The organism is Occultella kanbiaonis, from assembly GCF_009708215.1.
Classification (GTDB): Bacteria; Actinomycetota; Actinomycetes; order Actinomycetales; family Beutenbergiaceae; genus Occultella; species Occultella kanbiaonis.
On record NZ_CP046175.1, the window covers coordinates 2,741,014 to 2,797,463 of the forward strand.

Consider the following 56,450-nt stretch of genomic DNA (forward strand, 5'->3'; position numbering starts at 1 on the left):
AGGGGAGTCGCGGTCCGTAGACACGCCGCGATCCGCTCGGCGCACTCCTGCGGAGTGAGCTGGGAGGTGTCCAGCTCGAGGTCGTAGCGTCCGGGGGAGTGGACGGCGCGCTCCCAGCGCAGCACCGGGTCGTCGGTGCGGGCGCCGGCCGTGCTACCGGGCAAGCTCCCCGTGCCGCGCACGCCAGCCTGACCGCCGACGTCGGCCACCCCGGCGACACCGGTCCCGCCCCAGGTATCACGGCGGCGTTGGCGCACGACGTCCACCGGGCAGCGCACGCCCACGAAGAGCACGGGTAGGCCCTGCAGGATCTCTGCCGCTTCGCGCCGGATCGCGAGGGGCGCGGAGTAGTCATCGTGCAGGCCGACGTCGGTGACGACATTCAGACCCCGCTGGACATGCGCCGCGATCGACGCGAACATCGCGCGGTAGGCAGTCGCGACGTAGTCCTCCAGGTCGGGCCGCTCACCTCCGGGCCGCAACCCGATGCCGGGCTGGCGATTCGCGGGAGTCGCAGTCTGAAACACGTCGACGCCGAGATTGAGCCATACGCCATCGAGGCCGTCCTGGATCGCACGCGCGATCGATGACTTTCCGGATCTGGGAACGCCATTGAGGATGACGACCGTGCTCATCGGAACCTATCCGCGCTGAGGGCCATAGCCCCAACCTACGACATCTGCGCCGGCCTGCTATCGGCGCTGTGGATGGAGGGTCATCGGGGTGCTTCGGAGCCCGTTCTGGGGTCGGTTGGATGGGCTGATGTCCGTGTATCCACAACGGAAATCGGGGTCCTTGCGCTGTCGGTGGGACGTCCTAGAGTGGAGGTCAAGCAGTCAAACAGACGTACGAATGCCAGTCAGTGTTTCGGACCACTCGACGTCGATGGGGAGGTGAGCACACATGGACGACACCACCACCACGACCGGTGCTGGCGTATCGGGGGCGAGTGTGGCGCTCGCGTCCCGGATGCACCTGTCTCTGGCGGACCTGATGGCGGGGTCGCTGGAGGATCAGCTGATCGCGATCGAGGCCCTCACCCAGGGCATCGCGACCGCGGATCCGGTCACCGAGTCCGACCGGTACGGGTCCCGGTTCCTGGGCCACGCGGCGTTGCGGACGCACCTGATCACGCAGGCGTTGACCGGTGCCCAGCTGGACTGGATGGGCCTGGAGTCCGAGGCCGGGACCTGGGACACCAGCAAGGGGTTCCGGACCTACCCGCACTTCGTGGCCAAGACCTACGGCATCAGCGGTGCCAGCGCCCGCCGGATGTCGACCCTGGCCACCGGGCTACGCAACAGTCTGCCCGCGACCCGGACCTGGTTGCGGACCGGGAAGATCGGCATCGACCAGGCCCAGATCCTGCTCAAGGCCACCACCACCCAAGCCGCCGTCGACGGCCTGCAGTACCCCGCCACCCCCACCAACCCCAACACAGCCGAGGCGAGCACCGACGGCAGCACCAGCACCGACGGCAGCGATGGCACCGACGGCAGCGATGGCACCGACGGCAGCACCAGCACCGACGGCAGCGATGGCACCGACGGCAGCACCAGCACCGACGGCAGCGATGGCACGGACGTGACCGCGGCCAGCGACCCCACCGAGGGCGCCGAGGGCGCGACCGGCAGTGCCGATGCCAGCGACGAGGCCGACCCCACCGCGGCCCCCGACGCCGCGGGCGCTGCCGCCGCTGCTGGTGCTGGTCGGGTGCAGACGGTCGAGGAGTTCCTCCTCGCCAACGCCGCCACCCGCTCCCCGGAGGACCTGCGCAGGTTGGTCGATCACTTCGTCGCGATCGCCGACCCCGACGCCACCGACAAGGCCCACCACGCCGCCTCCGACCGCGAATACCTCAACATCGACCGCACCATGGACGGCTACCACCTCGCCGGATTCCTCACCCTCGAACACGGCCAATACGTACGCACCGCACTCGAAGCGATCATGGGCAAGCCCGCCGCCGGAGAGACCCGCACCTCCTCCCAACGCCGCGCCCAAGCCCTCAGCGACCTCGCCCACACCGCCCTGGACCACGGCAAAGTCGGCACCTCCGGATCCGTCCGCCCCCACCTCGGCGTCCTCATCAACTACCCCGAATTCCTCGACATCATCACCACCACCGAAACCACCCAGACCACCAGTGGATCCGGAACCGAGGAAGCCCCCGGGACCGAGGAAGCAGCCGGAGCCGAAGACTCGGCGACCGGCGAGGCGCCCGACGCAGCCGAGGCAGCCAGCCCGACGCCGCCCCCGCGACCGATCACCGAACCCCTACCCGGCCTGGACACCACCACCGACCCAACCGATGACCCGGCCGACCACAGCCCGCGCAGCAACGCCGGCCCGACCACAACGGACACGGCAGCCCGTCCGGCGAACGAGCCCGGCACTCCCGCGCAAGCACCCACCCCGGCGAGCACGACCACCCCGTGCGACCCTGCGCGCGAGCCCGGCGCTTCCGCGGAGGCGCCCACCCCGGCGAACCCGGCCACCCCGGCAGGCGGGCCCGGCGCTTCCGCGCAAGCGCCCACCCCGACGAACCCCGTCACCTCCCAGGACCCGGCGCACGAGCCCGACGCTCCGACACCAACGCCCACACCATCGAGCCCAGCCGCGCCAGGGCCCGGGACCAACGAACCCGTCGCCCCGGCGAAGACGCCCACCCCGACGGACCCGGCCACCCCGGCAGGCGAGCCCGGCACTCCCGCGCAAGCACCCGCCCCCTCGCCCACGTCGGAGGCCACCGGTCTGCCCGACTGCCAATCGCGGGCCGTCGGAGCACTCGGCCAACCCACCACCGACCCCAACGGCACCGCTACGCCCAGCACCAACAGCACCGCCCTGCCCGGCACCAACAGCACCGCCGTGCCCGGCACCAACGTCACGGCCCTGCCCAGCATCGCCGTGCCCGGCATCGCCGTGCCCGGCATCGCCGTGCCCAGCATCGCCGTACCCGCCGGGCGGGACTGGGCCGCGCTACTCGCCGCGGGACCTGCCACCTTCACCGACAACACCGGCCCCGTCCCCCGCGACCTGCTCGACCGCATCATCGGCTGCTCCGGCGAGACCTACCGCATCATCTTCGGACCCGACAACGAAATCCTCAACCACGGCCGAGCCCACCGCCTCTACACCGCCGCCCAACGCCGCGCCCTCATCGCCCGCGACCGCCACTGCGTCTACCACAACTGCACCGCCCCACCCGAACGCTGCGAAACCCACCACGGCACCAAACACTGGGCCGACGGCGGCAACACCGACCTCCACGACGCCGGCCTCGCCTGCTACTACCACCACCACTGGATCCACACCCACAACATCACCATGACCCGACACAACGGAAAATGGCACTTCTACCGACCCGACGGCACCGAAATCCACCCCACCAACCCGCCCTGGAACTGAGCGAGAGCGAGCGTCAGCAGCAGGCCGGTCTCGCTCGCCACGCCGGCGATGTTCGCGATGCGCGGCAGTTGCGTCGGATCCTTGACCCCCTGGCTCGGCGGCGCCGGATCACCGGGCATGATCATGCTATGGAGTTCTCAGAGGTGGTTCGCCGCCGCAGGATGGTGCGGTCCTTCACGGAAGAGGCGATCCCGGACGAGGCGATCGAGAGGATGCTGTCGAATGCGGTCCGGGCTCCGAGCGCCGGATTCAGCCAGGGGTGGGCCTTCCTCGTGCTCGACATGCCGGATGACGTCGCGACCTTCTGGCGTGTGACCACCCCGCCGGAACGTGCCGTTGACTCAAGTGCCTGGTTGAAGGGTATGCGGACCGCGCCCGCGATCATTGTGCCGATGGCCTCCGAGTCCATCTATCGCGACCGATACGAGGAGCGGGACAAGGGCGCTACGCCCCGAGACCAGCAGCATTGGGCGGCACCGTTCTGGCACATCGATACCGGCATGGCGTCGCTGCTGATCCTGCAGACCGCGGTCGACCTGGGTCTCGGAGCGTGCTTCTTCGGAATCCCGAAGACCGAGCACGAGGCGTTCCGGAGCACTTTCGGCGCACCGGCGACGTTCGAGCCGATCGGAGCGATCGCCGTCGGGCATCCCGCCCCTGACGACCGACCTGGGCTCTCGGCCCGGACGCGAAAGCGCAGACCGGACGCCGAAGTCGTACACCGCGGGCGCTGGTAGCCCGCACAAGGGTCAGCGCGGACTCCTGGAGTCGCGACAGGGAACATCGCGGCTGAGGTGTCGGCTATGAGGCGTGGCGTGTCGACGTCGTGGCGAGATCGCCGTGACGTCTGGTGGAGAATTGAACACCTCGACCGCGCCAGTTCGGTGAGGTCCCGCCTGCGAATGGAGCGTCATGTCCCTGTCGGATGGCGAGGGCCTCGCCCTTGCGCTCGAGGAAGCACGCGCAGGACGCGCCGAGGGTGGCATCCCGATCGGCGCGGCGCTCATCGCCGACGGCGAGATCCTCGCCGTCGGCCGCAACCGGCGTGTCCAACTCGGCAGCGCCATTCGCCATGGCGAGACCGACTGTCTCGAGAACGCTGGCCGGTTACCCGCGGCCGTGTATCGGCGGGCGACCATCGTGACCACGCTGTCGCCGTGCGACATGTGCACCGGAGCGATCCTGCTCTATGGCATCCCTCGGGTGGTCATCGGGGAGAACCGCACGTTCCTGGGAGGCGAGGACCTCCTGCGCGCCCGTGGGGTGGAGGTGGTGGTTCTCGACGACCCGGCTTGCACCGCGATGATGACGGACTTCATCGCCGCCGAACCGGCCCTGTGGAACGAGGACATCGGCGAATAGTGGCTTCGTGTCCGCGCCGGACGCTGAGCGTGGCGGTGACTCAGCGCAGGCCGGTCCTGGGAACCTGGACAGACCCGCCACTCGCAGTCGAGATGGCCTCCACGATGGTGTGCAGAGGGGTGTCCAGGGTGGTGACGTCGACGACTACGCCGCGCCCTCGCCGGTGGTGCCACTGTGCCCATCCGTGGAAGTACCGTGCCGGGCCAGGAAGCTCGGAGCTGACGCCGACGCGCAACCGCAGCACCATCGCAGGAGTCCGCAGCCAACCTCTCGCGGGCTGGACCTCGACCGCTTGAATCGTGTGCCACGCAAGGCGAAGCCGCGGCTTGCACAGCTCGATGTCGAGTCCGTTGATCACCAGGACGGGGCGCGTTCCGGTCCGGGACAGCCACGCCGCCAGCGTGGTCACGAACACCGCCAGGAGCACCAGGCTCGCCGCGAGCACGCCGGCCCCGATCGATCGGTTCCCGGAAACGATCAGGCCGACTCCGACACCGACCCAGGCAACGAGGACGATGCTCAGGAGGCTCACGCGTGGACGGTAGGTCGCGGTGACGGCCGCTGGCATGTTGCGCACCACGAGGTCGGTCCACGGCCCGGGCCGGGACGGTGGGTCCGGTGGCACCACCGGGGGCTGGGTCATGACCTGTCCTCCAAGGGTCGAGCTGTGCTGGCCCCCAGTGTTCGGGTTGGTCGCGGATAGTCGGGGCAGCCGCAACCGTAGCCGGACCGAACGGATGCCACGTTGACGATCGTTCCATCGGGGAGCAGACGACGATTGACGGCATTCACGAGACGTCCTATGGTAGTCAACCAAGTGATTGATCAACGAGGGATTTGATGATGGATGCTCGCGACGATCGACTGAACCGGGGCTTCATGGCCCTGGCCGATCCGGTCCGTCGTCAGATCATCGCTCGACTGAGTACCGGCCCGGCCACGGTGAATGATCTGGCCGCACCGTTCGAGATCAGCAAGCAGGCGATCTCCAAGCACATCCAGGTGCTGGAGCAGGCGGGTCTCGTGACCCGGACCAGGGACGCCCAGCGCCGTCCCGTGCACCTGGACGCCGCGGCACTGGAGTCCCTCACCGCATGGATCGACCGCTACCGCCTGCTCCACGAGCAGCAGTTCCGGTCACTCGACGCGGTACTGGCCGCGAGCGATGCGACCACCGGCGTCGCGGCCGTGGGGGACACGACAGAGTCCACATCCGAACTGGAGGAATCATGAGCAACGCAACCACCATCAGCGCACCCGCCGGTGTTCCCTTCATCGAGATCACCCGCGAGTTCGACGCGCCCGTCGACGCCGTCTATCGCGCCCACGTCGAACCGGACCTCATCAAGCAGTGGCTCGGGCCGCGTGGGTATGAGATGACGATCGACCGCTACGACGTGACCTCGGGCGGCGGGTACGCCTACACCCACGTCAACGGAGACGAGGCGTACCGCTTCCGCGGCGTCTTCCACACTGCCCGGGAGAACGAACTCATCATCCAGACGTTCGAGTACGAGGGGTTCCCGGACGCGGTCAGCATCGAATCGATGACTTTCGAGGCGCTCGAGGGTGGTCGCACCCGGCTGACCGGCCGCAGTGTCTACCCGACCCAGGAGGCCCGCGACGGCATGGTCGAGTCGGGGATGGAGTCCGGGGTCAACGACGGCTATGAACGACTCGACGAGCTTCTGGCCGGTTGACCGGCGGGCCATCCACTCGGCGCTGGTGGCGCGTCGCTCGGCGGCTCGAGATGGGCTCCGTCGCCCGCTGACGCGGTCGGCGCGATAGGCCACCGGCACCGCCTGTGGTGGCGCCCAGGTGGTTGGTGCCCGGGTACCCGAACCTCCCGGATCACCTACGCTGACAGGGCGCCCCAGCCACGAACGGCTGGGGCCCTTGCCCCCGCCCTCCCAACCCTGGAGATCAGATGTTCCTGCTCGGCCCCGGTCCCATTCCCGCCACCTCGGAGGAGCTCAGCCAGCGCCTGTCGGCGGGCCTGAGCGAACTGATGGGCCTGGGCGAGGACGCCCCGATCAAGGTTGCCGCAACGCTCGCGGACGATGGTTCCGTCCCCAGTGTGCAGATCGACCTCAGCGGGGCCCGGATTCGCACCAGGGGCTCTGACCGCAGCGAGCCGACGTTCACCGATCGCCAAGCCACCCTTCTCGGTGACCTGCAGATCCAGGGGTCGCCGATCACCGCCGAGGGGGTTCCGTTGAGCGCCTCGGCGCAGGTGCGCGACCTCCCGGTGGCGTGGCGGCACACCGCCGACGGCGTCCTGTGGCTCTGGCCTGATGAGGACACCGAGCGGGACGTCGCCCCCGAGGGTCACGCCGAGGCGAGCGCGATCATCGCGGACGTGACGGCGGCCCTGAAGGCGCGCGGCACCAGCGCCCTCGCCCGACGGGGCTTCACGCTCAAGGACCTGACCCTTGAGGTCAGGGCGACCACCTCGAAGTCCGCGACGCTGCGCGCCGAGGCCACCGTCGGAAAGTCGATCCTGTCAGCGAAGGCGATCCTGACCGGCGAGGCCTCGTTCGACGACACGTCCCGGATGACCGTGCGGAACCTGAAGCTGACCAGTGGGAACCCCTTGGTCGCCGCGCTGCTGTCGGTCGCGAAGCGTTACACCGACGAATGGGACGGACGCACGGTCGATCTGTCCCAGTACGCCTTCGCCGGGGCTCGGGTGCGCGACGTGTCGATCAGCACCGAGGGCGGCGTCGTCCGCCTGAGGGCGACCGCGGGCGCCTGACAGCAAGCCCCTGCCAGGCGGCAATGCGCCGACGGCGAGCGGTGGCGCGAAGCCACCACTCGCCGTCGGGCGCCAATTACCGTCAGTGGACGGCGATCGGTGCTTCGTGCTCCTCGTCCGCCGTCCGTTCGGGCTCGTCCGGTCGACGGACGAACAGCGCGGCGACGATGACCACCAGTGAGAGCACGGCGCCGCACGTGAACGCGGTCTGGGTCCCGACGGCGGTCGCATGCACCTCGCTGGCTCCGGCGTCGAGCGCGTTCACCTGAGCGACCGTCATCAGCACCACGAACAGGGCGGTGCCGGCCGCGCCGGCGAACTGCTGCAGCGTGCCGAGCACGGCGCTGCCGTGCGAGTACAGGCTCGGACGCAGCGAACCGAGCGCCGTGGTGAACAGCGGCGTGAACATGAGCCCAAGCCCGAGGCTGAGCACAACGTGTGCCGCGAGCACCATGCCCAGAGGGGAGTGCTCGGTGAGCAGGGTCATCGACCACAGCGCTCCGGAGACGACCACCGCGCCCGGTACCACCAGCGGCCGGGGGCCGTACCGGTCGTAGAGCCGGCCGACGACCGGCCCTAGCAGACCCATCGCGAGACCACCCGGCAGGAGCATCAGGCCGACGGTGACGGTCTCGAGGTTGAGCACGTTCTGCAGGTACAGCGGCAGCAGGATGATCGTGCCGAACAGGGACATCATGAGCAGCGCCATCATGGTCAACGAGACCGCATAGCTGCGGGACTTGAACACCCGCAGGTCGAGCAGCGCCCGGTCATCACGTTGCAGGTAGAGCTGACGCAGCACGAAGAACACCAGCGCGACGGCGCCGCCGCCGATGGGGATCGCGAGCGGGATCGGCGGCGCGTGCCGAGCGGCCTCACCAAGTCCGCTGAGGCCGAAGATCAGGCCACCGAAGGCGAACGCCGCCAGGACCACGGAAAGGATGTCGAGCGGCACAGGCTTCGGGGTGGAGACGTTCGGCACCCGAAGGGCACCCAGCACGAGCGCGGCGACGGCGATCGGCAGCACCAGCCAGAACAGCCACTTCCAGGGCAGGACGGACAGCACCAGGCCGGAGATCGCGGGGCCGACCGCGGGGGCGACGGCCATGACGATCGAGACATTTCCCATGGTCCGCCCGCGTAGCGCCGGCGGCACCACGGTCATCAGTGTGGTCATCAGGAGCGGCATCATCATCGCGGTGCCGCTGGCCTGGACGACCCGGCCCATGATCAGGAGCCCGAACGTCGGCGAGACCGCAGCGATCAGGGTGCCGGCGCTGAACAGGGTCATCGCGGCCAGGAAGATCGGGCGGGTGTTGAACCGCTGCATCAGATAGCCGGTGATCGGGATGACGACGGCCATGGTGAGCAGGAACGAGGTCGAGAGCCACTGGCCGGTCGAGGCCTCGATGTGCAGGTCCGCCATGATGTTCGGGATCGCCACCGACATGATCGTCTCGTTCAGGATGACGACGAACGAGGAGACGAGCAGGAGCGTGATCACCAGCCGGGTGGATGGTGCGAGCCGTTCCGGTGCCCCGGGCGGAGCGTTCAGTGGGGGAGTCTGGGCAGTTTCAGGCATGGCGAATCCAGTCGATCGACGTGTCCGGGGCGGGAGTTGAGTCTGCGTCATCAACACTGCCCGATCCAAGAACATTTCCGGACCGATGAACTTAATTTTCGGACCTCCGCCGCCGCCGCCGGACGTCGACCGGGCCGGCCCATGGACGGTGTCCTCGGGTCCGCACGGACGACGGACGCATCCGTGCAAGGGACCGAGGTCGACGAGAGCTCCCGGAGCCTCTTGCCTCGGGACCGTCCACGAGAGGCACCGGCCCCGCGGTCGCACAACCACGGCCCATTTGGTGCCGGCGGACTCGCGCGCGCCACGGACATTCTCGGCTCGATGGTGCAAGAATCCGGACACCGGAGGGAGGACCGGATGCCGGTGGCACGCGACAGGGCCGAGGAGCCGTTGCAGGCGGACGCCTACGAGCTGTACGGACTTCCGCCGGGCGAGTTCACGGCAGCCCGCAATACGCTCGCGGCCACGCTCAAGGCCGACGGCGACACAGCTCGGGCGGCTGCGGTCAAGGCGCTCCGCAAGCCAGGGATGGCGGCCTGGGTCGTGAACACCATGGTGCGGAGCATGGACGAACGACTCGGGCAGCTCTTCGACCTCGGCGCGCAGTTGCGCGAGGCGCAGGACGAGCTGGACGGCGCTCAACTGCGGGCATTGGCGACCAGCCGGCGCCGGCTGGTGGGGGCGGTGGTCCAGGAGGGCCGGTCCCTGTGCCGCTCGCTCGGTCAGCCGGTCAGCGAGGCGGTGGCCACCCAGGTCGAGAGCACGCTGCAGGCGGCCATGGCGGACGCGGACGCGGAGGCCGCCGTACTCGGCGGCCTGCTCGTGGAACCGCTGCTCGTGATCGGGATGGGCCCGGTGGACCTGTCCGGTGCCGTTGCCATCGAGGGCGCCGTGGGGATCAGGACCGGCACGAAGCATCGCGGCGCGCCGTTGTCGGCGGTCGTGGAGCCCACCGGGTCGGCCGAGCAGGTCTCTGCCCGCCTGCTCGCCGAGGCGCGGGAGGAGGCAGCCGAGGCCGAACGCAAGCTGCGCCGGGCCAACGAGGCACACACCAAGGCCAGCAAGCGTGCGGCCAAGTTGCAGGCACAGGCCCTGCGGGTGCGTTCCCAGGTGGAGGAGCTGCGCCGGCAGGCGTTCGAGCTTGAACACGACCTCGAACAGGTGGAACGGGCGCTGGTCACCGCCGAGTCGGAGCAGGACGGCGCCGAGGTCGAGCGGAATCGAGCGGATGAGGAGGCGGCGTCGGCGCGTGCCGAGGTGGAGCGGTTGCGGCGCCACCGTCGGAGCTGACGGCAGGACGATGTCGCCGTCTTCCGGGCGCAAGCATCGGCGAGGCGCGGGCAGATGTCCCCTGGGAGTGCGCCCGGCTCGCCCATTACCGTGGGGAGCGCCGTCAGCGGCCGCGGCGGCAGTGGAGCGGACGGAGTGCAGCATGGGGATCCTGGATCGGTTGTTCGGGCGCGACGAGGTCCAGCCCGACCAGCCGACGCAACCCGGCGGCCCCATGGCCGCCGGTGGTCGCCAGTGGACCGTGCCCGTGTTCCGCAGTTCGAAGGACCCGGACAGCCGCCCCACCGATCCGCAGTACCAGCAGCCGGGCACCGCCCAGCACAGTGCCACCGGCAGCGCCGAGGACAGGCGCGCCATCGAGAGGTACCAGTACCTGCTCCGCACCGCGCCGCCGGATCAGATCGAACTCGCGCACGCCGAAGCGTTCGCCTCACTGACGCACGCGCAGCGCCAGGAGATCCGGGCGCGCTTGTTCGACGTGGCACCGGCGGCGGACCGACCGGAGGACGATTCGGCGCAGACGCTAGCGCGCTCGGCGACCCGCACCGAACGACGCCAGCCGGGCGCGCTGAGGCGCGCGTTCGGTGACCGCGGCGAGGGCTTCGGATCATCGTTGCTGAGTTCGATCGCCGGTGCGTACGTCGGCACGGCCCTGGCGCAGGCCATGTTCGGTGTGGTGCTCGACGGCGGAGCACCGGTGGGCGGTGCGGGTCCGGGTGCGCAGGGGCACGCCGCTGCCGGCGGGTACGAGCCCGACGGAGCCGACGACGGGTTCGAGGCCGGTCTGGTGAACACGGGTCCGGAGGTCGGCCAGCGCGTGGTCGGCGCGGGGGCGAACGACGGCGAGCGCGTGGTCGGCATGGACGCGAACGACGAGCAGAACACGGTCGGTGGCGCCGCGGTCCGCCACGACGGCGCGGTCGACGACGGGAGCTACGAGGCCGAAGGCATCGAGCCCGGGCCGGATCTCGGTCTCGGTGGTGGCGGGATGGACTTCGGGAGCGGCGCCTGAGGCGGGGACGCCGATGCACCTACCCCGCCGACCCGACACCGATCCGGCCTCCCGGCGGCCGGTCGCCGGGGCCTATGATCGCTGACGTGCTGTCCGACGCGCCTGAACCGGCGCCCTCCGATCCCCTGAACGAGGCGCTGGACGTCTTCATGGCCGTCCGGCCCCGGCTGTTCGGTATCGCGTACCGCATGCTCGGCAGTGTGAGCGAGGCCGAGGACATCGTCCAGGAGGCCTGGGTGCGGTGGCAGCGCTACGACCGGGACTCGGTGGAGAACCCGGCAGCGTTCCTCGCCACCACGACGACACGTCTGGCGATCAACTCGGCCACCTCCGCCCACGCGCGCCGTGAGTCCTACATCGGACCGTGGATGCCGGAGCCCGTCGACACCAGTGCTGACCCGGCCCTCGGTGCCGAGCGAGGGGAGGCACTGGAGTTCGCGATCCTGATGCTGATGGAGCGACTGACTCCCATGGAGCGCGCCGCCTACGTGCTCCGGCAGGCGTTCGACTACCCGTACGAGACCATCGCCACGATCCTCGAGCAGACCCAGGCGAACGTCCGCCAGCACGTCAGCCGGGCCCGCAAGCATCTTGCCGGCGAGCGTCGCGAGCGGGTCGACGCCGACGAGCAGCGGCAGCTCCTGGCCGCCTTCCTCGCCGCTGCGCAGGCGGGGGAGATGGCCGCTCTGGAGGAGTTGTTCGCCGGAGAGGTGGTCAGCACCACCGACGGCGACGGCGTGAAGAACGCGGCGCGCAAGCTGATGGTCGGCCGCCAGCAGGTGGCGAGGTTCATCGCGGCGTTCGCACACCACTTCTGGGTCGACACCGAGCAGGAATGGGTGCAGGCCAACGGTGAGCCGGCGATCCTGGTGCGGCGCGACGGTGAGCCGTTGGTTCTCGTGTCCCTGAACACCGGACCGGATGGCATCGAGCAGATCCGTTGGATGATGGCGCCTGCGAAACTCGAGCGGATCGCCCGCGCCGGCTGAACCGTCTCCCCGGTTCGACTGTGCGCGACGTCACACCGCCCAGCGCCCGAGACCTGTCACGCCGGGCTCCGCTTCCCGGTCATAGGTAGTGACACCCCGGGAGCGGCGGGCGATCGGCGTCCACCGGCGAGGGTGTGGGAGGCGCGAGAGACAGATGCGCAGAATCGTGATCGTCGGCGGCGGATATGCGGGCTTCTACACCGCGTGGACACTTGAGCGCACGCTCCGGCCGGGTGAGGCCGAGCTGACCGTGATCGACCCCCGGCCCTACATGACCTACCAGCCCTTCCTGCCCGAGGTGGCGGCCGGCTCGATCGAGCCACGGCACGCCGTCATCTCGGTCCGCAAGCGGCTACACCGCACGCGGGTGGTCGCCGGCAGCGTGACGCGGGTCGATCACGCGACCAGGACGGTGCAGGTGCACCCTGCCGCCGGCCCCGACCTGGAGTTCGGCTACGACGTCATCGCCATCACGGCCGGCGCCGTGACCCGGACCTTCCCGATCCCGGGCCTGGCTGAGCACGCCATCGGGCTCAAGCACGTCGAGGAGGCCATCGCGATCCGCGACCGGCTGCTCGTCGCGTTCGACCAGGCATCCGTGCTGCCACCGGGACCGGAGCGCCGCGCCCTGCTCACCGTCGTCTTCGTGGGCGCCGGCCTCGCCGGGGTGGAGGGCTTCGGCGAGCTGCTCTCCCTGTCGACGGCGTTGCTCGCCGACTATCCCGAGCTCACCGTCGCCGACCTGGACTTCCGCCTCGTCGAGGCGCAGGGCCGGATCCTGCCCGAGTTCACGGCGGCGACCGCCGAGAAGGTGGCGCAGAGCCTGCGCGACCGCGGCGCGACGGTGCACCTGAACGCCCAGCTCACCTCCGCCGTCGACTCCCGGGTGGAACTGTCCGACGGCACGACCTTCGACGCGAACCTGATCGTGTGGACCGCCGGCAATGGGGCGAACCCGGTGGTCGCGAACCACACGGATCTGCCCGTGGACGCTCGCGGCCGCCTCGTCGTCGGTGCCGACCTGCGCGTGGCAACGCCGGACGGCCCGGTCCCGGACGCCTGGGCGGCCGGTGACGCCGCGGCCGTGCCGGACCTCGCCGTCGACCGTCCGGATGTCTACACCGTGCCGAACGCCCAGCACGCGGTCCGGCAGGGCCGGCGCCTCGGCCGCAACATCGCAGCGGTGCTTCGCGGACGCGCACCCAAGAACTACGAGCACCGCAGCCTCGGCGTGATCGCCACCCTCGGGATCGGACGTGGCGTGTTCCAGTCCGGGCCGATCACGCTCACCGGATGGCCGGCCTGGCTCATCCACCGCGGCTACCACGTGCTCGCCGTGCCCACCTGGCACCGCAAGTTCCAGGTGCTGGCGATCTGGACGAGCGCTCACCTGTTCGGCCGCGACATCGTGTCGCTGCAGTCCGCCATGGACCCGCGGGCGGCGTTCGTCGGCGCGAGCGCAGGCACCGGGCAACCTACCGGGCGCGCCACGGTCGCCCGGATCGAGCCCGAGGACAAACCACGGCAAGGAATGGCCGCCTGAGCCCACCGCGGCGAGACTGACGGGACGGATGGATCCATCCCGTCAGTCCTCTCTCCGGAAGGGCCAGCCGCCATGTCAGCTCCGCATCCCCAACCCGCCCTCGGCTCCCGTTCGGCGCGGATCCTCAACATCGACGGCCTCGAGTTCAAGGACCTGAACGGCAACGGCCGCCTCGACCCGTACGAGGACTGGCGCCTTCCCGTCGCGGACCGGATCGCGGACCTGACCGGTCGGATGTCCACCGCGGACAAGGTCGCTCTGATGCTGATCACGTCCCACTACATGGGTGCCTCGAGGATCATCGCGGACCGGGAGCAGGGCCTGCTGAACACCCACGAGAAGTGGTCCGACACCAACTTCTGGGCGGTGGAGAGCTCGTCCACCTATCGCTTCGACCCGCCGGTCCTGGACTATGCGGGCTCGGCCAAGGCGATCACTGAACTCGGGCTGCGGTACCTCATCATCCCGGACAACCCCACCTCCTACGACCTCGCCACCTGGGTGAATGCGCTTCAGGAACTCGCCGAGGGCACCCCACTCGGGATTCCCGTGGTCATGGTCTCCAACCCGCGGAACCACGTCTCGGACTCCAAGCTCTTCGGGATCGCCGAGGCGAGCGACAAGATGTCGCAGTGGCCCGGGGAGCTGGGGCTGGCGGCCACCGGGGACCCGGACCTCGTCGAGGAGTTCGGACGGCTCGCCGGCAGACAGTGGCGCTCCGCGGGCATCACCAAGGGCTACCAGTACATGGCGGACATCGTCACCGAGCCCCGCTGGTCCCGCGCGGGCGGCACGTTCGGGGAGAACCCGGAGCTGGCCGCGAAGCTGATCGCCGCCGTCACCCGCGGGTTCCAGGGTGCAGACCTCGGTGCCGGCTCGGTGTCGATGACCACGAAGCACTTCCCTGGCGGCGGCCCCCGCGACCAGGGCCACGACCCCCACTTCGAGCACGGGAGGTTCCAGCCGTACCCGACCGAGGGCAGCCTGTACCGCTATCACCTGCCGGTGTTCCGGGCCGCCATCGAGGCCGGGACCACATCGATCATGCCGTACTACGCCAAGAGCACGAACGCGATGTCCGCACCGCAGCTGCATGGCGGCCGTGCGTTCGAGGAGGTCGGGTTCGCCTACGACAAGTACCTCATCACCGACGTGCTGCGCGGTGAGCTGGGCTTCACCGGGTACGTGAACTCCGAGACCGGGATCTCCACCGGCATGCCCTGGGGCGTGGAGTCGCTGAGCCGCCCCGAGCGGTTCGCCAAGGCGATCGACGCGGGCGTGAACACGTTCGCCGGTGACGGGAACCCGCAGCCGCTGTTGGACGCCGTCGCGCAGGGCCTGGTGACCACCGAGCAGCTGGACCACAACGTGGCGTACCTGCTCGATGAGATGTTCCGCCTCGGCCTGTTCGAGAACCCGTACGTCGACCCGGACACGGCCCAGGCGATCGCCGAGGACCGGGAGATCCAGGCCCTCGCGGACTCCGCGCACCGACGCTCCCTGGTGTTGCTGCGCAACGACCAGGGCATCCTGCCGCTGCGACCCGACGGCGGAGCACCGGTCCGCCTGTACGTCGAGGTGTTCACGGGAACCGATCGCGAGGCCGAGCAGGCCCGCATCGCCGCCGAGGTGGCCGCCGCGGCGGGCGACGGCATCGAGGTGGTCGGTTCCCTCGAGGACGCGACCCACGCCCTCGCCTGGGTCCGCCCGGCGATGTCGCTGCTGAGCGACAAGCCGGAGACCGAGCTGTCGATCGCGCTGGACGCAGAGACCGGCGTCGACTCCGGCCGGGTGCTCGAGCTCGAGGCGAGGGTGCCGACCATCCTGGCCGTCTCCTTCGCCAACCCGTGGCTGCTCGACGCGCTCGCCCCGGGTGCGGCCGCCGTCGTCGGGACGTTCGGCGTGCTCACCGACGCCCTGACCGACCTGCTCACCGGGGCGGTGACGCCGTCCGGGACACTGCCCTACACGATCCCGGCGAGCCGGGAGAAGGTCCTCGGCAAGGCCTCCGACATCCCCGGGGCGGACGAGCCGAGCGGCTACGCGTATGTGGACGGCACCGGCGCGGAGTACGTGTTCGGGTACGGGCGCGCCGCCTTCTGACGGCGGTCCTCTGACGGCGATGTGTCCCGGAGTGTCACAGCCCGGGGCACCGCCCGGTCCTAGTTGTCGACCGGGCGGGACGGCCTGCCTGGCGGACCCAGGAAGGCCTTCATCATGAAGATCGTCGTCATCGGCGGGACCGGACTCATCGGCTCCCAGGTTGTCACGCGCCTCACCGAGCACGGGCACGAGGCCGTGCCGGCCGCCCCGAACACGGGCGTCAACAGCATCACTGGCGAGGGCGTCAAGGAGGCCCTCGCCGGCGCGGACGTGGTGGTGGACGTGTCGAACTCGCCCTCGTTCGCCGACCAGGACGTGCTCGACTTCTTCACCACCTCGACCAACACCCTCATCGCCGCAGCCAAGGACGCCGGGGTCGGCCACTACGTCGCCCTCTCGGTCGTGGGTGCCGACGAGCTGCCGGACAGCGGCTACCTGCGTGCGAAGGTCGCGCAGGAGGCGCTCATCGAGAACTCCGGGCTGCCCTACTCGATCGTGCGGGCGACCCAGTTCTTCGAGTTCCTCGCTCGGATCACCGACGAGGCGACCGAGGGCAACCAGGTCCGCCTGCCCACCGCCTACTTCCAGCCGATGGCGGCGGCGGACGTCGCCGCCGTGGTGGGCCGGACCGCCGCGGGAGCGCCCCTGAACGGGCGCCACGAGGTCGGTGGCCCGGAACGGGTCCGGATGGCGGACCTGGTGCGCGGTGCCCTGGCCGCGAAGAGCGACCCGCGCGAGGTGGTCTCGGACCCGGAGGCGAAGTACTTCGGCACCGTCCTCGGCGAGACCTCCCTCGCTGCGACGTCGGAGGGTGCCGAGCTCGCTCCGACCTACCTCAAGGACTGGTCGGCGGCGCGCGCCGCGAGCGCCGGCGCGCACTGACCGGCCCCGGCCGGCGGCGGTCTCAGGCCCCGGAGCGGGCGTGCTCCGGGGCCGAGTGCTGCCCCTTCTCGGGGACGTGCTCCTGCTCCGGGCGCGCGGAGGCTTCGACGATCCGGATGAACACCATGATCCAGCCGAAGATGATCACGAACGCGGTCAGCTCGAAGGCCGTGAACACGATCGTGCCGAGGAAGAACGCCACCGCCGTCCCGGCGAGCACGGCGACCATCACCGCCGTCACCAGGAAGAACTGGGTCGGCAGCCCGCGCAGCAGGATCGGGGACCCGAGCAGCAGCACCCCGAACGCGAGCACCAGCCCCCAGGCGAACACGTTGTGCAGGTCCTGACTCACCGGGATCGACACGATCCCGACGCAGGAGAGCATCAGTCCCATCACGACGAAGGCCGCCGCGATCACCCGCGGCGCGAACGCGTAGACGAGCACTCCCGCGCGGCATAGCGCCCGCAGGTTCCGGTACAGCGACAGCGCGAAGCTGGTCACCAGGAGCCCGGCGATCGCCAGGGTCATGTTGAACAGCCCGCTGGAACCGTCGCCGAAGCTGCCGAGTTGGCTGAAGTGGTACTCCCACCAGCGCGGATCCTGCGCGGTCGCCATCGACGTGAAGGTCCCGATCGTCAGGAACATCACGAGCAGGCTCGCGAGCCGCACGGTCGAGGTGGACAGCACCGACAGGTACACCCAGTACGCCACGAGCCCGGCCGCAAGGGCGAGCGCGCCGGCGGCCAGGACGGAGCCGAGCGCGAGGCCGCGGAAGCTCTGTTGCAGCAGAGCGAACGCACCGATGGTGAGCAGGCCCGCGATCGCCGTGTGCACCAGCACCACGCCGAGCACGTCGAGCACCTTCAACCACGGCCTCAGGGTGTGCCGCCACTGCCGCCCGGGCAGGTTCCAGGAACGCAGGTATCCCGTGATACCCGCGGCGGCGGCCATGACGGCGCACACTGCCAGCGCCACGATGCCGATCGAGACCTCGCCCCAGAGCGGGGTCGCCCTGCCGTGGAAGACGATCAGTCCGATGATCGCCGCGACGGCCGCAGCGACGACCGCCGCGATCAGGGCCTCGGTCTCGCCACGGACGTACCGGACGTGGTCGGGGTCGATCCGCGGCGTCGGCTCGCTCGCCGAGGCCGGCTCGATGCCCGACGGCGTCGGCTCGCCGGTCGACGGCCGTCCGGGCGCTGGGGTGCTCACCCGAGCATCATGTCAAACGCCTCCGACGCGACTCGGGCCCGATCAGTCCCGGCGGAGCTCGATCAGGACCTCGTAGTGGTCGGTCTGCGGGAACATGTCGAGCAGGCGGGCACGCCGCGGACGCAGCGACGGCATCGCGGCGAGGTCACGGGCGAGGGACTCGGCACGACAGCTCGAGTAGAGCACGCTCCGAACCCCTGACGACTCGAGCCAGCCGGCGAGCTCGGATCCGATCCCGCGGCGGGGTGGGTTCACGATGACCAGGTCCGGCACGTCCCGCGTGGAATCGGCGGACCCGAACGCGAACTCACCTGCGTCCCCGACCACGAACTCCACCTCGGTCAGACCCGCTTCGGCCGCGCTGCGCCGGGCGCTGGCGATGGCCTCGGCGGAGGTCTCCACCCCGGTCACCGACCGACCGGGACCGGCGGCGTGCAGGGCGAAGCCACCGACGCCGCAGTACAGGTCCCACACCGACTCCGGCGCGATCTCCGCCAGCCACTGCGTGGCCTGGCGATACAGCGCGGCCGCCACGGCGGTGTTCGTCTGGAAGAAGCTACGCGGGCGCAGGTGCAACCCGTACCCGTTGACGAGCATCGGCAGGGACTCCTGCGCGGTCAGGATGATCTCCTGCGCACCTTCGAGCACGGCCTTGTGCTCGGGATGGATGTTCGCCGACACCACCGCCAGCGTCGGCAGCTGCTCCCGCAACCAGGGCAGCTGGGCGCGGATGTGCCGCAGAACCTCGACGGTGCGGACCACGAAGCGGACCATGAGTTCGCCGTCGGGCGAGGCGGTGACGATCACGTACTTGAGCTGACCGTGCCGGCCCGGCACGTCGTACGGCTCCAGGCCGGCTCGGGTGATGAACGCGGCCAGCGGCGCGAAGGTCGCGGCAAGGTTCGCCGGGTAGAGGCCGCAGTCCGAGAGGTCCACCCCGTGCCCGGCGCGGTCCAGGATGCCAAGGGTCGGCGCCGCGACGGTGCCGCCGACCACCATCTTCGCCTTGTTCCGGAAGCCCGACTCCGAGCTGCGCACCGGGTCGGACCAGGCCATCGGGAAGTCCGCGAGCACGTCGCGGCAGTGGGCCTGCTTGTCCGCGAGCTGGCTGCCGTAGTCCTGGCCCATGAGGGTGCAGGAGCGGCACCGGCCGGCATCGAAGTAGGAGCACTGCATCAGGAGGCCAAGCCTACGTCCGGGCGGACCTGCGCCGGTTCCGGCCGCGCACCCGAGGAACTAGGCGAGTCCGCCGACGTACACCCCGGCTGCGCGGAGCTCGGCGATCCCGGGCAGGCCCGGTGGCGCACCCGTCAGGTCCACGCCGGTCAGCACCGGGAGCGTGGTCAGCGGCCCGACGTCCGTGAGCGGGTTCTCGCCGAGCCACAGCTCGGTCAGGGTGGGGAACGCAGGGACCGCGGTCAGGTCCGTGATCCGGTTCCCGGAGACGTCCAGCGTCCACAACTGGGGGAGCGGTCCCAACCCGCCGAGGTCCGTCACGGCGTTCCGGGACAGGTCGAGGCTGGTGAGATAGTCGTGGCCGGCGAGCGGGCCGACGTCGGTGATCGCGTTGTCGCCGAGGTCCACCTCGTTCAGGTTGCCCATCGACGCGAGCGGCCCGATGTCGCTGATGCCGGTGCCGCGCAGGCCGAGGTAGGCGAGCGTGCTCTGCCCCGCCAGCGGCTCGAGGTCGACCACCTGGGTCCCGGAGGCGCCGAGGTTCGTCAGGGACGCCAGGCCCGCGAGCGGCGAGAGGTCGCTGACCGGGTTGTCGGTGATCACGACACCCCACAGGTTCAGACCGGCCAGCGGGGTCAGGTCGGTGACGGCATTGCCGGTGACGTCGAGGCTGGACAGCTCAGTCAGTCGGTCGAGCCCGGACAGGTCGCTGATCGCGGCCGGGGCCGTCGTGGGATCGGGCGACGTCGCGTCGGGCCCGGCGACACCCGGCAGCCCGGGTCCGGGGCACTCCAGCGAGAGGACGTCGGCCAGGTCCGCGGCACTGACCTTGGCGCCGGGGTCGCGCAGTCCCATGGTGTGCGCCACGCACGCCGCCAACGCCGGGTCGGGGAACACCTCGGAGAGGACGAGCCGGTCCCCGCGGTCGGTCCAGAGCGCGACCGCGCCCCCGACCACGAGCACGACGGCCACTCCGGCCGCGACGATCCGGGCACGGGGGTGCGGGCGCGGCGCGACCCAGCCGGACGGCGTGTGGGGTTCGATCGCTCGGGTTTCGATCACTCGGGTTCGGTCTGCCCGGGGTTCCTCCGCGCTGAGTCCATATGCGCGAGGTTCACTGACGTGCGCGTCGGTGACCGGCGCCGGGACGGACCGTGCCCGGGTCGCTCCCGCCACCCAGGGCACCCCGAGCGCGAGCAACCCGGCGACGGCGATCAGGACCGCCGTGGTGAGGCCGGTGGCGTCGGTGAGCAGCGGCGTGCCGGCCCGGACCCGCCAGATCGAAGCCGCCGCGAACGAGGCGGCGAACCACAGCGCGGTGAGCGCCAGCACCCCGGCGGCCGCGCGCACCCAGAGGCGTTCCCGGCGGGCCACACCGACCGCCGTCAACGCCCACGCCGCAGCCACCCCGACCAGGCCGAGGGGCGCCGTCGCCGTCGTGGCTCGGGCCAGCAGGCGCCAGTCCCCGGACGCGAGCCGCAGACCGAGGAAGCCGTCCGCCGCCGCGAGCAACAGCCCGGTCCCGGCCAGCACGATGCCGGCCGCGAGAAGCAGCGACGTGGAAGCACCCGGTGCCCGCCCGCGTGAGACGGGCCGCGCCGCGGCCGCCAGGACGAGCGGGGACAGGCCGATCGCGGCGATCAGCAGCAGTTCCGGGAGGGCGGTGGCGATCGTCGCGCCGGCTGCGAGGCGAAGCACGGACAGGATCACGGCGAGGGCGGCCACCAGGCCGGCCGCCACCCACCAGAGGGTCTTCAGAGGCACGCCGACACGCTAGCCGTTCCATGTGGAGGTCCCGTGTGCGGGCGGGCACCGCAGCGGGCGTCTGCATGCACATTCGACAACTGTTCGGTCGTTGGTCCTATGGCGTTCCGGGCGCCGCCTGGGAAACTGGTCCGGGAACGGTTGCGGCCCGAACGAGGGGAACACCATGCAGGCGGAGAGTCCGAGCCACAGCGACACGGGGCGAGCGACCGTTCCCGGGCAGCGGGGTCCCGGCCCGGATCCCTCGGTCACCGATGCCGTCGCGGTCGCCGAGACGCTGGACGTGGACCCCGCGCTCGGGCTCACCAGCGCCGAAGCCGCACGCAGGCTCGCGGCGGACGGGCCGAACGAGCTTCGGTCGGCGCCGGCGGTCCCGTTGTGGCGGAAGATCCTGGCCCAGTTCCAGGACCCGCTGATCTACCTGCTGCTCGTCGCGGTCGTCATCTCCCTGGTGGCGTGGGTGGTGGAGGGCGCGCACGGCCTGCCGATCGACTCGATCGTGATCACGGCCGTCGTGGTGCTGAACGCGGTCCTGGGTTTCGTCCAGGAGAACAAGGCGGAGAACGCCGTCGCCGCCCTCGCACAGATGACCGCGGCCGCCTCGACGGTGCTCCGGGACGGCCGGCTCACATCCGTGCCGTCCGCCGAGCTCGTCCGCGGGGACGTGCTCGTGCTCGGTGAGGGCGACTCCGTCGGCGCCGATGCCAGACTGCTGCGGGCCAGCGCGCTGCGGGTCGCGGAGGCGTCCCTGACCGGGGAGAGCGAGGCGGTCCTGAAGGACCCGGCCGTGCTGGCGGAACCCGCGCCCCTCGGGGACCGGCTGAACATGGTGTTCAAGGGCACCGCCGTCGCGCAGGGGACCGGCCGGGCCGTCGTCACCGGCACCGCGATGGACACCGAGATGGGCTCGATCGCGCAGATGCTCGACGCGACGGTCGAGGAGGCCAGCCCGCTCGAGAAGGACCTGAACGGCGTGTCCCGGCTGCTCGGCCTCACCGTGATCGTCATCGCGATCGTGGTCATGGTGGTCACGGCCGTCGTGAACCAGGTCAGCACTCCCAGCGAGTTCGTGACGGTGCTGCTGCTCGGTGTCTCGCTGGCGGTGGCTGCCGTCCCCGAGGGGCTACCGGCGATCCTGTCCGTGGTGCTCGCGATCGGGGTGCAGCGGATGGCGCGACAGAACGCCGTCGTGAAGCGGCTGCACTCCGTGGAGACCCTCGGATCCGCCTCCGTGATCGCCTCGGACAAGACCGGCACGCTCACGAAGAACGAGATGACCGTCGAGCGGGTGGTCACCGCCTCGGGTCGGGTGGAGCTGACCGGCGTCGGCTACGCCCCGGTCGGCGAGGCCCTCACCGAAGGGCTCCCGGTGACCGACCCCGCACTGCTGCGCGAGGCCCGGATGGTGCTGGGCGGCGGGTCGCTGTCCAACGACGCGCAGCTGACCGAGACCGGAGGCACCTGGCAGATCCAGGGTGACCCGACGGAGGCCGCCTTCCTCGTGGCCGCCTACAAGCTCGACGGCACCAGGGACGCCGTCGCCGAGTTCCAGCGCGAGGCCGAGGTGCCGTTCACCTCCGAGCGCAAGCGGATGACCACCCAACAGTTCCGTGCCTCCGAGGATGCGCGCGGCATCGTCACCAAGGGTGCCCCCGACGTGCTCCTTGGCCTGTGCAACCGGGTCCAGGTGGGCGAGGACGTCGTCGAACTGACGGCGCAACGCCGGGCCCAGGCCCTGGCCGACGTCGAGGACCTCTCGGCCGCGGCCCTACGGACCCTTGGTGTCGCCTACCGACGCCTCGACGAGAACGATGACGACATCCTCGATGAGAGCGACGAGCGGGACCTGATCTACCTCGGCGTGGTCGGCATCATCGACCCACCACGACCGGAGGCCGCGGTGGCCGTGGCGCAGGCGCACCGGGCGGGGATCCGAACGATCATGATCACCGGGGACCACCCGAGCACGGCGGCCCGGATCGCCGCCGATCTCGGCATCGTCGCCAGCGGCGCGCGCGCCGTCACCGGGAGCGAGCTGGACGAGCTCGACGACGTAGGACTGCGGGATGTCGCCCGCGAGGTCAGCGTGTACGCGCGGGTCGCGCCGAAGAACAAGAACGACATCGTCGACGCGCTCCAGGCGGACGGCCAGGTGGTCGCCATGACCGGCGACGGGGTCAACGACGCGCCGGCCCTGAAGTCCGCGGACATCGGCATCGCGATGGGGATCACCGGGACGGAGGTCACCAAGGAAGCGAGCAAGATGATCCTCGGTGACGACAACTTCGCCACGATCGTCTCCGCGGTGCGCCAGGGCCGGGTCATCTTCGAGAACATCAAGAAGTTCCTGCGCTACCTGCTCTCGTCCAACATGGGCGAGGTGTTCACCGTCTTCCTCGGGGTGGTGTTCGCGGGCGCCATCGGTCTGGCGGACGCATCGACCGACGCAGTCGTGGTGCCGCTGCTCGCCACCCAGATCCTCTGGATCAACCTGGTCACCGACTCGGGCCCGGCGTTGGCGATGGGGGTGGATCCCGAGGTCGACGACGTGATGGCACGGCGGCCGCGGCCACTCACCGAGAAGATCATCGACCCGCGGATGTGGATCGGCATTCTCAGCATCGGGCTCGTGATGGGCCTGATCACACTGCTCACGATCGACATCTTCCTGCCCGGGGGCATGATCGCGGGCGGCGAGGATTCACTGGAGGTGGCCAGGACCGCCGGCTTCACGACCTTGGTGCTCGCCCAGTTGTTCAACGCGTTCAACTCCCGGTCCGAGACCACGAGCGCGTTCTCCCATGCCTTCACGAACAGGTGGCTGTGGGGGGCTGTGCTGCTGGCGATCGTGCTGCAGCTGGCGATCGTGGAGATCCCGTTCCTGCAGGTGGCCTTCGGCACGGCGTCGCTCGACCTCGCGCACTGGTTGGTCTGCCTCGCGATGGCCTCGTCGGTGCTCTGGTTCGACGAGATCCGCAAGGTGGTGCTGCGGGCGAAGGACGCCCGCAGGGCCTGACGGCGGTGGGTGCTGCTCACGGCGGTCGGCGGGGCGCGGGTTGCGCCGTCCCGGCTGGCAGACTGCGGGACGTGACCGCAGACCCGATCACCCGGCTCCTGGCCGCGCCGCCGGACTACCCGGTCGTGGCCGGGTTGCCCGACGTCGTCGCCGCCGCCCGCCGCCGGGGCATCGCCGTCGTGCAGGCGCCGCCCGGGACGGGCAAGACCACGCTCGTCCCGCCGGCACTGGCCGCCGCCGTTCCGGGCCGGATCGTGGTCACCCAGCCCCGTCGGATCGCGGCGCGGGCGGCGGCGCGCCGGTTGGCGGGCCTGCTCGGCGAGGGTCTCGGTCAGACCGTCGGGTACAGCGTGCGGGGCGACCGACGCGTCGGCCCGAGCACCCGGATCGAGTTCGTCACCACGGGCCTGCTGTTGCGCCGGCTGCAGGCCGACCCCGACCTACCGGGCGTCGGTGCCGTCATCCTCGACGAGGTCCATGAACGGCAGCTCGACGCGGACCTGACGTTGGCCCTGTGCGTGGACGTGCGCACGAACCTGCGCGAGGACCTGCCCGTGCTCGCCATGTCCGCCACCGTGGCGGCCGAACACACGGCGCAAGCCCTCGGCAGGTCCGACCCCGCCGGCCCGGCGCCGGTGATCACCGTGCCCGGCATCCTGCACCCGGTCACCGAGCACTGGAAGCCGCCACCCACCCGGGTCGCCCGCACCGACGAGCGGGGCATCACCCGGCCGTTCCTCGAGCACGTCGCCGCCACCGCCCGCACGGCCCTGGCGGACAGCGACGGCGACGTCCTGGTGTTCGTGCCGGGCGCCTACGAGGTGGACACGGTCTGTCGGTCGCTCACCGGTGCCGGCGGCCTCGGGGCCGACGTGCGCCCGCTGCACGGTCGACTCTCGAGCGAGCAACAGGACCTCGCCCTCAACCCGGGGCCGCGACGCCGGGTCGTGGTCTCGACGGCGGTGGCCGAGTCCTCGTTGACCGTCCCCGGGGTGCGGGTGGTCGTCGACGCGGGCTTCGCCCGCAGGCCGCGGACCGACCACCGGCGTGGACTGGCCGGGCTGGTCACCACGTGGGCCAGTCGCGCGGAGACCGAGCAGCGTGCCGGCCGCGCCGGGCGGGAGGGACCGGGCGCGGTGTACCGGTGCTGGTCACAAGGCGATCACGCCCGCCTGGATGCGCACCCGGTGCCGGAGATCCGGACCGCCGACCTGACCGCGTTCGCGCTGGAGCTCGCCTGCTGGGGCAGCCCCGACGGCGCGGGCCTCGCCCTCCTCGACGCCCCACCGCCGACTGCGCTGGCGGCCGCGCGCGAGACCCTCACGGGGCTCGGTGCGCTGGACGCCGACGGGCGGCTCACCGAGCGCGGGCGGGCCATCGCAGCGGTCGGCACCGACCCGCGCCTGGCGCGCGCGCTCCTGGATGCGACCCCTGCCGTCGGCGCCCGCCGGGCCGCGGAGGTGGTGGCCCTGCTGGCCGAGGACTCCCGCGCCCCGGGCGGTGACCTGGTCGCCGCGTTACGAACGCTTCGGCGCGGCGGCCCGGCCGCGCGCGCCTGGCGGGAGCAGGCGGACCGGTTCGCTCGGCAGCTCGGACGACGCAACGGCAAGCCGGCCACAGGGTCGGCCGTGGCGGGCGAGACGCGCGACCCCGCTACCGGCGGTGGCGCCACCGAACTGGCCGACCTCGCCCTCGGTGGTGGCCTCGCCCTTGGCGACGACCTCGCCGTCGGGCTCGTGGTCGCCCTGGCCCACCCGGACCGGATCGCTCGACGCCGCCCGAGCTCGACCGCCTACCTGATGGCGTCCGGCACCGGCGCGAGCCTCCAGGACGGTGCCCTGGCCGGCCTCGAGTGGCTGGCCGTGGCCGACGCGGACCGGTCGCCGGGGCGGCGGGACGCCATCATCCGATCCGCCGCCCCGCTGGAGGTGGACCTGGCTCGCCTGGCCGCGCCCGCACTGCTCCGCTCGCAGACGCGGGTGACCTGGGAGCGCGGCCGGGTCGTCGCCCGGCGCGGGGAGTGGCTCGGCGCCATCGAGCTCACGTCGGCGCCGGTGCCCGACCCGCCTCCCGAGCTCGTGCGCGCCGCCGTACGGGAGGGCATCGCGGCCGAAGGGCTCAGCGCGTTGCGCTGGACGGACGCGGGCAGTGCCCTGCGGGCCAGGCTCCGGTTCCTCCGTGCCGCCATGGGGGAGCCGTGGCCGGACGTCAGCGACGAGGCGTTGCTGCGCGACCTCGACACCTGGCTCGGCCCCGACCTGGACCGAGTCCGCGGTACCGGTGCCTTGGCCCGGATCGACACCCTCTCGGCGCTGCGGCGGCTGCTCCCGTGGCCGGAGGCGACGCACCTTCAGGAGTGGGCGCCCGAGCGGGTCAGGGTCCCGAGTGGCTCCTCGATCCGGGTGGACTACTCGGCCGAGCAACCGGTCGTCGCGGTGAAGCTGCAGGAGGCCTTCGGTTGGCAGCCGCCGCGGCTCGCCCGGGGACGGGTCGGACTCCTTGTGCACCTGCTCTCGCCGGCCGGACGGCCCGCTGCCATCACCGGGGACCTCGACTCGTTCTGGGACACGGGGTACCCGCAGGTGCGCGCGGAGCTGCGCGGCCGCTATCCGAGGCACGCCTGGCCCGAGGACCCCCGCACGGCGACGGCGCACCGGGGGACCGCGCGGCGCTCCTAGCCGCGCACCGGCATCCTGTCCACGATCCGGACAGAATCGGAGCCCTCGCTCGTGCGCAGAGGACCGTCCTACGCTCGACGGCGTGAGCCAGGACCTGCTGCTGCGTGCCGGCGCCATCGTGGTGCTCCTCGCGGTCACGAGCGTCGGCTGGTGGCTCGCCACCCGCAGGCGCGGCGAACTCCGGCTCACCCCCGCGGTCCGTTCCGCCACGCGCGGCAGCAGCGAGCGACGCAGCCGGGGCACGAGCGGGGGAGAGCAGACCCTGGCACGGGTCCGCGAGGTCGTCGACCTGACGCCTGGCACCGGTGCCACAGTGGTGCAGGTCTCCTCCGAGTACTGCAGCCCGTGCCGTCGCAGCGCCGGGCTGTGGTCGGAGTTGGCGGCCTCGGAGCCCGCCCTCGCCTTCGTCGAGGTCGACGGCGGCGAGCACCTCGACCTGACCCGCCGGTTCGCGGTCCTGAGCACGCCGACGTCGTTGCTGTTCGACTCGTCCGGCGCGTTCGTCGGCCGGATCGGCGGCGCGCCCACCCGCGCCCAGGCGGCCCGCGCCCTCCTGAGCCTCATCGGGGACATCCCCGGCGAGCGCGCCTCCATCGATGCCCGTCCGAGGTCAGGCGCAACCTCCCCCACCGCCACTGACCAGATCGGAGCACCTCGATGACGACTGCCCCCGACGCCACTGAACGAGCCGCGGGGATCGACCCGCGCGGCCCCAGGTTCGGCGCCGCCCTCACTGCCATCCTCCTGATCGCCACCATCCTCGCCGGCGACTCGCCGGCGGGACTGATCCTGCTGGCCGTCGTCGTCGCATCCTTCGCGCTCGGCGTCGCCCGCGGGGTCCAGGGCACCTGGCAGGGCCTGCTGTACGCCTCGCTGGTGCGCCCCCGCCTGGCCCCGCCGACGGACCGTGAGGATCCCGCGCCGCCGCGCTTCGCCCAGCTCGTCGGCCTCATCATCACCGGGGTCGGCCTCGTCCTCGGCCTGATCGGCGTCGGCTGGGCAGTCACCGTGTTCGCGGCCGTGGCGCTCGTCGCCGCGTTCCTGAACGCGGCCTTCGGGCTCTGCCTCGGATGCGAGATGTATCTGCTCGGGCGCAGACTGCGCCCCAGCCGGGCGGCCTGAGCCATGTACCGCAGGGCACGATGTCGCGCCGCGACACAGGCGCACCAGCACGCGCGACGGGCCCGCACCCAGCGGACCTGCTCGGGGCTCAGGACCCCTGCAACACCCCCTCGAGCGTGCGCCATGCGCGCACGTCGAGCTCCTCGAACGCACCGTTGACCATCTTGCGCATGTTGGACTGCAGCCGGTCCGCCCCGGGTGCGAGTGCGCGCACATGGTGCTCGTGGGTGTTCACCGCCGCAACGACGGCGTGCGCGGTGCCCCGCCACGGCGCGGCACGCTCGTCGGTCCGGTACAGGTCCTCCAGCTCGCTGCGGCGACGGTCGGCGACGGCCTTGCGTGACCCGGTCAGCTTGTCGCCGCTCTGCGGGTCTGTGGCCGGTACCCACACGTCCAGGAACCCCGACCACTGCGCCTCGGAGACGGGTACGGCGCACAGGCGGGCGACCTCCGCGGCGAACGCGTCCGCGGTCGTGTAGACCACCTCGAGCGCCTGCCGGGCGCTCAGCAGGCCGAGCTTCTCGTAGCGGGAGTGCCTGAACTTCGCCTGCGGTCCGCGCTCGGCCAGCGCGACGTTGCGGGTGTTGTCGCACACGACGTCCGTGACCGTGCGCTTGTAGGTGGTGGCGAGCGTGCCGTCGAGGGTGGTGGTGGCGAGCAGGTTCGGCCGGAACTCCACGCCCTCCGGCGTCCGAAGTGCGTCCGGCACGGAGACCTCCACCCAGGCGACGGCGCCCTCCCGCAGGACGCCGGCGGACGTGATGGAGAGGTCGTCGTCGAGGATGTGCTCGACGTTCTCGAGCAGCCACTCCCCGTACTGATGGGGGACGTAGTCGGCGGAGAACACCCCGAACACGGTGCCCTCGTGGTCCTCCTCCCGCACGATCGCGCGCCGCCGGGGGTCGACGACCCACCGGACCGGGTTGCCCGCCGCGTCCCGGTGAGTGGCCTCCGCCTCGGGAGCCGGGCGCTCCACCGCGACCGGGCGGGTTGCGGCGCGCCAGTTGAACAGGCGCTCACGGACATCGGCGACCGGGATCGCACCGGGGTAGTGGTTGGGGCGTTCGCCCTGGAACTCGGACTTGTAGTGCCACGCCCTACCGCGCCGATCGGTATGACCGATCAGCGTGTTCGTGTTGAGGGTGGCCAGGGACTCCTTGGACATGGTGTGCCTCCTTGGGGCTGTGGAGTCCTAGATAACCCCGGACCTCGGACACCCCGTTCGGACCCTGTGGACAACTCCTACACCGCGGTTAGGAGGCGCTCGAACCGGCGCACCGGTGCCCAGCCGCTCGTCGGCCCGAAGTCGGTGATGCCGCGTTCGGTGAAGCCGTGGTCCCGGTAGTAGCGGCGCAGCCGGGCATTGGTGGCCACACAGTCCAGCCGCGCCGCCGGCAACCCGTGCGACGCGCTCACGCGGCAGAACCAGGCGAGGATCTGCCCGCCGAGGCCCTCGCCAGCAGCCGTGCGCGCGACCATCAGGCCGTGCAGGTACCCCGCGGACCCCTCGCCGCCGAGCTCGGGTCCCCAGGTGTGCTCGTCGCGGGTCAGCAGCCGCGCCGTCGCGACGAGACTCCCACCGCGGCGCAGCACGTACCACTCACCGGCCGCGACCTGCCGCTCCACCACGAACTGGCTGACCTCGCCGACGCGCCACTGGGTCACCCCGATGGACTCCTGCCAGGCGGCGAGACCATCGCGCAGCGCGACGATGTCGCGGGCGTCGGTGGAGTCCAGGGCGAGCGTCATCTCCTCGTGCACGCCGCCGACGTTAGCGGCATCGCAGGCGGGCGCGTCGGACTAACCGTTGAGGTGTTGCCCGGCCGTGGGCGCGGCTCAGGACCCGCCGGGCCCGCCGTCCGAGCCCTGCCGGGACGGCTCGTCACCGTTGCGGGCGCCCTTCGCCTCCGGGTCCGCGGCAGGCTCCGGCGTCTCGGTTGGGGCGGGCTGGGTCCGCGACGAGTACCACGACGAACCCGGCGCGGGGGAGGGTGGATAGTGCGCGTCGACACCGTGGGCCGGGGTCGGCTCGCGCGCGTAGTCCGGCGGCCGGTAGGCCGGGTCGGCCAGGGTGTGGTCGGGCGCGTCCGCCTCCGGGTTGACCGGATAGGGGCTGGTCGCGTAGTCCGTCCAGGGCGACGATCCCGATGCCGGCCGGCCCTCCCGCTCCGGCGCCGGCCCGTCGCCGTGCTCGAGCGGTGCCGGCTGCACGCCCGACGGCGGTGGGCTGGCCGGGTAGGCGGTGCCGACCTCGCGGTCGGTCGCCTCGGGCCCCTCGGCCTGGCCATCCGGTCGGCCGTCGGCGCGGTGGCGGTGATCGCGATCGGTCACGGGTTACCTCCGAGGTGGGACGGCTACGGCCTGTCCAGCGTGGGACGTCGCCGCCGGTGAGTCAAGCACCGGCGGACGACGACCACGCAACATCACTTGCGCCGTCGACTGTTCCACCAGGCGGCCACGAACGGCCAGGAGAACGCGATCACGGCGCACATCGCGATGCTGCCGCCCCAGCCGAGGCCGAGCCGGCGAGCGACGACGTTAAGGACGATGATGATGACCACCGTGACGATCATCTGCTGCATGCCCAGGTGCCAGAGCTTGCGCGAGCGCGCCATTCGTGGCGGCGCGTCCTCGCGCGGGGGACCGGGTGTGCTCACGCTTCGTCGCTCCTGGCGGCGTCGGCCACTTCTTCCTCAGGGCGAGGCGGGATGGTCTCATCCGCTTCGAGAAGGTGGATCTCGTGGGCGCCGACCGGGGCGTCGTCACCCTCGGTTGGTGTGACAGACATGGTGTCCTCCTTCGGATCACGCTTCTGACAGGTTCAGGACAGGTGCGGGATGACTTCGCGCTCGAACAGTTCGATCCCGGAACGATCGTATGCCGCCTCGGGGAAGTAGAAGATCGCATACGTGAGCCCGGCGGCCTTCATGGCCGTGAGCCGCTCGACGATCTGCTCCGGGGTGCCGACCGCCAGGGCGGCATCGTTGCGGTAGCCGGCCACCATGTTCTCGGTGCGCTCGGCGCCGAGGTGGGGCAGGGATCGCTCGGCCAGGATCCGCAGGCGGTCGTCCACCTCGGCCTGCGTGGTCCCGATCGCGACGTTGTAGTCGGCCGAGCGGGTGATCGCGCCGAAGTCGGTGCCGACGTCGGCGCAGTGCTCGGCCAGCACCTTGCTCTTGTGGACGAACCCGTCCGGGCTTCCGTCGAAGTTCGTGTGCGTGGCGTACTTCGCGGCGATCCGCAGGGTGAGCTTCTCCCCGCCACCTGCGATCCAGAGCGGCAGGCCACCATCCTGCAGGGGCAGTGGTCGCACGATCGCACCGTCTACCTGGTAGTGCTTGCCATCGAGCGTCGCGACGCCCTCGGTCCAGGCCTGCCGCATGATCTGGACGCCCTCGTCGAGCATCCCGAGTCGCACCCCGGGGCGCGGGAAACCGTGTCCGTAGGCGCGCCACTCGTGTTCGTACCAGCCGCCGCCGATGCCCATCTGGGCGCGACCACCCGAGATCACGTCGACGGTCGCCGCCACCTTGGCCAGGTGCGCGGGGTTGCGGTAGGACATGCAGGTGCACATCTGACCCAGCTTGACCCGGGACGTGCTGGCCGCGAAGGCCGCCATCAGGGTCCACGCCTCATGGGTGGCCTCGGCGCTCGGGACCGGGGTGGTGTGGTAGTGGTCGTAGACCCAGATGGAGTCCCAGGCGCCGGCGTCGGCGTGCTGCGCGAGACCGTTCATCACCGCCCAGTGTTCGCTCGGTTCGATACCGGTGAGGTCGAAGCGCCAGCCCTGCGGGATGAAGAGTCCGAATTTCATGTGCTCAAACTACGGCGTCTTCGGCGTTGCGAGCGCATCCGTATCACCACGACGACCAGCATCGCGATGAAGACGAGCACGAGCACCGGGACCAGGATGGCCAGGATGGTCAGGGTCACCGACGAGACGTCCTCCACGGTGGATGCGACCGGAGCTCCGACGCCGGCGGTGGAGAGGTTGACCACCGACCGGGCACCGGCCTTCGCGACGTGCGTGGTGAGCGCGAGGAACAGGCCGACGATGAACGCGATCCCGGTTTCGCTGGTGAAGAACGAGGCCGGGTCGGTCACCGCGGGAGTCACGGAACCGGTGCCGGCCGCGAAGACGATGCCACCTGCCGTCGGGCGGACGAAGGTCTGCAGCACGTCGTTGACATGATCGACGGCGGGGATCTTGTCCGCGACCACCTCGATGACCAGGAGCACGCCGAGGACGATCAGGACCCAGTCGTTCCCGAGCCATGCCCAGGCCGCGGGCAGTTCGAGGATGTCGGTGAACCGCGCCAGGAGGCCCATCACCAGGAGTGGGATGTAGGCGTTCAGGCCGGCAGCGAATGCCAGTCCGCTCCCGGTGAGGACCTCGAGCACGGCGTCAGGCCCCGGACCCGGTCTCGGACCGGCGCCGCAGGTGCTCGTCGACCCGGTCCACCTTCCCGGTGAGCTCCCCGGTGTGGCCCGGGCGGATGTCCGCCTTCATGACCAGCGAGATCCGGTCGCCGTGGGCGGCGACCGCCTCGGTGGCGCGCCTGACGACGTCGAACACCTCGTCCCAATCGCCCTCGATCGTGGTGAACATCGCGTCGGTCCGATGGGGCAGCCCGGAGGAGCGGACCACGGCAACCGCGTCGGCGACGGCGGCTGTGACCGACTCCCCGGAACCGAGCGGGGCGACGGAGAAGGCGAGCAGCATGCCTGAAGTGTCCCACCAGGGCCGACGCATACGGCGGAGACGGGCCGCGGATCGTCTAACCTCGGATCGTGAGCACAGGGCCCGAGCACGCCGGCGAGACGGACACCGATCGGGTTCTCACCGTGCCGAACATCATCTCGATGATCCGGCTGCTGCTGGTGCCCGTCGTCGGCTACCTGATCCTGTCGGGGCACTTCGTCGCGGCTTTCGTGGTGCTGGTCCTCGCCGGTTTCAGCGACTGGCTCGATGGTGTCATCGCGCGCCGGTTCCACCAGACCTCCAAGCTCGGCAGGGCGCTGGACCCAGCGGCTGACCGGCTCTTCATCTTCGTCACCCTGGTGGGCCTGTGCGTGCAGGGGATCGTGCCGTGGTGGCTGCTGATCGCGATCGCAGCCAAGGACCTGCTCGTCACGGCGTGCCTGCCGTTCATGTTCCGGCGCGGTTACCCCGGCTTCCCGGTACACGTCGTGGGCAAGTCCGGCACCTTCGCGCTGATGTACGCGTTCCCGCTCCTGCTGCTCGCCCAGATCCCCGGCACGCCCGGCGAGATCGCGTACGTGCTCGGCTGGTCGGCGGCCCTCTGGGGCGTGTTCCTGTACTGGTGTGCGGGTGCCATCTACCTGCACCAGTTCCGGCAGGTGATCACCGGCACCGTCGGCGCCTCCGGTCCTGGCGGTACTGGCGGTACTGGCGGTACTGGCGGTACTGGCGGCACTGACGGCTCCGGCACGCTGCCGCCGAGCCCGCCGGTGGCGGCATGAGCACCCCACGCCCCGGGGGCAGCAGGATCTCGCTCGGGCGCCGCCCCGACGCGTCGATGACCCTGCTCAACGAGGTGACCGAGCGCCCGCTGGACCCCGGCTATGCGGCCGCGGCGCAGGCCCGGGCGGCGGGCACGGCGCCCCGCCACGGCCCCGTGTCCCGCGTGCTGGTCCTGCTCGCGGCGGCCGTGCTCGGACTCGGCGGGGTGTGGGCGGCCAAGGCGCTGCGCGCCCCACTGCCGTCGGGCGAGAGTGCCCGCGCGGTGCTGATCGAGCAGATCCGGGAGCGGATCGCCACTTCCGAGGAGCTGACCGCGCAGAACGACGGCGTCCGTACCGAGATCAACGATCTTCAGGTCACCGCGCTCGGGTCGGGCGACGCGCAGGTTCTCGACGAGTCCTCCGATCTCGCGGTGTGGGCGGGGAGCACGGCCGTGCACGGGCCCGGCCTGGTGATCACCGTCGAGGACTCGGTACGTGCGCAGAACAACGAACCGGGCACCCAGGAGCAGCGGGTCCAGGACTTCGACCTGCAGGTCGTCGTGAACGGGCTCTGGGCGAGCGGAGCCGAGGCGATCGCGATCAACGGGCACCGGCTGACCGCTGCCACCGCGATCCGGACCGCGGGGGAGGCCGTCCTCGTGGACCTGCAGCCGCTCGTGACCCCGTACGTGGTCGAGGCGATCGGGGACCCGCAGGGGATGCGCACCTCGTTCGCGCGCACGAGTGCGGCGACCCACCTCAGCACCCTCTCCTCGCAGTTCTCGATTCCGTCGTCGGTGGCGCCGGCCGATGACCTGGTGCTGCCGGCCGGGACGACCTCCGGTCTGGTGAATGTGACGGAATCGTCATAGACACGTTCTGCCGCGACGGCGCGGTGCATGTCAGACTGACTCGACCCGGGGAGGGGAGGAACGCGTGATCGCTGTGGTGGGACTGGTCATCGGCGTGGTCATCGGCCTCATCCTCCAGCCGAGTGTCCCCGTGGAACTGCAGCCCTATCTGCCGATTGCCGTGGTGGCTGCCCTCGATGCGCTGTTCGGCGCCGTGCGTGCCCGCCTGGAGCAGGTCTTCGACGAGCGGGTGTTCGTGACCTCGTTCCTGTTCAACGTGCTGATCGCGGCCTTCCTGGTCTTCCTCGGCGACCAGCTCGGTGTCGGTTCCCAGTTGAGCACCGCCGTCGTGGTGGTGCTCGGGATCCGGATCTTCTCCAACGCCGCGTCGATCCGACGCCACATCTTCAAGGCCTGACCGATGGCGACCGACGAGGAGAAGCCGGCGGCCGACGGCGGCACGGCGGCCGATGGGGCCGCCGCCGACGCGGGCACCGGTGGCGCTGAGGCCGGCACGGCCACCACCGGCGGTGGTTCACGGCCGATCGCACGGACGCCGAAGGACGGGCGCGGGCAGAGCCTGCGTGCCCGGATCCTGATCGCCCTGATGTGCGTGTTGCTGGGGATCGCGATCGTCGCCCAGGTCCGCCAGACCCAGGGCGACGAGTTCAGTTCGCTCCGCCAGGACGACCTGGTCCGCCTGCTCGACGAGGTCACCCAGCGCAACGAGCAGCTGACCGCCGAGGGCGAGGAGCTTCGGGCCCAGCGGTCGTCACTGCAGTCGGGCTCGAACGCGCGCCAGTTCGCCGAGGACTACCTGACTCTGCAGTCCATCCTCGCCGGCACGGTCCCGGTCGAAGGGCCGGGCGTCGTGGTCGAGGTCGACGACCCCGACGGCGAGGTGTCGGCGCAGACGATGGTGCACATGCTCGAGGAGCTCCGCAACGCCGGCGCCGAGGCCGTCGAGGTCTCGGGCGTCCGCCTGACGGCGACGGCCTCGTTCACCGACGGACCCGACGGCATCATCGCCAACGGCGAGCCACTGACCTCACCGTACGAGTGGCGCGCGATCGGCAATCCGCAGACCCTCTCCGTGGCACTCGACATCCCGGGCGGGGCCCTCGCCGGGTTCCGTAACGCCGGCGCCACGGTGGACCTGGTCGAGCGGGACCTGGTGCAGATCACTGCCGTCGTCCAGGTCGTCGAGCCCGAGTACGCGGTGCCCGTCGAGGACGAGAACTGATCCACCCAGGTCGATCGGCGGTACCCCTGTCCACAGGGCGCGCCCTCGACCTAAGGTTGAGGGTAAAGTTCACGGTCTAGGTTCAAGCACGAGAACGAGCCGTGAGCGGTTCCACGACGTCAGCCGGCCAGGGAGGCAACGCATCAATGGCACCCGAGAACGAGGGCGCGGGCACCGAGTCCGGTCCACCGCCGGTCCACACCACAGCGGCCCTTGGCCGCGTCGTACCCACCGACTACGAGGAGTTCGCGCCGGGCGCGATCGACGCCAGTGACAGGGAGGCCGTGGAGGCACTGCCGCCGCGCTCGGCACTGTTGATCGTGCAGCACGGCCCGAACGCCGGAGCGCGGTTCCTGCTCGACGACGACCGGGTCAGCGCCGGGCGGGACACGGCCGCGGACATCTTCCTCGACGACGTCACGGTCTCGCGTCGGCACGCGGAGTTCCTCGCCACCGAGGGCGGCTTCGCGGTCCGCGACGTCGGCAGCCTGAACGGGACGTACGTCAACCGCACCCGGATCGACCAGAGCGAGCTCCAGGCGGGCGACGAGGTGCAGATCGGCAAGTATCGCCTCACGTTCCACCCGAGCCCGCGCCGCACCCAGACAGCCGCCGACGCCGTCGACGGCGGCCCCGCTGACGACGGCGGCACCGGCGTCGACGGCGAGCCGCGTTCGGACGCGCCGGGGCAGTGAGCATGTCCTCGGCGTCGGCCCGAGCCGCCGACGAGCCCGAGCGCTGGCCGGCCGGCGTCTCCCGGACCCCGACGATGAACATCGGGGCCGCGTTGTCGATCCTGCAACGCGAGTTCCCCGCCGTGAGCGTCTCGAAGATCCGGTTCCTCGAGGACCAGGGGCTGGTGACACCGCACCGGACCCCGGCCGGGTACCGGACCTACAGTCAGGCGGACGTCGAACGGCTGCGGTTCGCGCTGACCGCGCAACGGGACTCGTTCCTGCCACTGAAGGTGATCCGCGAGCGCCTGGCGGAGCTCGATGCGGGCGCCGGATCGGCACAGGCACCCGCTCCCGGCGCCCGGGTGGTCACCGAGGACGGCGAGCTCGTCGGAGCCAAGGGCCGGACCAGGATGACGGCGGCCCAGCTCGCGGAGGCGGCAGACTGCCCGACGGAACAGGTCGAGATGCTTGCCGCAGCCGGCCTGATCACGGCCGACGCCGGATCGAAGTACCCGGCCGGTGCCGTCGAGATCGTGCGCCTGGCCGGGCAGCTCGCCGAGCATGGCATCGAGGCACGGCACCTGCGCTCGGTCCGCACGGCCACCGAACGCGAGCTCGACCTCATCGACCAGTTGGTGGCCCCGGTGCGATCGGTGCGGAGCGGCCCGTCATCTGCGGCCTCCCGGGCCAAGGCGCACTCGCTGGCCTCCGACCTAGCCGAGACGTTCAACGCGCTGCACACGGCGTTGATCCGGGCCGGTATCGACCGGCTCCAGTAGCGCCAGCGGCCCCGAGCGCGGGGTCCGTGAAAAATCACCCGGGTTGATTGCGCGCGCTCATCGGCCGCGCGGCGTAGCGTGTAGGAGTGCGAAAGATGGGTGTCCTCGGTGTCCGTGTTCGGGTCCACGCCCCCGAGCACGATGTGTTGGTGGTGTTGTCCGAGTCGGAGGGTCCGCTTTCTCTACCCATCGTGATCGGGCCGCACGAGGGGGTGGCCATCGCGACGGCGCAGGCCGGAATGCAGTCCCCCCGCCCCGGCCCGCACGACCTGCTGCTCAGCGTGCTCGAGGCCTCCGAGGTCGGCCTCGACCGGGTGAACATCATCGAGGTCCGTGACGGCACTTTCATCGCCGAACTGGTCCTCACCAATGGGCGACGGGTGGATTCGCGGGCCTCTGACGCGATCGCGCTGGCGCTCCGGGCGCACGTGGAGGTCTGGTGTGCCGAAGCCGTCCTCGACGTTGCTGCCGTCGTCCTGGATGTGGACGAGGACGAACACGAGCACGTCCATCTGGGCGCGCCGCTGCACGGTCAGGAGGCCGACGAGGAGGTCGCCGAGTTCCGGGAGTTCCTCGACTCCGTGGCACCGGAGGATTTCGACGACACGGACGCCTGAGTCGGGCGTGTCGGGCGTTCGTGGGTGTGATGCCCGCCACCGTCGGGAGTTCTATCGGCGGGATTCCGCGCGAACCCTCAACTTCAGGTTGAGAGTAAGACTCACCGGATGCGACACGCCGAGGACCGTTCGTGGCCGGCCTCGTTGATCCGGACCCCAGGTGCCTCTAGTTTGGGAACATCGCGGGCGTCGGACGGGGCTCGCAGCACACCACGCGATAGAGTGGTGCAGGTCAGTGCGATGAATGGAGTAGGCGTGAGCGGCATCGATGCGACAGCAGACGCCCCCGGCTCGACCCCACAGCGAGCACAGGGCATGCTCTTCGGTGACACGCTGCCGGATCTGGACACCGCCACCGGCTACCGCGGACCCACCGCGTGCCGTGCCGCCGGCATCACCTACCGGCAGCTCGACTACTGGGCACGGACCGGCCTCGTCGAGCCGAGCATCCGGCCCGCCACCGGCTCGGGCACCCAGCGGCTCTACAGTTTTAGGGACGTGCTCGTCCTCAAAGTCGTCAAGCGTCTGCTCGACACCGGCGTCTCGCTCCAGCAGATCCGGACCGCCGTCGACCACCTGCGCGAGCGTGGCGTTGACGACCTCGCACAGATCACGCTGATGAGCGACGGTGCGAGCGTGTACGAGTGCACCTCCGCCGACGAGGTCTTCGATCTCGTCCAGGGCGGCCAGGGCGTCTTCGGCATCGCCGTCGGCCGCGTCTGGCGCGAGGTCGAGGGCAGCCTGGCCGAGTTCCCCACCGAGCGTGCCGAGGACGACACCGTGACCGTCACCAAGGACGACGAGCTCGCACGCCGCCGCGCTGCCCGCAAGGGCGCCTGAAGCGCACCGGCCGCCCTGGTCCGGGAAGGATCCCGGCTCCTCGGTCGTGCCCGCTTCCCGCCCCGGGTGCCGAACGGGGCCGGACGGACTCGGGTGTCGGCCGCCGTTCTGGTTCTGGACAGCGTCCGGCCGGCGGCTCCGATCGCGGTAGCGTGCGGTGCGCACACCCCGCACACCCCTGGGAGTTCGCATGTTCTCGACCGTCCTCGTTGCCAACCGCGCCGAGATCGCCGTCCGTGCCTTTCGCGCCGCCTATGAGCTCGGCGCCCGCACCGTGGCCGTCTTCCCCTACGAGGACCGGGCTTCCGAGCACCGGCTGAAGGCGGACGAGGCCTACCTCATCGGTGCGGAGGACCATCCGGTCCGGGCCTACCTGGACATCGACGAGATCATCCGGGTCGCGAAGGAGTCCAAGGCGGACGCCATCTACCCGGGCTACGGGTTCCTCTCCGAGAACCCGGAACTGGCGCGCGCGGCCGCGGCGGCCGGGATCAGCTTCGTCGGGCCGCCTGCCGAGGTCCTCGAGATGGCGGGGAACAAGGTCACGGCGCTGCGCGCAGCCCGTGCCGCGGGGATCCCGGTGCTGCCCTCGAGCGAGCCATCGGCGGACGTCGAGGCACTCCTGGCTGCGGCGGACGAGGTCGGCTTCCCGGTGTTCGTCAAGGCGGTCGCGGGCGGCGGCGGCCGGGGCATGCGTCGGGTCGAGACACCCGCCGACCTGCCGGACTCTCTCGCTGCGGCGATGAGGGAGGCGGATGCCGCGTTCGGCGACCCCACCGTGTTCCTTGAGCGCGCGGTCCTTCGACCCCGGCACATCGAGGTGCAGATCCTCGCGGACGGGACCGGGGAGGTGGTGCACCTCTTCGAGCGGGACTGCTCGGTGCAGCGCCGCCACCAGAAGGTCATCGAGATGGCACCCGCCCCGAACCTCGACCCGGAGATCCGTGCGCGGCTGTGCGCGGACGCGGTGGCGTTCGCGAAGGCCATCGGGTACGTCAACGCAGGCACGGTCGAGTTCCTCCTGGACACCGAGGGGGAGCGGGCCGGGGAGCACGTGTTCATCGAGATGAACCCGCGGATCCAGGTCGAGCACACCGTGACCGAGGAGGTCACGGACATCGACCTGGTCTCGGCGCAGATGCGGATCGCGGCCGGGGAGACCCTCGCCGACCTGGGCATCACCCAGGACGAGGTCCGCGTGAACGGCTTCGCCCTGCAGTGCCGGATCACGACCGAGGACCCGAGCAACGGGTTCCGTCCGGACACCGGCCGCATGACGGCCTACCGTTCGCCCGGCGGCGCGGGCGTGCGACTCGACGGGGCGACGGCGCACGCAGGCGCGGAGATCACCGGCCACTTCGACTCGATGCTGGTCAAGCTGACCTGCCGTGGCGCGAGCTTCGCGGTCGCCACGCGCAGGGCCCGACGGGCGCTGGCCGAGTTCCGCATCCGAGGCGTTCGTACGAACATTCCGTTCCTGCAGGCCGTCCTCAACGACCCGGACTTCATCGAGGGTCGCGTGGACACGTCGTTCATCGGGGAGCGACCCGAGCTGCTGACCCCGCGCGTCAGCGGTGACCGCGGGTCGAAGCTGCTCACCTTCCTGGCCCACGTGACCGTGAACCGGCCCTACGGTCCCAGGCCCGAGGCACTCGGGGAACCGGCCAAGAAACTCCCGCACACCGACCTCGCCGAGGCGCCGCCGTCGGGCTCTCGTCAGCAGCTCGCCCAGCTCGGACCGGATGCCTTCGCCCGCGCCCTACGGGCGCAGACCGCGGTAGCGGTCACCGACACCACGTTCCGGGACGCACATCAGTCGCTGCTGGCGACGCGGGTGCGCACCATCGACCTGCTCGCGGTCGCGCCGCACGTGGCCCGGACCACGCCGGGCCTGCTCTCGATCGAGGCGTGGGGCGGCGCCACCTACGACGTCGCCCTCCGGTTCCTCGGGGAGGACCCCTGGGAGCGGCTCGCCGCCCTCAGCGAGGCGGCACCGAACATCAACCTGCAGATGCTCCTGCGCGGGCGCAACACGGTCGGCTACACCCCGTACCCGACCGAGGTCACCGACGCATTCGTCCGGGAGGCGGCGGACACCGGGATCTCGATCTTCCGGATCTTCGACGCGCTCAACGACGTGACGCAGATGACGCCCGCGATCGCCGCGGTGCGCGAGACGCCGGCGATCGCCGAGGTGGCCGTGTGTTACACGGGGAATCTCACCGATCCCGCCGAGCCGCTGTACACCTTGGACTACTACCTGCGCCTGGCCGAGCGGATCGTGGCCGCCGGGGCGCACGTGCTCGCGATCAAGGACATGGCCGGCCTGCTCCGGCCCGCCGCGGCGGCGACGCTCGTCGGTGCCCTGCGGGAGCGGTTCGACCTGCCGGTGCACCTGCACACCCACGACACCGCCGGTGGCCAGCTCGCCACCCTGATGGCCGCGATCGGGGCCGGCGTGGACGCCGTGGACGTGGCCAGCGCCCCGATGGCCGGCACCACCAGCCAGGTGCCGGCATCGGCGCTGGTGGCGGCACTCGAGCACACCGAGCGGGCACCGGAGCTGGACCTGCGCGCGGTCACCGACCTGGAGCCGTACTGGGAGGCGGTCCGCCGCCTCTACGCGCCGTTCGAGTCCGGCCTGCGTGCGCCGACCGGCCGCGTGTACGAGCACGAGATCCCCGGCGGCCAGCTGTCCAACCTGCGCCAGCAGGCCATCGCCCTCGGGCTCGGCGACCGGTTCGAGCAGATCGAGGCCATGTACGCGGCCGCGGACCGCATCCTCGGGCACCTCGTGAAGGTCACCCCGTCCTCGAAGGTCGTCGGCGATCTCGCCCTGCAACTCGTCGCCACCGGCGCCGACCCGCAGGCCTTCGAGGCCGAGCCGGGGCGGTTCGACCTGCCGGACTCGGTCGTCGCGTTCCTGCACGGCGAGCTTGGCGACCCGCCCGGCGGCTGGCCCGAGCCGTTCCGGACGAAGGCCCTTGCCGGGCGTGGCCCCAAGCGCGAGCTGACCCCGCTGACCGAGGCCGACCGCACCGAGCTCGCCGCCGATTCCGCGCGCCGGCGCACTCGCTTGAGCGAGCTGCTGTTCCCAGGGCCGGCGAAGGACTTCGCGACGAGCCGGTCCGAGTTCGGGGACATCTCCGTGATCCGAACCTCGGACTACCTGTACGGCCTCGACTCCGCGAGCGAGTTCGAGGTCACGATGGAGCGGGGCGTCCGGCTGCTCGTCGGTCTTGAGGCCGTGTCCGAGCCGGACGAGCGCGGCATCCGCACCGTGATGACCACGCTGAACAACCACCTGCGGCCCGTGCAGGTGCGCGACGAGTCGGCCGAGGTCACGGCGATCTCCGCGGAGAAGGCCGACCCGAACACGCCCGGGCACGTCGCGGCCCCGTTCGCCGGGTCCGTCACGCCCGTCGTGGCGGAGGGGGATGCGGTGGAGGTCGGGCAGACGGTCGCGACCATCGAGGCCATGAAGATGGAGGCCGCAATCACCACCGCGGTCGCCGGGACCGTGCGCCGGGTGCCGAGCCCGACGGCCCGTCAGGTGGACGGCGGCGACCTGGTCATGGTCATCGTCTGAGTCCCTCGCGGTCTCAGTCCCTCGCGCGGCCGCCGGCAACCTGAGGAGTGCCTCGCCGTGGCTCAGTCGGTCCGTTCGGGCCTGCGCGCCTCGATCAGGAACCGGGTCGGGTGGCAGACGAAGGAGCCGGTCGCCCGGATCCGGTCGTGGACGGCGCGCAGTTGCGGCCGGAACCGCCCGACGCTGAAGTCCGGGACGGTCCAGATGACCTTGCGAAGGAACACGACCACGGCCGCCACGTCGAAGAACTCCATGGTCAGCGATGCCTCGCGGAGGTCGACGACGACCAGGCCGGCCGCCTCGGCGGCAGTGACGGCATCGGCCGGGAACCGGCCGTTGGGCTGGAGGTGCTGACCCAGCATCGCCCGGGACATCTCGATGTTCGAGCCCGGCCCGACCTCCTGCGCCAGGAACGTCCCACCCGGAGCGAGCACCCGGCCGATCTCGGGCCAGGGCGTGACCACCGGGAGCCGCGCCGTGACCAGATCGAAGGAGGCGTCGGCGAAGGGGAGTGGACCGCCGTCGGGCGCTTCGAGCACCTCCGCCCCGAGCGGGGCGAGCACGCGTCGCGCGATCGGCAGGTTCGGCGGCCAGGATTCCGTCGCCCGCAGCACCGGTGGCGGGCTCGCGATGGTGGCGAGGACCTCTCCGCCGCCGGTCTGCAGATCCAGGGCGGCGTGCGCGCGCGCCATCCGCTCCGAGAGCAGCCGGCCGTACCCCCACGGCGGGCGCTCCTCGGTGGCCCGCCCGGCGAACCAGGAGAAGTCCCATCCGGAGACGTCGACGGACTCACCCTCGGCGAGCAGCGCTTCGAAGGACGGCGTTGTGGCGGTGGTCATGCGGGCCAGCCTGCCGACGATGCCGCTCGCCCGACAAGGGCTTTGTCCGCCACGGAGGCCGCGGCGCCCACCGGCCGGGTGTGGAGAAGGTCGTATCCCAGCTCGCGGCGCCCGTCGATCAACACAGGATGACCTCGACGCCGGCCTCCTCGAACGCGGCGACCAGTCCGGGGTCCGCGTCGGCGTCGGTGATGAGGGTATGCACCTTGTTCGTCGGTAGGATCCGGGCGAATGCGCTCCGCCCGAGCTTCGTGGAGTCGGCCACGACCAGGACCCGTTCGGCCCGGTCGGCGAGGGCGGCGTTCGTGCTCGCCTCGCCCTCGTCAGCCGCGCTGGCACCGCCCTGCGGGTCCAACGCATCCACCCCGAGGAAGAGCAGGTCGAGACTCACCTGCCCGAGGAGCAGTCCGGCCAGCGGTCCGGTCAGTTCGTAGCTGTGCGGGCGGACCACGCCCCCCGTGACCACCACGCGCAGGTTCGAGCGGACGGCCAGTTCATTGGCGATGTTGACGGCGTTCGTCACGATGACCAGGGGGTTGCTGGGGCCGGCCTGCAGACCCGGCTGCACCGCGATCTCTCGGGCCACCTCGGTCGTCGTGGTACCGCCGTTGAGCCCGACGACCTGTCCGGCAACCACGAGGCCCGCCGCCGCCCGGGCGATCCGTTCCTTCTGGTCGCCCTGCCGGGCGGCGCGGTAGCGCAGCGGCAAGTCGGCTGATCCCGGAGCGACGGCGGCGCCACCCCTGGTCCGGGTGATCAGTTGTTGCTGGGCGAGCGCGTCGAGATCACGCCGGGCCGTCGCGGGCGAGACGTCCAGTTCTCGCGTGATGTCCTCGATGCGTACGTGCTCGCGCTGTACGACGAGCTCGAGCAGCAGGCCGAGCCGTTGGTGTCGATCCATGCGCGTCCTTCCGTCAGTTCGACCCACGGCGCCGAGCACCCCCGCTCGGACCCTGAGCCGATCACATCAGATCAGCTCGCTGATGTTTCGTGATCGATCAGCCCGTATAGTAGTCACATTACGTCATCGGAGCTTCGAGGAGAGGACCACACATGAACCGCACTGCGATCGAGGTCGCATCCCAGCCCGGCACCTGGCGCGCGGCGCTGGAGCTGCACGCCTCCGGCCTTCGGGGCCTGCCAGGTGCGGGGGAGCGGGTCGCCGTGATCGGCTGCGGGACGTCGTGGTTCATGGCGCAGTCCTACGCGGTGCTGCGCGAGCAGGCCGGCCAGGGCGAGACCGATGCGTTCACCGCCACCGAGTTTCCGGCCGGACGGTCCTACGACCGGATCCTGACGATCTCCCGGTCCGGCACGACGACCGAGATCGTCGACCTGCTCGCCGGCACCGTCGCACCGTCGGTCCTCATCACCGCGGTGGCCGGCGGCCCCGCCGCCGCCCACGCCGACCACGAGATCGTGCTCGACTTCGCCGACGAGGAGTCGGTGGTGCAGACGCGCTTCGCCACGACCGCGCTGCTGCTGCTGCGGGCGAGCGTCGTCGGTGCCGGTGCACTCGACACGGTGCCCGAGGCCGCGGAGTCCGCCCTCGCGCACGACCTCCCGCAGGCTTGGGTCGATGCCGACCAGATCACGTTCCTCGGCACCGGCTGGACCATCGGGCTCGCCCACGAGGCCGCGTTAAAGATGCGTGAGTCGAGCCAGTTCTGGACCGAGTCCTACCCGGCCATGGAGTACCGGCACGGCCCGATCTCGATCGCTCAGCCCGGACGGCTGGTCTGGGTCTTCGGACCGATCCCGGCCGGCCTGGCGGACGATGTCGCCGCCACCGGCGCCACCCTCGTCTCGAGCGACCTCGACCCGCTCGCGCACCTGGTCCTGCTGCACCGGCTCGCGGTCGCCCGCGCCGAGGCTCGGGGTCTCGACGCGGACACGCCCCGCAACCTGACCCGCTCGGTGATCCTCGAACCTGGCGACCACTGAGCATGCCCTCGCATGCCGTCGGAGTGGACGTCGGCGGGACCACCATCAAGGCGGGCCGGGTCGACGCCACCGGAACGCTCAGCCATCCACGGCGGGTGCCGACCCCCCGCGACGTCGCCACGATGGTCGAGGTGATCGCCGCCCAGGTGCGTGACCTCGCCCAGCCGGGCGACGCCGTCGGCGTGGTCGTGCCCGGCATCGTCGACGAAGCGAGCGGCACGGCGGTCCTCTCGGCGAACCTGGGCTGGCGCGACGTCCCACTGCGGGACCTGCTCGTGGCCGCGCTCGGCCGCGACGTGGCCTTCGGCCACGATGTGCGGGCCGGCGCCCTGGCGGCGTCCGTCTGGGGTGCCGGCGGGGACCTCCTCTTCGTGCCCGTCGGCACCGGTATCGCGGCCGCGCTGGTGCTCGACGGCCGCGTCCGCGGCACCGGGTGGGCGGGTGAGATCGGCATGCTGACCGTCTCCGACCCCGACGGCGGCGCTCCGGTCGTGCTGGAGGCCGTCGCCTCCGCGTCCGCGATCGCCAGGCGGTACGCGGTGCGTACCGGGGTGGCGGTGACCGGAGCGGACGCGGTGGTCGAGGCAGCGGTGGCGGGCGATGCAGACGCTGCCGCCGTGATCGCCGAGGGCATGGACGCGCTGGGGCTGGCGCTGGCCGATTCCGTCGCGCTGCTCGGGTCGGTCCGGGTCGTCATCGGCGGCGGGCTGGCCGGCGGCGGTGAGGCGGTCCTCGGTCCGTTGCGCAACTCGATGGCGAGAAGACTCGGTGAGCGTCCCGCGCCCGAGGTGTTTGCGGCTACGCTCGGACCTTGGGCAGGGTGTCTCGGGGCAGGGGCACTCGCCATGGGCCTCTCGACGACGGGGGCCGGGGAGGGAGTGGGGTCATGATCCTGACTGTCACTGCCAACCCCGCGCTCGACGTCACCTACCGCACATCGGCGCTGCGGCCCGGCGAGAGCCATCGCGTCGCCGTCGTGGGCAGGTCCGCCGGCGGCAAGGGCATCAACGTCGCGCGCGTGCTGCACGCCCTCGGGGAGGACCCCGTGTGCCTCGGCTTCCTCGGCGGGAGCACCGGCGCCGTGATCAGTGACCTGCTCGCTCGCGCCGGAGTCCGGCAGGAGTTCCTGCCGGTCGAGGGACTGACCAGGACCACGGTGACGGTCGTCGACGACGCCGGCGCCACCGTGCTGAACGAGCCGGGACCCGAGGTCTCCGCCGCCGACTGGCGGGCCCTGGCCGACGTCGCCCTCACGCTGCTGAGCCCCGGGGACGTGCTCGTGATCAGCGGCTCGACCCCGCCCGGCACGCCGCCGGACGCCGTGCCCAGCCTGGTGCGGGACGCCGTCGAGCAGGACGTGCGAGTCGTGGTCGACACCTCGGGACCGACGCTGCTCGCGGCCGCCGAGGCGGGCGCACACGTGCTCAAGCCCAACGCCGAGGAGCTGCGGGCCGCGACCCAGATCATCGACGTGCACGACGCCGCCGGCGCGCTGCTGGACCGCGGCGCCGGCCTTGTGGTGGTCTCGCTGGGCGAGGACGGCGTCTTCGCCGTCGGCGGTGCCGGGCAGGCGCGGCGGACCTGGACCGCCGCGGCGCCCGAGGTGCTGACCGGCAATCCGACGGGCGCCGGAGACGCGGCCGTGGCCGCGATCGCCCGGGCCCTGGACACCGGACTGCCGGGCACCGGCGACGAGGCGGGCCTCGTCGCCCGTAGACTGCACGACGTCGTCGCGCTCTCGGGGGCAGCCGTCGTCGCCCCGGTGGCCGGTGATTTCGACGCTCCCACCTATCAGCGCTTGCTTGCTCGGACCGAAGTGAAGGAAAGCCATGCCACTCGTTGATCTGGTCAGCGTTGCAGATCTCTGCCGTGTCGAACGCTCAGGACTTGGAGCGTTCAATGTCGTGCATCTGGACCATGCCGAGGCCTTTGTGGAGGCCGCCACGGGAGCGGGCCGGCCGATCGTTCTCCAGATCAGCCAGAACGCGGTGAAGTACCACGGTGCGCTCGCCCCGATCGGGGCCGGCGTGCTCGCCGTGGCCCGGGCCGCGGACGTGCCGGTGGTCGTGCACCTCGACCACGCGGAGGACGTGGCCCTGGTGCAGGATGCGATCAACCTCGGCTTCACCTCGGTGATGTATGACGGGTCGAAGCTGCCGGACGACCTGAACCGGGCCACCACCCGCGCGGTCGTGGAGCACGCGCACGCCCGTGGGGTCTCCGTGGAGGCCGAGCTCGGTGAGGTCGGTGGCAAGAACGGCGTCCACGACCCGTCCGCACGCACGGACCCCGACGCGGCCGCCGAGTTCGTGGCGGCGACCGGGGTGGACCTGCTCGCCGTCGCCGTCGGGTCCTCGCATGCGATGACCACCCGCGGCGCCCAGCTCGATCTCGATCTGATCGGGGCGATCGCGGGGCGCGTGAGCGTGCCGCTGGTGCTGCACGGCTCGTCCGGCGTGAGCGACGAGGGTATGCGGGATGCGATCGCGGCCGGCATGACGAAGATCAACGTTGCGACCCACCTGAACAAGATTTTCACCACGAGCGTGCGGGACTACCTGATCGAGAACATGGAGGTCGTGGACACCCGCAAATGGTTCCAGGCCGGCAACGACGCCATGGCCGCCGAGGTGACCCGGCTGCTCGAGTGGTACGCGGCACCGGACCCGGCGCCGGTGCGCCTCTGATCGGTCCCGACTAGGCTCGCTGGATGGCCAAGTACTTCGACGTCCACCCGGTCAACCCCCAGTCCCGGCTGATCCGGCAGGCCGTCGAGATCGTGCGTGAGGGCGGTCTCATCGCCTATCCGACGGACTCCTGCTACGCGCTCGGCGCGGCCCTCGGGAACCAGGCGGCGAAGGACCGCATCGTCGCCCTGCGGCACCTGGACGACAAGCACCACTTCACCCTGATGTGCGCTGACTTCGCCCAGCTGGGGCAGTTCGTGCACGTCGACAACGCGGTGTTCCGGGCCGTGAAGGCGAGCACCCCGGGGAGCTACACCTTCATCCTGCCGGCCACCAAGGAGGTGCCGCGACGCCTCCTGCACCCGAAGAAGAAGACCGTGGGCGTTCGGATCCCGGACCACCCGGTGGCGCAGGCACTGCTCGCCGAGCTGGGCGAGCCGCTGCTGTCCTCCACGCTGCTGCTGCCCGGGCAGGACGAGCCGATGACCGACGGCTGGCAGATCAAGGACGAGCTCGACCATGTGCTCGACGCGGTGATCGACTCGGGGGAGTGCGGCGAGGTTCCCACCACCGTGGTGGACCTGTCCGAGGGATACGCCGAGATCGCCCGCTACGGTGCCGGCGACCCGAGCCCGTTCGAGTGAGATCCCGGCCGAGGACACGGATGTCGTAGGTTCCTGACACGCTCTCGAACATCGGTATCACAAGGTTCGGGAGGGTCGATGACGGGTCACGTGGAGCAGTTGGAGGGCGAGCTCGCCCGGTTGGCGCAGGACCTGACGGCGGTGCGGCCGGGGGAGTGTGCCCTGTGTTACGTGCAGCGGATGCTCACGACCTTCGACTGCGACGGGACATCCCGGTGGGGTCACAGGTGGGCCGCGGAGGTCGGGGCTGCGGCGTCGCCCGGCGGGGTGGTCACGAGGGCCGACGGCGGCCCGTCCGGGCACCGTGATGTCCGGTCCGTGCCGGGGTGCGACTGCGATCTGTTCTGGTCGCGCTGGGAGCCCGTGGTCGAGGCCCCGACGGGTCGCCCCGCCTGGCCCGATCCCGCTCTCGGGTGTCCGGCGAGCGGTGGTCCCGATGGCATGCCGGGAGCATCACGGGCGGGCGTCCGGTGCCGGATCTGGCAGCGGCGCCGACGGATCGCTTGACCTCAACCGTGGTTGAGGCTTCAGTCTTCGAGGTGAGCAAGATTCGTCGGGCCTTCGATGGCCTCCGATGAGTTCGATGGGTCCTGCGGGTCTGTACTGCTGTCGAGTTCACCACATCGGCAGGTACGGGCTCCGAGGGCCCAGGTACGTCAACCCCGTTCACCGAGTCAGAGAGATGTCCCAGATGTCGCAGTCACGATCCGTCACCACCGGCCGACGACTGCCCCGTGCGTTGAGCCCGTTCCGGCACTCCGCGTACCGGCGGCTCGGCCTGGCGCTGTTCTTCTCGCTGATCATGAGCGGTCTCTGGATGGTCGCGATGGTCTGGGAGGTCATCCGGATCGACGGCGGCGCCCGGGACCTGTCCCTGGTCACCATGTGCGCGGCGATCGGAACGATCGTGCCGGCCCTGGCCGCCGGCGTGGTCGCGGACCGGGTGCCACAGAAGATCATCCTGCTCGGCGTCGAGGCGGCCCACGTGACCCTGTTCGCCACCGCGGCGTTCCTCGGCATCACCGGGCAGACCCAGCTGTGGCACCTGGCGGTGATCGCCTTCCTCGGCGGGGCCGCGATGGCCTTCTACTACCCGGCCTACTCCGCGTGGCTACCCGCCCTGGTGCCACCGGAGGAGCTCCTCGCCGTGAATGGGTTCGAGGGCATGCTCCGCCCGTCGCTGCAGCAGGCGGCCGGCCCCGCTCTGGCGGGCGTGGTGATCGGCGTCGCGTCGCCGGGCGCGGCGATGGCACTGGCCGCCCTGAGCGGTCTCATCGGGCTCGTCGCGCTCGGCACGGTGCCGCTCACGCCGGTGCGACGGGAGCCCGCCGAGGTGTCCGACGGGGCCCGTGCGCACCCGATCCGGACCATGTTCGGGGACATCGCCGAGGGGTTCCGCTATTTCCTGGTGACCCCCTGGCTGCTCGCCACGCTCCTGTTCGCCTCCCTGATGATCCTGGTGATGATGGGCCCGTTGGAGGTCCTGATCCCGTTCCTGATCAAGGACCGGCTGGGCGGCGGTGCCGGTGATCACGCCCTCGTGCTCGCCGGCTTCGGCATCGGCGGTGCGCTCGGCTCGTTGGTGATGGCGTCACGACGGCTGCCTCGCCGCTACCTCACGGTGATGATCCTGCTCTGGGGCCTCGGCAGTCTGCCGTTCGTCGCGATGGCCTACGCGACCGCCGTCTGGCAGATCATCGCTGCCGCGACGGTGCTCGGTGCGCTCTTCTCGGCCCCGATGGTGATCTGGGGCACGCTGCTGCAGCGGCGGGTGCCGCCCCACCTTCTCGGACGGGTCTCGAGCCTCGACTTCTTCGTCTCGATCTCGCTGATGCCGGTCTCGATGGCGCTGGCGGGCCCGGTCGCGGATCTGATCGGGCTGCGGGCCACGTTCATCGCCGCCGGGGTGCTGCCCGCCGTCTTCGCGGTGGCCGCGATCCTGCTGGCCAGGCTGCCGCGGGACGAGCTGGCGAACCCCCTGGACATCACCGACGCGGCCGCGGAGGAGACTGCGGCCGACCACGACGAGGCGTCCGTGCGTAGCGCGGCGGACGCCGGCTGCGAGGCAGGGCAGGAGTGCTTCGCGGGCGCCTCGGACTCGTGACCTTCGGCCCGGGCGTCAGTGCCAGCGCGAGGCGGTCACCGTCATGCTGATCGTGACCACGTCGCCGTCATCGAGTTCCTCGGCACGACGGACGGCGTCCTTGATCGGCACGATGTAGCCGCCGTTCTTCGGGAACAACGAGGTCGTGTACTGCGTGTCACCGATCCGCGCCTGCACTGGGATCATGCCCCAGCCGTAGGTCACCTCACGCATGATCTCGCGCAGGAACTCGGCACCCTCGTCATCGACCGTGACGAAATGGAACGGCGACGGTCCACGCCAGTACCAGATGTCACCGGTCACCTCGAGATCCATGACTTTGAGGATAGGCTCGATTCCGGATGAACCGCTTCCGGAACACAGGTCGGAAGCCGACACGTATTCGCCAGCGACGAGGGAACCCGGGTGAACGGTGACGTCGACAGTCCCACGGCGCGGGCGCTCCTCGCGCTGGAACTCATCCAGGGGAACCCGGGTATCAGCGCGGACCGGTTGGGGGAGCGGCTCGGCGTCAGCGAGCGTGCCGCGCGCCGATACGTCTCGATCCTGCGGGATGCGGGAATCCCCATCGAGTCGAGTCGGGGCCCCTACGGCGGGTACCGGATGGGGCGTGGTGTCCGGCTCCCGCCGCTCACGTTCACGGCCACCGAGGTACTCGCGCTCGTGATGGCCGTCCTCGATGGTCACCACGACGCCGGTGACCCGACCGCCCCGGTCGGCAGCGCCGTCGGGAAGATCATGCGCGCCCTGCCGGAGTCGGTGGCCGCGCAGGCCGAGGCGGTCCGGCGCAGCGCGGCCGCGGCCCCGGACCTGGGAGCCGCGCGGCCCGACTCGGGGACGACCAGTGCGCTCGTGCAGGCGATCTCACAGCAGCGGCGGGTGCGGCTGGAGTACCGCTCCGAGTCCGGGTCGCAGTGGGCGGCCGAGGTGGATCCGTGGGCCGTGGTGGTGCGGCACGGGCGCTGGTACCTGCTCTGCCACTCCCACCAGGCCCATGCCCAACGTGCCTATCGGATCGACCGGATCCTCGCTCTCGAGCCCTGCGACGTGTCGTTCACGCCGCCGGCCGACCTGGACCCCGTCGCGGTCCTCGAGGAGCACCTGGCGGTCGGCTGGGAGTACGAGGTGGAGGTGGTCATCGACGCCCCGAGCGTCGTGGTACGGCCATGGATCCCGCGTGCGCTCGGTCGCCTCGAGGAGGCTGGGGAGCGGGCCACCCGCCTGGTCGGGAGCACCAGCGACCCGACCTGGTACGCGGCGCAACTGAGTGAGTTGCCGATGGCGTTCCGGGTCGTGCGGGGCACCGAGCTCACTGAGGCCTGTCGGGCGATCGGGCAGCGACTGCTCGACGCAGCACGCTGAGAGCCGGACCCGGCCGCACGAGCGAGCAACCGCCGTCGGGCGGAGCTCCTGCTCAGCCGGCCCGGCCGCTGACGGGCGTCCACCCGGCCGGAGGATCCTCACCGACCCGGCCGTCGACCGCCTCGCGGATCAGGTCCGCGTGGCCGGTGTGCCTGCCGTACTCCTCGATCAGGTCGAACAGGAGCCGGCGCAGGCTGGCGTGGCCATCCGCGCCGAAGCCGAGGGCGGTCGGCTGGTCAAGCGCGCCACGCTCTAGCGCCGCCGCGATGCGCGCGTCGGAGCGGGCCACGGCGCCGTCCCAGAGGGAGTAGAGCTCGTCCGGGGTGTGCCCGGTGGGGTCGAGCGTGAACACGTGGTACTCCGCGCCGTCGGGCCAGATCGACTCCCACGGTTCGCCGATCGAAGCGCCGGTGAGTTTCACCGTGAACATCGAGTCCTCGTCCGCCGCGAGGTGCTTGAGCAGCCCACCGAGGGTGAGGCTCGAGGAGGGGATCCGGTACGTGAGGCCTGCTTCGTCGAGGTCGTCGGCCTTCCATCGGAAGGTCGTGCGCAGGCGCTTCAGGGTGCCGAGCAGGTGCTCGACCTCGGTGCCGGCGAGTGGTGGTTCCCAGGGGTAGTCATCAGTGGCCATACCCGGCAGGCTAGGTCGGGATCCGGACGTTCGTCGTTCGTGACCGGCTCTATCGTCGGAACCGGTGACGGTGGGTGACCGTCGAGCACGACACGGGAGGCAATCATGGCTCAGGTCGACACAGCGGGGTTCTGGGACGCGGAGGGCGCCCCGGACTGGCGTGTGGTCGACGGCCGCCCGAGCACCTGGTTCGAGGCGCCGTCGATGTCAGCAGGTGCGGAGCTGGTCGCACGGGTCACGAGCGTGGCGGCGGGCGCCGCGGCGGCGATCGACCTGCGGGCCGGGGGAGTGCGCGTTCGCCTCGGGGGGCGGGCAGGAGCAATCGCCGGCGAGGACGTCGAGATTGCCCGGGCGGTCTCGGCGGCGGCTCGAGACCTCGCCCTGGTGGCCGACCCTGCCGTACTCCAAGCGGTTCGGCTCGTCGTCGACGCGTCGGACCGTACGGCCGTGTTGCCGTTCTGGCGCACCGTGCTCGGCTACGGGACCGATGGCGAGGACGCACTGGTCGACCCGCTCGGGCGTTGGCCGGGAGTCTCGTTCGCACCGCAGGACCCGCGGCGGCCCTTGCGCAATCGCATGCACGTCGACGTCGTCCGCGTCGCCGAGTCGGTGACGGCCGCCCTCGCGACGACCGGGCAGGTGCCGCACGGTCCCTTCGGCCTCGCGCTCGCCGACCCCGACGGCAACGTGGTCGACCTCGTTCCCGGCGGCAACCTCGGCGACGGACCCGAGACGTCCGACTGGCGCGCGATCTTCGGGGCGATGACGCACTACCGCACCGATTCGCCGTCGCAGGGGAGCGCGCTCGCCACGACCGTCGCCACCCTCGCCGACGAGGCCGGCGAACCGCTGCTCGTGGATCTGCGGCCCGACGGCGTCACGATCGACAGCGGCAAGGATCAGTTCGAGGACGCCGACGGCGGCACTCGCGCGGCGTTCGTCGAGCTCGCCGCCGCGATCCAGGCCGCGGCACGCGGCCTCGGGCTGAGCGCCGCCCCTGAGAAGGTGGGCTTCGTGCAGTACGGCATCGACGCCGTCGACATCCCCACCACGCGGGCGTTCTGGACGGCCGCCCTCGGCTACCGGCTGGACCCACGCGCGCACCTCACGGACATCTACGACCCGCGCCGGCTCAACCCGGTCCTGTTCTTCCAGGACCTCGACGCCGCCGATACCGAGCGTCGCCGTCAGCGCGATCGGCTCCACCTCGAGGTGTTCGTGCCACCTGACCGGGCCGCGGCCCGGGTCGAGACCGCGGTCACTGCAGGCGGGCGACTCGTGGGGGAGCAGGACGGACGGTGGACGGTTGCCGATCCGGAGGGGAACGAGATCACATTCCGTGCGGACGGGTCCTGACCACGGTTGTGACCAGGGGGTCGCTCAGGCCTCGATCTGCTCCTGGCGGGCCCGGACCAGCGTGCGGACGACGGCGTCGGGCAGCGGGTGCTCGGGCTGGTAGCGGATGGTCCCCTTGTCGAGCCCGATGCCGGGATGGCCCGCCAGGTCGTCCGCGACCGCGGCGACCGCGGCCGGGCTGAACGGATAGACACCGATGTGCTTCTTCGCGCGCATCACCGACACCAACGGCTTGCCCCGGTGGAGGAGCGCGGGCATCCCGTAGCCCAGGCCCTGCTCGGCGTCGGGCACCTGCTCACGCGCAATCTCGTAGATGCGTTCGACGGACGGACGGTCGGCCGGATCGAAGCCGGCCAGCAGGTCATCGACGGTGCCCATGGCGTCATCCTGCCACCGCGACGCCTACGGTGCCCTCGTGGGCCCCTACGTGATGGTGCGCGGACACGGTCCCGCCGCGGACGGCGACGGGTCCGTCGGGTCGGAAGTCACTGGCGCTAGGCTCCGACCGTGGCCGACGCCGATACCGAGTCCATCGACCTCATCGCAGGGATTCCTGACTTCCTTCAGGCGCTCGCGCGCCTCGACTCCTCGACGCCTGCCAGCATCGAGCGGGCCCTCGTCGGCGCCGGTCTGGACGAGGCCGCGGACCGGGACGCGCACCGTGATGTCCTGCCGCGTCACCAGTACATCGGATTCGTTCGGTCCGGGGACGACGATCCGGAAGCCTTCCAGCGTCGTCTCCGTGGCGCGATCACCCGCAAAGTCGGCAAGCCGTCCGGCACCGACAAGAGATGGGACGTGGGCGGTTGGGCCGTGCAGGTCTCCTGCCGCGCCAGGTCGGTCTCGCTGAGCCTGCGCGCCCAGTTCTCCATGTCGGACCTGCGTCGAGCGGCCGCTGCCTGGCTGGACGGTGCCGAGGTCGGGCAGTGGCTCGTCGAGCACGGGTTCGTCGACGCGGGTGCCCGGCCGGACGACGAGGGACGTTGGCCGCGCTCGGAGCACAGCCTGACTCGGGCGTTCGTCACGACCCGCGCAACGGGGGAGACGCGCGTGCGCTTCTTCATGGAGGCCGGCATCCGCCCGCCCGGTACCAGGTCGGCGAACGACGACGAACGGTTCCAGCAGACGCTGGAGTTCCTGGGTGAAGTCACCGGAGCAGCACGTCAGGATGGGGCCTGGCGCCGGAACAGCCGCTCCTTCTCGATCCGACGCATGAAGAGCTTCCACTCACGCTCGGTCGACTTCGGGGACGCCCCCGCGGGCCGGGTCCACGCACCGTTCGGGGGCAGCGCCGTGACGATCGACGCCACGCCCGAACCCGAACCTCACGAGGCTGCGTCGCTGCTGCGCCGGCTCTCGGACCTGCGCGGACTGCCGTTCGAGGAAGCCCGGCGCCGGCTGATCGCCGACGGTGTGGTCACGCAGGCGTCGGCCCGGGAGCTGCCCGGGACCGTGGCCCTGATCGACCCACACGGACGGGATATCGAGTTCGGTCTCGTCGACGGGCGTGTGGCCCGCTCGATCGTCCAGGTCGCACCGGAGTCGAAGAACGCGCGGGAGGTCATTTCGACGGCATTCACCGATGCGTTCGGAGAGCCGGCTGCCCTCTGGAGGTGGGCGGTCGGAGCGACGGTCACCTCGTTCGCCAATCTGAAGACGGGCGCGCCGGGCTTCGAGCGCTACCGAGCGCAGGTGGCTGAACCGACGAGCGCTGTGGTGGCCGCGGCTCGGTCGTGGCTGCTCGCGGGTGAGGCACTCGGACACCACGTGGTCCGCGACGACTGGCACGGCCGGTGTCTTGGCGCCGCCATCTCCGGCGAGGTGGTGCCCGCGGCCGTGACCGGTCAGCCGATCTGGTGCGTGGACGACCGATTGCTGTGGATGGAGGCGAACCGGCTCGTCGGCGCCCTCAGGCCGGACTGGCCGAGCTGGGCCACCACCCTGACCGGTGGTGGTATGACGGCACCGCTCGCCGGTGCCGATCTGGCCCGGTTCGCGCACCTCGTGTCCGGCTGGCGCGAGCCGAGCACCGCGGACGCCGTTGTCGCCGTCACACAGCTCGGCTGGGCCACGGACGATCCCGACACTCTCACACGGTCGCGCAACGGAGCCATCGCCGTTGGGTTGCGGCGGCCGGCGGAGGGCAGCATCGTCCTGAAACCGCGCGAGGTCGGGGGCCCGCTCACGGCGTGGACGCTCGCGGTGGCGCGAAACTCGGACGCGGCGTCGACGACCGCGGCCCGCGAAGACCTGGACCGAGCGCTGGCTCCGTATCGGGACACCGAGCGGTCGAAGGGCTGGCGGATCGGCGCGTTCCTGGTCGTCTGTGAGGAGCACCGTCACCGGCAGTTGCCGGCCCTCAGCCTGAGCGCGAGCGCCCAGGCACCTCGATGAGTGCAGGACCGGGGCCGTCCGGCACCACTGCGGACACCGCGGACACCGCAAGCATGGTGGGGATCGTGGCGAACCAGCGCTCGTAGGCGCTCCATCGGTCGTCGGAGCGTGCGTGACGAGGCAGGGTGGGCGGTTCGACGAGCCGGCGCACCAGCAGGCCTTGCCGTGAGAGTGCCTCGACGTAGTCCTCGAGGGGCCGGTGATAGTGCTGGTGGCCGCCGAATGACTCGACCCACCACTGTGCCGGTTCGAGGTATCCGGTGACCGTGCGCGACCACGGGGCAGGACTGTCACTGGGGGAGGGGGTCTGGTTGTAGAACGCCGGGTGCAGGACGGAGAACACGAACCGACCCCCCGGTCGCAGTGCCTTGGCTACGGCGGTGATGATGGGATCCAGGACCGGTAGATCCATCAGCACCATGTGGCAGACGACGGCGTCATAGGCGTTCTCCTCGACCGGCACCTCGTCGGCCAGGTCACGTACCTCGAACTGGACGTCCGGGTGGTTGTGCCGTGCGGTCGCGAT

54 protein-coding genes (2 of these 54 only partly in view) are annotated in these 56,450 nt (G+C 71.1%); 34 read left to right on the forward strand and 20 right to left on the reverse strand.

The features are described 5' to 3' along the window. A protein-coding gene (locus GKS42_RS12645; protein WP_154794144.1) for a chloramphenicol phosphotransferase CPT family protein crosses the window boundary here: on the reverse strand, window positions 1-635 show its 5' portion. It extends 100 nt beyond the left edge of the window; the window shows 635 of its 735 coding nt (coding positions 1-635); it begins with the start codon at window positions 633-635; its stop codon lies off the left edge, out of view. A gap of 268 nt (window positions 636-903) precedes the next feature. On the opposite strand from GKS42_RS12645, the gene GKS42_RS12650 reads away from it, so the two are divergent. The 3 genes from GKS42_RS12650 (at window position 904) to GKS42_RS12660 (ending at window position 4,773) form a co-directional block, all read left to right on the forward strand. Beyond that, window positions 904-3,411 (forward strand): HNH endonuclease signature motif containing protein, encoded by a 2,508-nt coding sequence (locus GKS42_RS12650; RefSeq protein WP_154794145.1) that lies wholly within the window; start codon window positions 904-906, stop codon window positions 3,409-3,411. A gap of 143 nt (window positions 3,412-3,554) precedes the next feature. After that, on the forward strand, window positions 3,555-4,148 hold the full coding sequence (locus GKS42_RS12655) for a nitroreductase family protein (protein ID WP_232848040.1): 594 nt from the start codon (window positions 3,555-3,557) through the stop codon (window positions 4,146-4,148). A gap of 175 nt (window positions 4,149-4,323) precedes the next feature. After that, window positions 4,324-4,773 (forward strand): nucleoside deaminase, encoded by a 450-nt coding sequence (locus GKS42_RS12660; RefSeq protein ID WP_154794147.1) that lies wholly within the window; start codon window positions 4,324-4,326, stop codon window positions 4,771-4,773. Window positions 4,774-4,813: 40 nt separating this feature from the next. Here GKS42_RS12660 and GKS42_RS12665 read toward each other — a convergent pair whose 3' ends face one another. Continuing rightward, window positions 4,814-5,416, reverse strand: a complete 603-nt coding sequence (locus GKS42_RS12665; RefSeq protein ID WP_154794148.1) for a hypothetical protein — start codon at window positions 5,414-5,416, stop codon at window positions 4,814-4,816. A gap of 200 nt (window positions 5,417-5,616) precedes the next feature. On the opposite strand from GKS42_RS12665, the gene GKS42_RS12670 reads away from it, so the two are divergent. The 3 genes from GKS42_RS12670 to GKS42_RS12680 all read left to right on the forward strand — a co-directional run bounded on the left by GKS42_RS12670 (window position 5,617) and on the right by GKS42_RS12680 (window position 7,528). Beyond that, window positions 5,617-6,006, forward strand: a complete 390-nt coding sequence (locus GKS42_RS12670; RefSeq protein ID WP_154794149.1) for an ArsR/SmtB family transcription factor — start codon at window positions 5,617-5,619, stop codon at window positions 6,004-6,006. Continuing rightward, on the forward strand, window positions 6,003-6,473 hold the full coding sequence (locus GKS42_RS12675) for an SRPBCC family protein (protein ID WP_154794150.1): 471 nt from the start codon (window positions 6,003-6,005) through the stop codon (window positions 6,471-6,473). The genes GKS42_RS12670 and GKS42_RS12675 overlap by 4 nt, the downstream gene beginning before the upstream one ends. 227 nt (window positions 6,474-6,700) lie before the next feature. Next, window positions 6,701-7,528 carry a hypothetical protein gene (locus GKS42_RS12680; RefSeq protein ID WP_154794151.1) on the forward strand — a complete coding sequence of 276 codons (828 nt, stop codon included), beginning with the start codon at window positions 6,701-6,703 and terminating at the stop codon, window positions 7,526-7,528. 82 nt (window positions 7,529-7,610) lie between these two features. Here GKS42_RS12680 and GKS42_RS12685 read toward each other — a convergent pair whose 3' ends face one another. Next, the gene (locus GKS42_RS12685) at window positions 7,611-9,110 is read right to left on the reverse strand and encodes an MDR family MFS transporter (protein ID WP_154794152.1); all 1,500 of its coding nucleotides are present in this window, start codon (window positions 9,108-9,110) and stop codon (window positions 7,611-7,613) included. Between the two features lie 366 nt (window positions 9,111-9,476). On the opposite strand from GKS42_RS12685, the gene GKS42_RS12690 reads away from it, so the two are divergent. The 6 genes from GKS42_RS12690 to GKS42_RS12715 all read left to right on the forward strand — a co-directional run bounded on the left by GKS42_RS12690 (window position 9,477) and on the right by GKS42_RS12715 (window position 16,932). Then, entirely contained in the window at window positions 9,477-10,403 is a 927-nt protein-coding gene (locus GKS42_RS12690; RefSeq protein ID WP_154794153.1) for a hypothetical protein, read from the forward strand. 142 nt (window positions 10,404-10,545) lie between these two features. After that, window positions 10,546-11,415, forward strand: a complete 870-nt coding sequence (locus tag GKS42_RS12695) for a hypothetical protein (RefSeq protein ID WP_154794154.1) — start codon at window positions 10,546-10,548, stop codon at window positions 11,413-11,415. Window positions 11,416-11,501: 86 nt separating this feature from the next. Continuing rightward, the gene (locus GKS42_RS12700) at window positions 11,502-12,404 is read left to right on the forward strand and encodes an RNA polymerase sigma-70 factor (RefSeq protein ID WP_232848041.1); all 903 of its coding nucleotides are present in this window, start codon (window positions 11,502-11,504) and stop codon (window positions 12,402-12,404) included. Between the two features lie 154 nt (window positions 12,405-12,558). After that, window positions 12,559-13,947 carry an NAD(P)/FAD-dependent oxidoreductase gene (locus tag GKS42_RS12705; protein WP_154794156.1) on the forward strand — a complete coding sequence of 463 codons (1,389 nt, stop codon included), beginning with the start codon at window positions 12,559-12,561 and terminating at the stop codon, window positions 13,945-13,947. A 72-nt stretch (window positions 13,948-14,019) separates the two neighbouring features. Further along, entirely contained in the window at window positions 14,020-16,050 is a 2,031-nt protein-coding gene (locus GKS42_RS12710) for a glycoside hydrolase family 3 protein (RefSeq protein ID WP_154794157.1), read from the forward strand. A gap of 114 nt (window positions 16,051-16,164) precedes the next feature. After that, window positions 16,165-16,932: an SDR family oxidoreductase gene (locus GKS42_RS12715; protein ID WP_154794158.1), complete on the forward strand. Its 768-nt coding sequence runs from the start codon at window positions 16,165-16,167 to the stop codon at window positions 16,930-16,932. 22 nt (window positions 16,933-16,954) lie between these two features. Here GKS42_RS12715 and GKS42_RS12720 read toward each other — a convergent pair whose 3' ends face one another. The 3 genes from GKS42_RS12720 to GKS42_RS12730 are packed head-to-tail and all read right to left on the reverse strand — an operon-like array spanning window position 16,955 to window position 21,085. Beyond that, entirely contained in the window at window positions 16,955-18,145 is a 1,191-nt protein-coding gene (locus GKS42_RS12720) for a hypothetical protein (RefSeq protein ID WP_154794159.1), read from the reverse strand. A gap of 42 nt (window positions 18,146-18,187) precedes the next feature. Next, window positions 18,188-19,321: a 23S rRNA (uracil(747)-C(5))-methyltransferase RlmC gene (gene rlmC / locus GKS42_RS12725; protein WP_154794160.1), complete on the reverse strand. Its 1,134-nt coding sequence runs from the start codon at window positions 19,319-19,321 to the stop codon at window positions 18,188-18,190. Window positions 19,322-19,381: 60 nt separating this feature from the next. Beyond that, window positions 19,382-21,085: a leucine-rich repeat domain-containing protein gene (locus tag GKS42_RS12730; protein ID WP_154794161.1), complete on the reverse strand. Its 1,704-nt coding sequence runs from the start codon at window positions 21,083-21,085 to the stop codon at window positions 19,382-19,384. Window positions 21,086-21,251: 166 nt separating this feature from the next. On the opposite strand from GKS42_RS12730, the gene GKS42_RS12735 reads away from it, so the two are divergent. From GKS42_RS12735 to GKS42_RS12750, 4 genes are all read left to right on the forward strand, one after another. Then, the gene (locus GKS42_RS12735; protein WP_154794162.1) at window positions 21,252-24,101 is read left to right on the forward strand and encodes a cation-translocating P-type ATPase; all 2,850 of its coding nucleotides are present in this window, start codon (window positions 21,252-21,254) and stop codon (window positions 24,099-24,101) included. Window positions 24,102-24,172: 71 nt separating this feature from the next. Beyond that, window positions 24,173-26,779, forward strand: a complete 2,607-nt coding sequence (gene hrpB / locus GKS42_RS12740; protein ID WP_154794163.1) for an ATP-dependent helicase HrpB — start codon at window positions 24,173-24,175, stop codon at window positions 26,777-26,779. A gap of 82 nt (window positions 26,780-26,861) precedes the next feature. Beyond that, window positions 26,862-27,440 carry a thioredoxin domain-containing protein gene (locus GKS42_RS12745; RefSeq protein WP_168217829.1) on the forward strand — a complete coding sequence of 193 codons (579 nt, stop codon included), beginning with the start codon at window positions 26,862-26,864 and terminating at the stop codon, window positions 27,438-27,440. Beyond that, window positions 27,437-27,901 (forward strand): DUF4395 domain-containing protein, encoded by a 465-nt coding sequence (locus GKS42_RS12750; protein WP_154794165.1) that lies wholly within the window; start codon window positions 27,437-27,439, stop codon window positions 27,899-27,901. The genes GKS42_RS12745 and GKS42_RS12750 overlap by 4 nt, the downstream gene beginning before the upstream one ends. Before the next feature lie 88 nt (window positions 27,902-27,989). Here the strand turns inward: GKS42_RS12750 and GKS42_RS12755 are convergent, their stop codons facing one another. The 8 genes from GKS42_RS12755 to GKS42_RS12785 form a co-directional block, all read right to left on the reverse strand. After that, the gene (locus GKS42_RS12755; RefSeq protein ID WP_154794166.1) at window positions 27,990-29,066 is read right to left on the reverse strand and encodes a DUF932 domain-containing protein; all 1,077 of its coding nucleotides are present in this window, start codon (window positions 29,064-29,066) and stop codon (window positions 27,990-27,992) included. Between the two features lie 77 nt (window positions 29,067-29,143). Beyond that, window positions 29,144-29,662, reverse strand: a complete 519-nt coding sequence (locus GKS42_RS12760; protein WP_154794167.1) for a GNAT family N-acetyltransferase — start codon at window positions 29,660-29,662, stop codon at window positions 29,144-29,146. A gap of 75 nt (window positions 29,663-29,737) precedes the next feature. Next, the gene (locus GKS42_RS12765; protein ID WP_154794168.1) at window positions 29,738-30,232 is read right to left on the reverse strand and encodes a chromosomal replication initiator protein DnaA; all 495 of its coding nucleotides are present in this window, start codon (window positions 30,230-30,232) and stop codon (window positions 29,738-29,740) included. Window positions 30,233-30,324: 92 nt separating this feature from the next. Beyond that, a complete protein-coding gene (locus tag GKS42_RS12770) occupies window positions 30,325-30,558 on the reverse strand; it encodes a hypothetical protein (RefSeq protein WP_154794169.1) in 234 nt (77 codons plus the stop codon). After that, on the reverse strand, window positions 30,555-30,689 hold the full coding sequence (locus tag GKS42_RS26805; protein WP_268958100.1) for a hypothetical protein: 135 nt from the start codon (window positions 30,687-30,689) through the stop codon (window positions 30,555-30,557). The genes GKS42_RS12770 and GKS42_RS26805 overlap by 4 nt, the downstream gene beginning before the upstream one ends. 33 nt (window positions 30,690-30,722) lie before the next feature. Then, window positions 30,723-31,715 (reverse strand): LLM class F420-dependent oxidoreductase, encoded by a 993-nt coding sequence (locus GKS42_RS12775; RefSeq protein WP_154794170.1) that lies wholly within the window; start codon window positions 31,713-31,715, stop codon window positions 30,723-30,725. Then, entirely contained in the window at window positions 31,712-32,302 is a 591-nt protein-coding gene (locus GKS42_RS12780) for a DUF4126 domain-containing protein (RefSeq protein WP_154794171.1), read from the reverse strand. Before GKS42_RS12780 ends, GKS42_RS12775 begins: the two co-directional genes overlap by 4 nt. 4 nt (window positions 32,303-32,306) lie before the next feature. Beyond that, window positions 32,307-32,624, reverse strand: coding sequence for an MTH1187 family thiamine-binding protein (locus GKS42_RS12785; RefSeq protein ID WP_154794172.1), 318 nt, complete (start codon window positions 32,622-32,624; stop codon window positions 32,307-32,309). 68 nt (window positions 32,625-32,692) lie between these two features. Between GKS42_RS12785 and GKS42_RS12790 the strand changes: the two genes are divergently transcribed. From GKS42_RS12790 to GKS42_RS12830, 9 genes are all read left to right on the forward strand, one after another. Beyond that, window positions 32,693-33,385 carry a CDP-alcohol phosphatidyltransferase family protein gene (locus GKS42_RS12790; RefSeq protein WP_232848042.1) on the forward strand — a complete coding sequence of 231 codons (693 nt, stop codon included), beginning with the start codon at window positions 32,693-32,695 and terminating at the stop codon, window positions 33,383-33,385. After that, window positions 33,382-34,239 carry a DUF881 domain-containing protein gene (locus GKS42_RS12795; RefSeq protein WP_154794173.1) on the forward strand — a complete coding sequence of 286 codons (858 nt, stop codon included), beginning with the start codon at window positions 33,382-33,384 and terminating at the stop codon, window positions 34,237-34,239. The genes GKS42_RS12790 and GKS42_RS12795 overlap by 4 nt, the downstream gene beginning before the upstream one ends. Before the next feature lie 64 nt (window positions 34,240-34,303). After that, window positions 34,304-34,636: a small basic family protein gene (locus GKS42_RS12800; RefSeq protein ID WP_154794174.1), complete on the forward strand. Its 333-nt coding sequence runs from the start codon at window positions 34,304-34,306 to the stop codon at window positions 34,634-34,636. Between the two features lie 3 nt (window positions 34,637-34,639). Further along, window positions 34,640-35,461, forward strand: coding sequence for a DUF881 domain-containing protein (locus GKS42_RS12805; protein ID WP_154794175.1), 822 nt, complete (start codon window positions 34,640-34,642; stop codon window positions 35,459-35,461). Between the two features lie 146 nt (window positions 35,462-35,607). Beyond that, a complete protein-coding gene (locus GKS42_RS12810) occupies window positions 35,608-36,156 on the forward strand; it encodes an FHA domain-containing protein (RefSeq protein WP_154794176.1) in 549 nt (182 codons plus the stop codon). Window positions 36,157-36,158: 2 nt separating this feature from the next. Further along, window positions 36,159-36,917 (forward strand): transcriptional regulator FtsR, encoded by a 759-nt coding sequence (gene ftsR, locus GKS42_RS12815; protein ID WP_154794177.1) that lies wholly within the window; start codon window positions 36,159-36,161, stop codon window positions 36,915-36,917. Between the two features lie 95 nt (window positions 36,918-37,012). After that, entirely contained in the window at window positions 37,013-37,534 is a 522-nt protein-coding gene (locus tag GKS42_RS12820) for a bifunctional nuclease family protein (protein ID WP_154794178.1), read from the forward strand. A gap of 315 nt (window positions 37,535-37,849) precedes the next feature. Then, window positions 37,850-38,374, forward strand: a complete 525-nt coding sequence (locus GKS42_RS12825; RefSeq protein WP_231955808.1) for a MerR family transcriptional regulator — start codon at window positions 37,850-37,852, stop codon at window positions 38,372-38,374. A 190-nt stretch (window positions 38,375-38,564) separates the two neighbouring features. Beyond that, a complete protein-coding gene (locus tag GKS42_RS12830; RefSeq protein WP_154794180.1) occupies window positions 38,565-41,963 on the forward strand; it encodes a pyruvate carboxylase in 3,399 nt (1,132 codons plus the stop codon). 62 nt (window positions 41,964-42,025) lie between these two features. Here GKS42_RS12830 and GKS42_RS12835 read toward each other — a convergent pair whose 3' ends face one another. Next, the gene (locus GKS42_RS12835) at window positions 42,026-42,802 is read right to left on the reverse strand and encodes a class I SAM-dependent methyltransferase (RefSeq protein WP_154794181.1); all 777 of its coding nucleotides are present in this window, start codon (window positions 42,800-42,802) and stop codon (window positions 42,026-42,028) included. Between the two features lie 118 nt (window positions 42,803-42,920). Continuing rightward, the gene (locus GKS42_RS12840; protein ID WP_154794182.1) at window positions 42,921-43,703 is read right to left on the reverse strand and encodes a DeoR/GlpR family DNA-binding transcription regulator; all 783 of its coding nucleotides are present in this window, start codon (window positions 43,701-43,703) and stop codon (window positions 42,921-42,923) included. Window positions 43,704-43,855: 152 nt separating this feature from the next. On the opposite strand from GKS42_RS12840, the gene GKS42_RS12845 reads away from it, so the two are divergent. The 6 genes from GKS42_RS12845 to GKS42_RS12870 all read left to right on the forward strand — a co-directional run bounded on the left by GKS42_RS12845 (window position 43,856) and on the right by GKS42_RS12870 (window position 50,181). Beyond that, window positions 43,856-44,746: an SIS domain-containing protein gene (locus GKS42_RS12845; RefSeq protein ID WP_154794183.1), complete on the forward strand. Its 891-nt coding sequence runs from the start codon at window positions 43,856-43,858 to the stop codon at window positions 44,744-44,746. Window positions 44,747-44,748: 2 nt separating this feature from the next. Beyond that, entirely contained in the window at window positions 44,749-45,636 is an 888-nt protein-coding gene (locus GKS42_RS12850) for an ROK family protein (RefSeq protein ID WP_154794184.1), read from the forward strand. Further along, on the forward strand, window positions 45,633-46,589 hold the full coding sequence (locus tag GKS42_RS12855; RefSeq protein WP_154794185.1) for a 1-phosphofructokinase family hexose kinase: 957 nt from the start codon (window positions 45,633-45,635) through the stop codon (window positions 46,587-46,589). The genes GKS42_RS12850 and GKS42_RS12855 overlap by 4 nt, the downstream gene beginning before the upstream one ends. Continuing rightward, entirely contained in the window at window positions 46,576-47,433 is an 858-nt protein-coding gene (locus GKS42_RS12860; protein WP_154794186.1) for a class II fructose-bisphosphate aldolase, read from the forward strand. Before GKS42_RS12855 ends, GKS42_RS12860 begins: the two co-directional genes overlap by 14 nt. Before the next feature lie 23 nt (window positions 47,434-47,456). Next, complete coding sequence (locus GKS42_RS12865) at window positions 47,457-48,077, forward strand: L-threonylcarbamoyladenylate synthase (RefSeq protein WP_154794187.1); 621 nt, start codon at window positions 47,457-47,459, stop codon at window positions 48,075-48,077. A 691-nt stretch (window positions 48,078-48,768) separates the two neighbouring features. Continuing rightward, entirely contained in the window at window positions 48,769-50,181 is a 1,413-nt protein-coding gene (locus GKS42_RS12870; protein WP_210769369.1) for an MFS transporter, read from the forward strand. A 15-nt stretch (window positions 50,182-50,196) separates the two neighbouring features. Here the strand turns inward: GKS42_RS12870 and GKS42_RS12875 are convergent, their stop codons facing one another. Further along, window positions 50,197-50,496, reverse strand: coding sequence for a DUF1905 domain-containing protein (locus GKS42_RS12875; RefSeq protein ID WP_154794189.1), 300 nt, complete (start codon window positions 50,494-50,496; stop codon window positions 50,197-50,199). 90 nt (window positions 50,497-50,586) lie between these two features. On the opposite strand from GKS42_RS12875, the gene GKS42_RS12880 reads away from it, so the two are divergent. Beyond that, window positions 50,587-51,543 (forward strand): helix-turn-helix transcriptional regulator, encoded by a 957-nt coding sequence (locus GKS42_RS12880; protein WP_154794190.1) that lies wholly within the window; start codon window positions 50,587-50,589, stop codon window positions 51,541-51,543. 52 nt (window positions 51,544-51,595) lie between these two features. Here the strand turns inward: GKS42_RS12880 and GKS42_RS12885 are convergent, their stop codons facing one another. Continuing rightward, entirely contained in the window at window positions 51,596-52,174 is a 579-nt protein-coding gene (locus GKS42_RS12885) for a mycothiol transferase (RefSeq protein ID WP_154794191.1), read from the reverse strand. A 105-nt stretch (window positions 52,175-52,279) separates the two neighbouring features. Here GKS42_RS12885 and GKS42_RS12890 point away from each other — a divergent pair, with 105 nt between their 5' ends. Next, complete coding sequence (locus tag GKS42_RS12890; RefSeq protein WP_154794192.1) at window positions 52,280-53,530, forward strand: VOC family protein; 1,251 nt, start codon at window positions 52,280-52,282, stop codon at window positions 53,528-53,530. A gap of 24 nt (window positions 53,531-53,554) precedes the next feature. Here the strand turns inward: GKS42_RS12890 and GKS42_RS12895 are convergent, their stop codons facing one another. Then, complete coding sequence (locus GKS42_RS12895) at window positions 53,555-53,908, reverse strand: iron chaperone (RefSeq protein WP_154794193.1); 354 nt, start codon at window positions 53,906-53,908, stop codon at window positions 53,555-53,557. Window positions 53,909-54,037: 129 nt separating this feature from the next. On the opposite strand from GKS42_RS12895, the gene GKS42_RS12900 reads away from it, so the two are divergent. Then, window positions 54,038-55,924, forward strand: coding sequence for a hypothetical protein (locus tag GKS42_RS12900; RefSeq protein ID WP_154794194.1), 1,887 nt, complete (start codon window positions 54,038-54,040; stop codon window positions 55,922-55,924). Here the strand turns inward: GKS42_RS12900 and GKS42_RS12905 are convergent. Continuing rightward, window positions 55,890-56,450: the 3' portion of a class I SAM-dependent methyltransferase gene (locus tag GKS42_RS12905; protein ID WP_154794195.1), read on the reverse strand. 246 nt of this gene lie beyond the right edge of the window; only the last 561 of its 807 coding nucleotides appear in the window; its start codon lies beyond the right edge, outside the window; its stop codon occupies window positions 55,890-55,892. The two genes, GKS42_RS12900 and GKS42_RS12905, sit on opposite strands and share 35 nt — an antisense overlap.

Excerpts from the sequence above, each read along its gene's own strand:
- GKS42_RS12650 (WP_154794145.1), top strand. The coding sequence starts at position 904 with ATGGACGACACCACCACCACGACCGGTGCTGGCGTATCGGGGGCGAGT.
- GKS42_RS12705 (WP_154794156.1), top strand. The coding sequence starts at position 12,559 with ATGCGCAGAATCGTGATCGTCGGCGGCGGATATGCGGGCTTCTACACC.
- GKS42_RS12775 (WP_154794170.1), bottom strand. The coding sequence starts at position 31,715 with ATGAAATTCGGACTCTTCATCCCGCAGGGCTGGCGCTTCGACCTCACC.
- GKS42_RS26805 (WP_268958100.1), bottom strand. The coding sequence starts at position 30,689 with ATGTCTGTCACACCAACCGAGGGTGACGACGCCCCGGTCGGCGCCCAC.
- rlmC (WP_154794160.1), bottom strand. The coding sequence starts at position 19,321 with ATGCAGTGCTCCTACTTCGATGCCGGCCGGTGCCGCTCCTGCACCCTC.
- GKS42_RS12825 (WP_231955808.1), top strand. The coding sequence starts at position 37,850 with ATGCTCTTCGGTGACACGCTGCCGGATCTGGACACCGCCACCGGCTAC.
- GKS42_RS12735 (WP_154794162.1), top strand. The coding sequence starts at position 21,252 with ATGCAGGCGGAGAGTCCGAGCCACAGCGACACGGGGCGAGCGACCGTT.
- GKS42_RS12685 (WP_154794152.1), bottom strand. The coding sequence starts at position 9,110 with ATGCCTGAAACTGCCCAGACTCCCCCACTGAACGCTCCGCCCGGGGCA.
- GKS42_RS12870 (WP_210769369.1), top strand. The coding sequence starts at position 48,769 with ATGTCGCAGTCACGATCCGTCACCACCGGCCGACGACTGCCCCGTGCG.
- GKS42_RS12785 (WP_154794172.1), bottom strand. The coding sequence starts at position 32,624 with ATGCTGCTCGCCTTCTCCGTCGCCCCGCTCGGTTCCGGGGAGTCGGTC.
- GKS42_RS12875 (WP_154794189.1), bottom strand. The coding sequence starts at position 50,496 with ATGGATCTCGAGGTGACCGGTGACATCTGGTACTGGCGTGGACCGTCG.
- GKS42_RS12865 (WP_154794187.1), top strand. The coding sequence starts at position 47,457 with ATGGCCAAGTACTTCGACGTCCACCCGGTCAACCCCCAGTCCCGGCTG.
- GKS42_RS12805 (WP_154794175.1), top strand. The coding sequence starts at position 34,640 with ATGGCGACCGACGAGGAGAAGCCGGCGGCCGACGGCGGCACGGCGGCC.
- GKS42_RS12840 (WP_154794182.1), bottom strand. The coding sequence starts at position 43,703 with ATGGATCGACACCAACGGCTCGGCCTGCTGCTCGAGCTCGTCGTACAG.
- GKS42_RS12660 (WP_154794147.1), top strand. The coding sequence starts at position 4,324 with ATGTCCCTGTCGGATGGCGAGGGCCTCGCCCTTGCGCTCGAGGAAGCA.
- GKS42_RS12850 (WP_154794184.1), top strand. The coding sequence starts at position 44,749 with ATGCCCTCGCATGCCGTCGGAGTGGACGTCGGCGGGACCACCATCAAG.
- GKS42_RS12695 (WP_154794154.1), top strand. The coding sequence starts at position 10,546 with ATGGGGATCCTGGATCGGTTGTTCGGGCGCGACGAGGTCCAGCCCGAC.
- GKS42_RS12835 (WP_154794181.1), bottom strand. The coding sequence starts at position 42,802 with ATGACCACCGCCACAACGCCGTCCTTCGAAGCGCTGCTCGCCGAGGGT.
- GKS42_RS12845 (WP_154794183.1), top strand. The coding sequence starts at position 43,856 with ATGAACCGCACTGCGATCGAGGTCGCATCCCAGCCCGGCACCTGGCGC.
- GKS42_RS12665 (WP_154794148.1), bottom strand. The coding sequence starts at position 5,416 with ATGACCCAGCCCCCGGTGGTGCCACCGGACCCACCGTCCCGGCCCGGG.
- GKS42_RS12675 (WP_154794150.1), top strand. The coding sequence starts at position 6,003 with ATGAGCAACGCAACCACCATCAGCGCACCCGCCGGTGTTCCCTTCATC.
- GKS42_RS12795 (WP_154794173.1), top strand. The coding sequence starts at position 33,382 with ATGAGCACCCCACGCCCCGGGGGCAGCAGGATCTCGCTCGGGCGCCGC.
- GKS42_RS12860 (WP_154794186.1), top strand. The coding sequence starts at position 46,576 with ATGCCACTCGTTGATCTGGTCAGCGTTGCAGATCTCTGCCGTGTCGAA.
- GKS42_RS12830 (WP_154794180.1), top strand. The coding sequence starts at position 38,565 with ATGTTCTCGACCGTCCTCGTTGCCAACCGCGCCGAGATCGCCGTCCGT.
- GKS42_RS12680 (WP_154794151.1), top strand. The coding sequence starts at position 6,701 with ATGTTCCTGCTCGGCCCCGGTCCCATTCCCGCCACCTCGGAGGAGCTC.
- GKS42_RS12885 (WP_154794191.1), bottom strand. The coding sequence starts at position 52,174 with ATGGCCACTGATGACTACCCCTGGGAACCACCACTCGCCGGCACCGAG.
- GKS42_RS12820 (WP_154794178.1), top strand. The coding sequence starts at position 37,013 with ATGGGTGTCCTCGGTGTCCGTGTTCGGGTCCACGCCCCCGAGCACGAT.
- GKS42_RS12890 (WP_154794192.1), top strand. The coding sequence starts at position 52,280 with ATGGCTCAGGTCGACACAGCGGGGTTCTGGGACGCGGAGGGCGCCCCG.
- GKS42_RS12810 (WP_154794176.1), top strand. The coding sequence starts at position 35,608 with ATGGCACCCGAGAACGAGGGCGCGGGCACCGAGTCCGGTCCACCGCCG.
- GKS42_RS12855 (WP_154794185.1), top strand. The coding sequence starts at position 45,633 with ATGATCCTGACTGTCACTGCCAACCCCGCGCTCGACGTCACCTACCGC.
- GKS42_RS12895 (WP_154794193.1), bottom strand. The coding sequence starts at position 53,908 with ATGGGCACCGTCGATGACCTGCTGGCCGGCTTCGATCCGGCCGACCGT.
- GKS42_RS12715 (WP_154794158.1), top strand. The coding sequence starts at position 16,165 with ATGAAGATCGTCGTCATCGGCGGGACCGGACTCATCGGCTCCCAGGTT.
- GKS42_RS12750 (WP_154794165.1), top strand. The coding sequence starts at position 27,437 with ATGACGACTGCCCCCGACGCCACTGAACGAGCCGCGGGGATCGACCCG.
- GKS42_RS12755 (WP_154794166.1), bottom strand. The coding sequence starts at position 29,066 with ATGTCCAAGGAGTCCCTGGCCACCCTCAACACGAACACGCTGATCGGT.
- GKS42_RS12710 (WP_154794157.1), top strand. The coding sequence starts at position 14,020 with ATGTCAGCTCCGCATCCCCAACCCGCCCTCGGCTCCCGTTCGGCGCGG.
- GKS42_RS12670 (WP_154794149.1), top strand. The coding sequence starts at position 5,617 with ATGGATGCTCGCGACGATCGACTGAACCGGGGCTTCATGGCCCTGGCC.
- ftsR (WP_154794177.1), top strand. The coding sequence starts at position 36,159 with ATGTCCTCGGCGTCGGCCCGAGCCGCCGACGAGCCCGAGCGCTGGCCG.